50 protein-coding genes and 1 pseudogene (1 of these 51 cut by a window edge) are annotated in these 57,067 nt (G+C 70.7%); 33 read left to right on the forward strand and 18 right to left on the reverse strand.

The annotated features are described in order from the left end of the window. Positions 1 to 100: 100 nt before the first annotated feature. The 3 genes from NIE79_RS27315 to NIE79_RS27325 all read right to left on the reverse strand — a co-directional run bounded on the left by NIE79_RS27315 (position 101) and on the right by NIE79_RS27325 (position 3,168). Positions 101 to 925 (reverse strand): ABC transporter ATP-binding protein, encoded by an 825-nt coding sequence (locus tag NIE79_RS27315; RefSeq protein WP_238681294.1) that lies wholly within the window; start codon positions 923 to 925, stop codon positions 101 to 103. Positions 926 to 954: 29 nt separating this feature from the next. After that, positions 955 to 1,980 carry a FecCD family ABC transporter permease gene (locus NIE79_RS27320; protein ID WP_238681295.1) on the reverse strand — a complete coding sequence of 342 codons (1,026 nt, stop codon included), beginning with the start codon at positions 1,978 to 1,980 and terminating at the stop codon, positions 955 to 957. Between the two features lie 75 nt (positions 1,981 to 2,055). Then, positions 2,056 to 3,168: a FecCD family ABC transporter permease gene (locus NIE79_RS27325; RefSeq protein WP_372471828.1), complete on the reverse strand. Its 1,113-nt coding sequence runs from the start codon at positions 3,166 to 3,168 to the stop codon at positions 2,056 to 2,058. A 73-nt stretch (positions 3,169 to 3,241) separates the two neighbouring features. On the opposite strand from NIE79_RS27325, the gene NIE79_RS27330 reads away from it, so the two are divergent. The 7 genes from NIE79_RS27330 to NIE79_RS27360 all read left to right on the forward strand — a co-directional run bounded on the left by NIE79_RS27330 (position 3,242) and on the right by NIE79_RS27360 (position 11,113). Continuing rightward, positions 3,242 to 4,273 (forward strand): ABC transporter substrate-binding protein, encoded by a 1,032-nt coding sequence (locus tag NIE79_RS27330; RefSeq protein ID WP_238681296.1) that lies wholly within the window; start codon positions 3,242 to 3,244, stop codon positions 4,271 to 4,273. Positions 4,274 to 4,277: 4 nt separating this feature from the next. Then, on the forward strand, positions 4,278 to 5,138 hold the full coding sequence (locus tag NIE79_RS27335) for a siderophore-interacting protein (protein WP_238681297.1): 861 nt from the start codon (positions 4,278 to 4,280) through the stop codon (positions 5,136 to 5,138). Positions 5,139 to 5,236: 98 nt separating this feature from the next. Beyond that, positions 5,237 to 6,775 (forward strand): pyridoxal phosphate-dependent decarboxylase family protein, encoded by a 1,539-nt coding sequence (locus NIE79_RS27340; RefSeq protein WP_238681298.1) that lies wholly within the window; start codon positions 5,237 to 5,239, stop codon positions 6,773 to 6,775. A 62-nt stretch (positions 6,776 to 6,837) separates the two neighbouring features. Beyond that, the gene (locus NIE79_RS27345) at positions 6,838 to 8,115 is read left to right on the forward strand and encodes a lysine N(6)-hydroxylase/L-ornithine N(5)-oxygenase family protein (RefSeq protein WP_238681342.1); all 1,278 of its coding nucleotides are present in this window, start codon (positions 6,838 to 6,840) and stop codon (positions 8,113 to 8,115) included. Beyond that, complete coding sequence (locus tag NIE79_RS27350) at positions 8,112 to 8,720, forward strand: GNAT family N-acetyltransferase (RefSeq protein ID WP_238681299.1); 609 nt, start codon at positions 8,112 to 8,114, stop codon at positions 8,718 to 8,720. Before NIE79_RS27345 ends, NIE79_RS27350 begins: the two co-directional genes overlap by 4 nt. Continuing rightward, positions 8,717 to 10,564, forward strand: a complete 1,848-nt coding sequence (locus tag NIE79_RS27355) for an IucA/IucC family protein (protein WP_238681300.1) — start codon at positions 8,717 to 8,719, stop codon at positions 10,562 to 10,564. The genes NIE79_RS27350 and NIE79_RS27355 overlap by 4 nt, the downstream gene beginning before the upstream one ends. Positions 10,565 to 10,612: 48 nt before the next feature. Further along, positions 10,613 to 11,113, forward strand: a complete 501-nt coding sequence (locus NIE79_RS27360; RefSeq protein WP_238681301.1) for an anthrone oxygenase family protein — start codon at positions 10,613 to 10,615, stop codon at positions 11,111 to 11,113. Positions 11,114 to 11,147: 34 nt separating this feature from the next. On the opposite strand, the gene NIE79_RS27365 is transcribed toward NIE79_RS27360, so the two are convergent. Next, positions 11,148 to 11,621 carry a MarR family winged helix-turn-helix transcriptional regulator gene (locus NIE79_RS27365; protein WP_238681302.1) on the reverse strand — a complete coding sequence of 158 codons (474 nt, stop codon included), beginning with the start codon at positions 11,619 to 11,621 and terminating at the stop codon, positions 11,148 to 11,150. 137 nt (positions 11,622 to 11,758) lie between these two features. On the opposite strand from NIE79_RS27365, the gene NIE79_RS27370 reads away from it, so the two are divergent. Next, entirely contained in the window at positions 11,759 to 12,319 is a 561-nt protein-coding gene (locus NIE79_RS27370) for an NADPH-dependent FMN reductase (RefSeq protein WP_238681303.1), read from the forward strand. A gap of 53 nt (positions 12,320 to 12,372) precedes the next feature. On the opposite strand, the gene NIE79_RS27375 is transcribed toward NIE79_RS27370, so the two are convergent. Next, a complete protein-coding gene (locus NIE79_RS27375; protein ID WP_274524737.1) occupies positions 12,373 to 13,311 on the reverse strand; it encodes an SDR family NAD(P)-dependent oxidoreductase in 939 nt (312 codons plus the stop codon). A gap of 156 nt (positions 13,312 to 13,467) precedes the next feature. Here NIE79_RS27375 and NIE79_RS27380 point away from each other — a divergent pair, with 156 nt between their 5' ends. After that, positions 13,468 to 14,367 carry a LysR family transcriptional regulator gene (locus tag NIE79_RS27380; RefSeq protein WP_238681344.1) on the forward strand — a complete coding sequence of 300 codons (900 nt, stop codon included), beginning with the start codon at positions 13,468 to 13,470 and terminating at the stop codon, positions 14,365 to 14,367. A gap of 16 nt (positions 14,368 to 14,383) precedes the next feature. Here the strand turns inward: NIE79_RS27380 and NIE79_RS27385 are convergent, their stop codons facing one another. Both NIE79_RS27385 and NIE79_RS27390 read right to left on the reverse strand, forming a co-directional pair. Further along, positions 14,384 to 15,301, reverse strand: a complete 918-nt coding sequence (locus tag NIE79_RS27385) for an RNA polymerase sigma-70 factor (RefSeq protein WP_238681304.1) — start codon at positions 15,299 to 15,301, stop codon at positions 14,384 to 14,386. Then, on the reverse strand, positions 15,298 to 16,500 hold the full coding sequence (locus tag NIE79_RS27390; RefSeq protein WP_238681305.1) for an NAD(P)/FAD-dependent oxidoreductase: 1,203 nt from the start codon (positions 16,498 to 16,500) through the stop codon (positions 15,298 to 15,300). Before NIE79_RS27390 ends, NIE79_RS27385 begins: the two co-directional genes overlap by 4 nt. Positions 16,501 to 16,625: 125 nt before the next feature. Here NIE79_RS27390 and NIE79_RS27395 point away from each other — a divergent pair, with 125 nt between their 5' ends. Beyond that, entirely contained in the window at positions 16,626 to 17,897 is a 1,272-nt protein-coding gene (locus tag NIE79_RS27395) for an MFS transporter (RefSeq protein ID WP_238681306.1), read from the forward strand. Positions 17,898 to 17,919: 22 nt separating this feature from the next. Here NIE79_RS27395 and NIE79_RS27400 read toward each other — a convergent pair whose 3' ends face one another. Continuing rightward, positions 17,920 to 18,405, reverse strand: coding sequence for a GNAT family N-acetyltransferase (locus NIE79_RS27400; RefSeq protein WP_238681307.1), 486 nt, complete (start codon positions 18,403 to 18,405; stop codon positions 17,920 to 17,922). Positions 18,406 to 18,539: 134 nt separating this feature from the next. Here NIE79_RS27400 and NIE79_RS27405 point away from each other — a divergent pair, with 134 nt between their 5' ends. Beyond that, positions 18,540 to 19,202 (forward strand): fasciclin domain-containing protein, encoded by a 663-nt coding sequence (locus tag NIE79_RS27405; RefSeq protein WP_238681308.1) that lies wholly within the window; start codon positions 18,540 to 18,542, stop codon positions 19,200 to 19,202. 52 nt (positions 19,203 to 19,254) lie between these two features. Here NIE79_RS27405 and NIE79_RS27410 read toward each other — a convergent pair whose 3' ends face one another. Both NIE79_RS27410 and NIE79_RS27415 read right to left on the reverse strand, forming a co-directional pair. After that, the gene (locus tag NIE79_RS27410; RefSeq protein WP_238681309.1) at positions 19,255 to 20,274 is read right to left on the reverse strand and encodes a phosphotransferase family protein; all 1,020 of its coding nucleotides are present in this window, start codon (positions 20,272 to 20,274) and stop codon (positions 19,255 to 19,257) included. Beyond that, positions 20,271 to 21,344: a LacI family DNA-binding transcriptional regulator gene (locus tag NIE79_RS27415; RefSeq protein ID WP_238681310.1), complete on the reverse strand. Its 1,074-nt coding sequence runs from the start codon at positions 21,342 to 21,344 to the stop codon at positions 20,271 to 20,273. Before NIE79_RS27415 ends, NIE79_RS27410 begins: the two co-directional genes overlap by 4 nt. Before the next feature lie 93 nt (positions 21,345 to 21,437). On the opposite strand from NIE79_RS27415, the gene NIE79_RS27420 reads away from it, so the two are divergent. From NIE79_RS27420 to NIE79_RS27470, 11 genes and pseudogenes are all read left to right on the forward strand, one after another. Beyond that, positions 21,438 to 21,782 (forward strand): cupin domain-containing protein, encoded by a 345-nt coding sequence (locus NIE79_RS27420; protein ID WP_091398731.1) that lies wholly within the window; start codon positions 21,438 to 21,440, stop codon positions 21,780 to 21,782. Further along, positions 21,775 to 22,491 (forward strand): cupin domain-containing protein, encoded by a 717-nt coding sequence (locus tag NIE79_RS27425; protein WP_238681311.1) that lies wholly within the window; start codon positions 21,775 to 21,777, stop codon positions 22,489 to 22,491. Before NIE79_RS27420 ends, NIE79_RS27425 begins: the two co-directional genes overlap by 8 nt. Before the next feature lie 166 nt (positions 22,492 to 22,657). Continuing rightward, complete coding sequence (locus NIE79_RS27430) at positions 22,658 to 23,569, forward strand: ABC transporter permease (RefSeq protein WP_238681312.1); 912 nt, start codon at positions 22,658 to 22,660, stop codon at positions 23,567 to 23,569. 23 nt (positions 23,570 to 23,592) lie between these two features. Beyond that, positions 23,593 to 24,597: an ABC transporter substrate-binding protein gene (locus NIE79_RS27435; protein WP_238681313.1), complete on the forward strand. Its 1,005-nt coding sequence runs from the start codon at positions 23,593 to 23,595 to the stop codon at positions 24,595 to 24,597. A 43-nt stretch (positions 24,598 to 24,640) separates the two neighbouring features. Then, a complete protein-coding gene (locus tag NIE79_RS27440) occupies positions 24,641 to 25,396 on the forward strand; it encodes an ABC transporter ATP-binding protein (protein WP_274524747.1) in 756 nt (251 codons plus the stop codon). Between the two features lie 38 nt (positions 25,397 to 25,434). Further along, on the forward strand, positions 25,435 to 26,586 hold the full coding sequence (locus NIE79_RS27445) for a Gfo/Idh/MocA family protein (protein ID WP_238681315.1): 1,152 nt from the start codon (positions 25,435 to 25,437) through the stop codon (positions 26,584 to 26,586). Continuing rightward, positions 26,583 to 27,737, forward strand: coding sequence for a dihydrodipicolinate synthase family protein (locus NIE79_RS27450; RefSeq protein WP_238681316.1), 1,155 nt, complete (start codon positions 26,583 to 26,585; stop codon positions 27,735 to 27,737). The genes NIE79_RS27445 and NIE79_RS27450 overlap by 4 nt, the downstream gene beginning before the upstream one ends. After that, positions 27,734 to 28,537 carry a sugar phosphate isomerase/epimerase family protein gene (locus NIE79_RS27455; protein WP_238681317.1) on the forward strand — a complete coding sequence of 268 codons (804 nt, stop codon included), beginning with the start codon at positions 27,734 to 27,736 and terminating at the stop codon, positions 28,535 to 28,537. Before NIE79_RS27450 ends, NIE79_RS27455 begins: the two co-directional genes overlap by 4 nt. Then, the gene (locus NIE79_RS27460; protein ID WP_238681318.1) at positions 28,530 to 29,696 is read left to right on the forward strand and encodes a purine-cytosine permease family protein; all 1,167 of its coding nucleotides are present in this window, start codon (positions 28,530 to 28,532) and stop codon (positions 29,694 to 29,696) included. Before NIE79_RS27455 ends, NIE79_RS27460 begins: the two co-directional genes overlap by 8 nt. A 323-nt stretch (positions 29,697 to 30,019) precedes the next feature. Beyond that, complete coding sequence (locus NIE79_RS27465; protein ID WP_238681319.1) at positions 30,020 to 30,769, forward strand: DinB family protein; 750 nt, start codon at positions 30,020 to 30,022, stop codon at positions 30,767 to 30,769. A gap of 141 nt (positions 30,770 to 30,910) precedes the next feature. Further along, positions 30,911 to 31,102, forward strand: a pseudogene (locus NIE79_RS27470) (IS982 family transposase); the annotation flags it as partial. A gap of 29 nt (positions 31,103 to 31,131) precedes the next feature. Here the strand turns inward: NIE79_RS27470 and NIE79_RS27475 are convergent. Next, positions 31,132 to 32,691, reverse strand: a complete 1,560-nt coding sequence (locus tag NIE79_RS27475; RefSeq protein WP_238681320.1) for an acetolactate synthase large subunit — start codon at positions 32,689 to 32,691, stop codon at positions 31,132 to 31,134. Between the two features lie 111 nt (positions 32,692 to 32,802). On the opposite strand from NIE79_RS27475, the gene NIE79_RS27480 reads away from it, so the two are divergent. Next, positions 32,803 to 33,330: a DUF302 domain-containing protein gene (locus NIE79_RS27480; RefSeq protein WP_238681321.1), complete on the forward strand. Its 528-nt coding sequence runs from the start codon at positions 32,803 to 32,805 to the stop codon at positions 33,328 to 33,330. Positions 33,331 to 33,557: 227 nt separating this feature from the next. Then, complete coding sequence (locus tag NIE79_RS33845) at positions 33,558 to 36,629, forward strand: S8 family serine peptidase (protein WP_308193241.1); 3,072 nt, start codon at positions 33,558 to 33,560, stop codon at positions 36,627 to 36,629. Between the two features lie 59 nt (positions 36,630 to 36,688). Here the strand turns inward: NIE79_RS33845 and NIE79_RS27500 are convergent, their stop codons facing one another. The 4 genes from NIE79_RS27500 to NIE79_RS27515 form a co-directional block, all read right to left on the reverse strand. Continuing rightward, the gene (locus NIE79_RS27500) at positions 36,689 to 37,981 is read right to left on the reverse strand and encodes a serpin family protein (RefSeq protein ID WP_238681322.1); all 1,293 of its coding nucleotides are present in this window, start codon (positions 37,979 to 37,981) and stop codon (positions 36,689 to 36,691) included. Positions 37,982 to 38,054: 73 nt separating this feature from the next. Further along, entirely contained in the window at positions 38,055 to 38,699 is a 645-nt protein-coding gene (locus tag NIE79_RS27505; RefSeq protein WP_238681323.1) for an alpha/beta fold hydrolase, read from the reverse strand. A gap of 117 nt (positions 38,700 to 38,816) precedes the next feature. Then, positions 38,817 to 39,590, reverse strand: a complete 774-nt coding sequence (locus NIE79_RS27510) for an SDR family NAD(P)-dependent oxidoreductase (protein WP_238681324.1) — start codon at positions 39,588 to 39,590, stop codon at positions 38,817 to 38,819. A gap of 482 nt (positions 39,591 to 40,072) precedes the next feature. Continuing rightward, a complete protein-coding gene (locus NIE79_RS27515) occupies positions 40,073 to 43,537 on the reverse strand; it encodes a ThuA domain-containing protein (protein ID WP_238681325.1) in 3,465 nt (1,154 codons plus the stop codon). 257 nt (positions 43,538 to 43,794) lie between these two features. Here NIE79_RS27515 and NIE79_RS27520 point away from each other — a divergent pair, with 257 nt between their 5' ends. Then, positions 43,795 to 44,616, forward strand: a complete 822-nt coding sequence (locus NIE79_RS27520) for an SAM-dependent methyltransferase (RefSeq protein WP_238681346.1) — start codon at positions 43,795 to 43,797, stop codon at positions 44,614 to 44,616. Beyond that, complete coding sequence (locus NIE79_RS27525) at positions 44,535 to 45,602, forward strand: alpha/beta fold hydrolase (RefSeq protein WP_238681326.1); 1,068 nt, start codon at positions 44,535 to 44,537, stop codon at positions 45,600 to 45,602. The genes NIE79_RS27520 and NIE79_RS27525 overlap by 82 nt, the downstream gene beginning before the upstream one ends. A gap of 18 nt (positions 45,603 to 45,620) precedes the next feature. Here NIE79_RS27525 and NIE79_RS27530 read toward each other — a convergent pair whose 3' ends face one another. Further along, positions 45,621 to 46,157 (reverse strand): hypothetical protein, encoded by a 537-nt coding sequence (locus tag NIE79_RS27530; RefSeq protein ID WP_238681327.1) that lies wholly within the window; start codon positions 46,155 to 46,157, stop codon positions 45,621 to 45,623. Between the two features lie 38 nt (positions 46,158 to 46,195). Then, a complete protein-coding gene (locus tag NIE79_RS34115; protein WP_238681328.1) occupies positions 46,196 to 47,323 on the reverse strand; it encodes an FAD-dependent oxidoreductase in 1,128 nt (375 codons plus the stop codon). A gap of 88 nt (positions 47,324 to 47,411) precedes the next feature. Between NIE79_RS34115 and NIE79_RS27540 the strand changes: the two genes are divergently transcribed. The 4 genes from NIE79_RS27540 to NIE79_RS27555 all read left to right on the forward strand — a co-directional run bounded on the left by NIE79_RS27540 (position 47,412) and on the right by NIE79_RS27555 (position 53,243). Beyond that, positions 47,412 to 48,071, forward strand: coding sequence for a TetR/AcrR family transcriptional regulator (locus NIE79_RS27540; RefSeq protein WP_238681329.1), 660 nt, complete (start codon positions 47,412 to 47,414; stop codon positions 48,069 to 48,071). 75 nt (positions 48,072 to 48,146) lie between these two features. Then, a complete protein-coding gene (locus tag NIE79_RS27545; protein ID WP_238681330.1) occupies positions 48,147 to 48,965 on the forward strand; it encodes a hypothetical protein in 819 nt (272 codons plus the stop codon). A 197-nt stretch (positions 48,966 to 49,162) separates the two neighbouring features. Further along, the gene (locus NIE79_RS27550) at positions 49,163 to 49,474 is read left to right on the forward strand and encodes a CU044_2847 family protein (protein ID WP_238681331.1); all 312 of its coding nucleotides are present in this window, start codon (positions 49,163 to 49,165) and stop codon (positions 49,472 to 49,474) included. Between the two features lies 1 nt (position 49,475). Continuing rightward, positions 49,476 to 53,243, forward strand: a complete 3,768-nt coding sequence (locus NIE79_RS27555; protein WP_238681332.1) for a S1 family peptidase — start codon at positions 49,476 to 49,478, stop codon at positions 53,241 to 53,243. Here the strand turns inward: NIE79_RS27555 and NIE79_RS27560 are convergent. After that, positions 53,182 to 54,735, reverse strand: a complete 1,554-nt coding sequence (locus NIE79_RS27560) for an NAD(P)/FAD-dependent oxidoreductase (protein ID WP_238681333.1) — start codon at positions 54,733 to 54,735, stop codon at positions 53,182 to 53,184. The genes NIE79_RS27555 and NIE79_RS27560 overlap by 62 nt on opposite strands. Before the next feature lie 73 nt (positions 54,736 to 54,808). Between NIE79_RS27560 and NIE79_RS27565 the strand changes: the two genes are divergently transcribed. The 3 genes from NIE79_RS27565 to NIE79_RS27575 form a co-directional block, all read left to right on the forward strand. Then, positions 54,809 to 56,137, forward strand: coding sequence for a hypothetical protein (locus tag NIE79_RS27565; RefSeq protein ID WP_238681347.1), 1,329 nt, complete (start codon positions 54,809 to 54,811; stop codon positions 56,135 to 56,137). Positions 56,138 to 56,171: 34 nt separating this feature from the next. Next, entirely contained in the window at positions 56,172 to 56,612 is a 441-nt protein-coding gene (locus tag NIE79_RS27570; RefSeq protein WP_238681334.1) for a hypothetical protein, read from the forward strand. Positions 56,613 to 56,693: 81 nt separating this feature from the next. After that, positions 56,694 to 57,067, forward strand: partial view of a GNAT family N-acetyltransferase gene (locus tag NIE79_RS27575; RefSeq protein WP_238681335.1) — the 5' portion only. Its footprint extends 199 nt past the window's final position; only the first 374 of its 573 coding nucleotides appear in the window; it begins with the start codon at positions 56,694 to 56,696; its stop codon lies beyond the right edge, outside the window.

Below are 57,067 nucleotides of genomic sequence, written 5' to 3' on the forward strand. Positions count from 1 at the left end.
CCATGCGCCACCGCCAGCGCGAGCGGGTCGGCCGCTCGCAGGGTCGTCACTCCCAACGGGTCTCTGAAACGCAGCTCGCCACTTCGCTCGCTGGGCTCGCTCACGCCGGCTCCGGGGCCAGGGGGCTGGCGCGGCGTCGGGCCGCGGGAACGACCAGAGGGGTGCCCGTAGCCGGGTCGTCGATCACCCGGCAGGGCAGCCCGAACACCGCCGCCACCAGCTCGGCGGTGACCACCGACGCGGGCTCCCCGGCGGCCACCACGCGTCCGTCGCGCATGGCGATCAGGTGGGTGGCGTAGCGGGCCGCGTGGTTCAGGTCGTGCAGCACCGCGACAAGGGTGCGGCCCTGCTCCTCGTGCAGCCGGGCGCAGAGGTCCAGGATCTCGATCTGGTGGGCGATGTCGAGGTACGTGGTCGGCTCGTCGAGCAGCAGCAGGGGCGTCTGCTGGGCCAGTGCCATGGCGATCCAGACCCGCTGCCGCTGCCCGCCGGACAGCTCGTCCACCGCCCGGTCGGCGAGGTCGTCGACACCGGTCGCGGCCATCGACTCCTCGACCACCCGCTCGTCCTCGCGGGACCACTGCCGCAGCAGCCCCTGGTGGGGGTAGCGACCCCGGGCGACCAGTTCGGCGACGCTGATGCCGTCCGGTGCGATCGACGACTGCGGTAGCAGGCCGAGCGTACGGGCGACAGTGCGGGCCGGCAGGTCGTGAATGTCCCGTCCGTCCAGCAGCACCGCACCGGCGCTCGGGCGCAGCATCCGGGACAGTGCGCGCAACAGCGTCGACTTGCCACACGCGTTCGGCCCGATGATCACCGTGAAGGACCTGTCGGGCACCGCCACTGTCAGGTTCTCGGCGATGGTGCGCTGGTCGTAGGCGAGGGTCAGCGCGGTGCCGCCGAGCCGGGAATCGCCGGGTTGCATGGGTGCTCCTTCGAGGGCGTCACGGGTGTTCACAGCCGGCCCGCCCGACGTTCCATAGCCAGCAGCCAGACCAGGTAACCGCCGCCGATCACGCCGGTCACCACGCCGACCGGGAGTTGGTGCCCGGCGAACGCGCGCTGCGCCACCAGGTCGGCCCCGACCAGCAGCGCCGCGCCGACGGCCATCGACGGCAGCAGGTTCGGGCCCGGGGCCCGGGTCAGTCGTTTCGCCACGTGCGGGGCGACGAGCGCCACGAAGGACACCGGCCCGGCGGCGGCCGCCGCGAACGAGACCAGCAGCACCGCCGCGGCGAGCAGCACCAGGCGCAGCCGGCGTACCGGCACGCCCAGGGCGCTGGCCGCGTCGTCGCCCAACTCCATCATCCGCAGCGCCGGAGCGCAGCCGACGAGCACCAGCGGCGCCAACACGACCAGGACGACGAGCAGCGGCCCGGCGTTGGCCCAGCCGCGCCCGTCCAGGCTGCCGGTGAGCCAGAGGACCGCGCGGGCGGCTTCCATCAGTGGCGCCCGGGTCAGCAGATAGCCGTTGACACCGGTCAGGATCGCGGACACCCCGATACCGACCAGGATGAGCCGGAAGCCGTGCACCCCGCGCCGCCAGGCGAGCGCGTAGATCACCAGACCGGTGCCGAGACCGCCGGCGACCGCCGCGCCGGCCAACGCCAGGCTGCTGCCACCGAGGACGACCACCACCAGCGCCCCGGTCGACGCGCCCTGGGTGAAGCCCAGGATGTCCGGACTGCCCAACGGGTTGCGCACCAACGACTGGAACACAGTGCCGGCGAGAGCCAACGCCGCACCGACCAACAGGGCGGTGACCAGCCGAGGCAGGCGCAGGTCGAACACGATGAACTGCTCCGCCACACTGCCGCCACCGGTCAACGTGCGCAGCACGTCCGCCGGCCCCATCGGGTAGTCACCACTGCCCAGGGCCACCAGGCCGAATCCGGCTGCGAGCACCGCCGCGCCGGCCCCGACGCCCAACGCGCGGGGCCGGAACCGCAACGACAACCCCCCACTACGCAGAACAGTCACGCCATCGCTCCCTTCGCTGCGCGCTGGCGCGACGCGCCACAATCCTGAGCCTGCCGGTTCGCTCGCTCCGCTCGCTCACGGTTGCGCCACCGGTCGGCGGGTGACCAGCCACAGGAACAGCGGGCCGCCCAGCACCGCGGTCACCATGCCGACCTGGAGTTCTCCGGGGCGGCCCAGCACCCGGCCGAGCACGTCGGCGCCGAGCAGCAACGCGGGTGCGAGCACCGCGCAGTACGGCAGCAGCCAGCGCAGATCCGGCCCGGTCAGGGCGCGGACCAGGTGTGGCACCAGCAGCCCGACGAAGACGATCGGGCCGCACGCGGCGGTCGCCGCGCCGCAGAGCAGGGTGACAGCGACGATCACGGCGGCGCGGATCAGCGCGGGTCGAGCGCCGAGGGCTCGCGCCGCGTCGTCGCCGAGCGCGAGCGCGTTCAGCGGACGGGCGGCACCGAGCGCGACCAGTAGCCCGATGAGGATGAACGGCAGCACCCGGGTCACCGTCGCGGAGTCTGCGCTGGCCAGTGAACCGACCGTCCAGAAACGCAGCCGCTCCAGCGACGCGGTGTCCAGCAGCATCACCGCGCTCACGTAGGAGTAGAGGGTGGCGTTGAGCGCCGCCCCGGCCAGCGCGAGTCGGGCCGGGGTGGCGCCGCGTCCGCCGCCGACGGCGTAGACGAGCGCTGTCACCGCCGCCGCGCCGAGCAGTGCGAACCAGACGTACCCGCCGACGGCGGTGACGCCCAGGAACGCGGCGGCGGTGGCGACGGCCGCGGACGCGCCGGCGTTGATGCCGAGCAGCCCGGGGTCGGCGAGTGGGTTGCGGGTGAGGGCCTGCATGACCGCGCCCGCCACACCGAGGGCGGTGCCGGCGAGCAGCCCGAGCAGGGTGCGGGGCAGGCGCATCCGGTGCACCACTGCGTACTCGGTGGCGTCGCGGTGCACCAACCCGGACCAGACGTCGGCGAGCGGCATGGCCTTCGCGCCGACCGCGATGCTGAGCACCACGATCACCGCGAGCAGTGCCACGGCGGTGACCAGGCCGGCGGCGCGGGCCGCCCGACGGCCACGCCGGCTCGGGGGTGCTGCCGTTTCCCTGGCCGGCACGGGTGGTGCCGGTCGGGTGACGGTGGGTGTGGCGTCCAGTGTGGGCTCCGGGGTGGTGGCGACACGGCGTACCGCTGTTGACAATGACCGAGGTTAGGCTAACCTAACCCCGCTGCCCTGGTCGACCCCGGCCAACCCTTGATCGAAAGACAACACCATGCCCGATGCCCTGTCCGCTCGCCGCCTCTCCCGCCGTGGCCTGCTGGCCGCCGGTGGCGCTGCCACGCTGGCCACCCTGCTCGCCGCCTGTGGCAAGGACGACGCCGCGAAACCCGCCGCCGGCAACGGAAGTGGCCCCTGGTCGTTCACCGACGACCGCGGCACGAAGGTCGAGGCGGCGGCCCGTCCGGCCCGCGTGGTGGCCTTCACCGGTGTGGCGGCGGCCCTGATCGATTTCGGTCTCGACAAGCAGCTCGTGGGTGTGTTCGGTGAGACCAAGCGTGCCGACGGCACGGCCGAGCCGCAGGCCGGCGACCTGAACGTCGAGGGCGTCGAGATCCTCGGCAACGTGTGGGGCGAGTTCAGCCTGGAGAAGTACGCGGCGCTGCGCTCCGAACTGCTGGTCACCCACATGTACGACCCGGACGCGCTCTGGTACGTGCCGGACGAGAGCAAGGCGAAGATCCTCCCGCTGGCGCCCAGTGTGGCGATCACCACCGCCCGGGTGCCGATGACCAAGCCCATCGAGCGGTACGCGGCGCTGGCCGAGTCGCTCGGCGCGGACCTGTCCGCGAAGAAGGTCACCGACGGAAAGGCCCGCTTCGACGCCGCCGCCGAGGCGGTCCGGCAGGCGGTCAAGGCCAACCCCGGGATCAAGGTGATGGCCTGCTCCGGCAGCCCCGACCTCTTCTACGTCTCCAACCCGAAGGTCAGCACCGACCTGATGTACTTCGCCGAGTTGGGCGTCGACATCGTGATCCCCACCAAGCTCGAAGCCGGCGACTACTTCGAGGCGCTGAGCTGGGAGAGCGCCGGCAAGTTCCCGGCCGACCTGATCCTGCTGGACAATCGCAGCACCGCCTTGCAGGCCAAGGACCTCACGGCCAAGCCGACCTGGCAGCAACTGCCGGCGGTCAAGGCCAACCAGGTGAGCCCGTGGGACGCGGTTCCCCGCTTCTCGTACGCCGGCTCCGCGCCGCTGCTGGAGAACCTCGCCACCGCCATCCGGAACGCGAAGAAGGTCAGCTGACGCCATGAGTACGAGCGCCACCGCACCGATCGCCTCGCAGTACCGCTTCTACGCCGCGCACGTCGTCCGGGCCCGCCGGGTCGGCGCCTCGCTGATCCGGGTCACCTTCGGTGGCGCGGAGCTGGCCGACTTCGCCGGCGGCGGCCGGGACCAGAGCGTCTCGCTGTTCCTGCCGCACCCCGGGCAGCACGCCCCGGTGGTCCCGGTCGAGCAGGGCGAGGACTGGTTCGGCGGCTGGCGGGCGTTGCCGGCGGACGTCCGCGCGGTGATGCGCTCGTACACCATCCGGGAGCACCGCCCGGCCGACGCCGCTGTCGACATCGACTTCGTCAGCCACGGCGACACCGGTCCCGCCTCCCGCTGGGCGGCCCTGGCCGGCCCCGGTGACCGGGTGCTGCTGCTCGGCCCGGCGGTGCCCGACAACCGCAGCGTGTGCTTCCGGCCGCCGGACGGCACGGACCTCGTGCTGCTCGCCGCCGACGAGACAGCGCTGCCGGCCACCGAGGGCATCCTGGCCTGGCTGCCCGCCGGCACCCGGGTCCGCGCCTGGATCGAGGTGCCCGACGCCGCCGACATCACCGACCTGCCCACCGATGCCGACGCCGAGATCAGGTGGATCGTGCGGGGCAGCACCCCGCCCGGCAGTGACCTGCTGGTCAGCTCCGTTCGCGCCGCCCGGCTCCCCACCGGCGGCACCCCGTACGCCTGGATCGCCGGTGAGTCCGGAGTGGTGAAGGCGCTGCGCCGGCACCTCGTCGGCGAGCGCGGCTTCGACCGCCGGAGGGTGACCTTCGCCGGCTACTGGCGACACGGACTGTCCGAAGAGGACCTGCGTGCCGAGGCCCTCGCCGGCGCCACCGCCTGACTGACGACCCCAACCGATCGGCAGCACTGCCCCGAGGCGCACCGCCGCGCCGGGGAGGGTTCCGGCTGCCCCTCGTCGAGAACGTGGAAGGACATTCCGTGACCGTGCCGACGTACCCCGTCGAGACCACCACGCCGCCACCGGCGTCAACCGCCGCGCGGGCCCAGCTGCTGCACGGCGGCTCGGTCGAGCAGTACCGCCGGACGATCGCCGACGGCGTCGACCGGGTCGCCCGTCGCGTGGCCACAGTGGACCGTCCCGGCACCGGCATCACGCCGGCCGAGCTGGCCCCCCTGGTCGATCGGGTGGACCTGGACCGTCCGCTGGGCGACGCCGGCGCTGCCCTCGACGAGCTGGAGAACGTCTACCTGCGCGACGCCGTATGGTTCCACCACCCCCGCTACCTGGCCCACCTCAACTGCCCGGTGGCCATCCCGGCGTTGCTCGGTGAGGCGGTGCTCACCGCTGTGAACTCCTCACTGGACACCTGGGACCAGAGCGCCGGGGCCACCCTCATCGAGCGCCGGCTGATCGACTGGACGGCCGAACGGATCGGCCTCGGTCCGCACGCGGACGGCATCTTCACCAGCGGCGGCAGCCAGTCCAACCTCCAGGCGCTGTTGCTGGCCCGGGAGGAGGCGTGCGCCGCCGCCATCGACCCGGCGGCGCGCGCCGAGCTGCTGCCCCGGCTGCGGGTGATCACCTCCGCCGCCGGTCACTTCAGCGTGCAGAAGTCGGCCAAGCTTCTCGGCCTCGCCCCGGACGCGGTTATCGCGGTGGCCACCGACACCCGTCGGCGGATCAGCGCGGCGGCCGTCCGCGAGGAGATCGTGCGGTGCCGCGCGGCCGGGCTGGTGGTGATGGCCGTCGTCGGCACCGCCGGCACCACCGACTTCGGCTCGATCGACCCGCTCACCGAACTGGCCGGGATCTGCGCGGCGGCCGGTGTCTGGCTGCACGTGGACGCCGCGTACGGCTGCGGTCTGCTCGTCTCGCCGACGCGCCGGCACCTGCTCGACGGCATCGAACGGGCCGACTCGGTGACGGTGGACTTCCACAAGTCGTTCTTCCAGCCGGTCAGCTCCAGCGCACTGCTGGTCCGCGACCGGCGGACGCTGCGGCACGTCACCTACCACGCCGACTACCTCAACCCGGCCCGGATGGTGGAGCAGCGCATCCCCAACCAGGTCGACAAGAGCTTGCAGACCACCCGCCGCTTCGACGCGCTGAAGCTCTGGCTCACCCTGCGGGTGATGGGCCCGGACGCGCTCGGCGGGCTCTTCGACGAGGTCGTCGACCGGGCCGCCGACGCCTGGCAACTGGTCAGCGAGGACCCACGCTTCGAGGTGGTGACGCGCTCCGAGCTGAGCACAGTGGTGTTCCGCTACCTGCCCACCGGCCCCGGCCGGGAGTTGGCCGACGCCGCCAACCTGCACGCCCGGGAGGCCCTCGCGGCGTCCGGTCTCGCCGTGGTCGCCGGAACCCGGGTGGACGGCCGGCACTTCCTGAAGCTCACACTGCTCAACCCGGAAACCACTGTCGACGACGTCGGGTACGTGCTCGACCTGATCGCCACCCACGCCGGCCAGTACGTGCACGACCACGCCGCCGTCGACCTGACCTGCCACGTCGGCTGACGCTGATGAACCTGCCCCGTCGGCTGACGCCGGTGACCACGAACCCGCGCCTGGAGATCCCGATGTCCACCCACGACTTCATCGCCATCGGGTTGGGCCCGTACAACCTGGGCCTGGCCTGCCTCACCGCGCCGATCGACGAACTCGACGGTGTGTTCCTGGAGGCCCGGCCGAGCCTCGCCTGGCACCCCGGCATGCTGCTGGAGTCGGCCCGGTTGCAGACCCCGTTCATCGCCGACCTGGTCAGCCTCGCCGACCCGACGTCGCCGTACTCCTTCCTCAACTACCTGAAGGAAATCGGCCGGCTCTACCCGTTCTACATCCGGGAGAGCTTCTACCCGCTGCGCAGCGAGTACGACGCGTACTGCCGGTGGGCGGCGGCGAAACTGCCGAACCTGCGCTTCGGTCAGACAGTGACCACTGTGGAGTACGACAGCTCCGACGAGCGGTACGTGGTGCGGGCCAGCACCGGCGCGGGGGAGAGCGTCGAATACCGGGCCCGGCACCTGGTGCTCGGCACCGGCACCCCGCCGCACCTGCCCCCGGCGGTGGCCGACCTGCCCGGCGACGCCGTGCACAACTCCCACTACCTGGAGCACCGCACGGCGCTGCGCACCAAACGCAGCATCACTGTGGTGGGCAGCGGGCAGAGCGCCGCCGAGATCTACCACGACCTGCTCGGCGACATCGACCGGTACGGCTACCAGCTCAACTGGGTGACCCGGTCGCCGCGGTTCTTCCCGCTCGAATACACCAAGCTGACGCTGGAGATGACCTCACCGGACTACGTGGACTACTTCCACGCCCTGCCCGAGGCGACCCGCTACCGACTGGAGTCCGAGCAGAAGGGCCTGTTCAAGGGGATCAACGCCGACCTGATCAACGACATCTTCGACCTGCTCTACGCGCACAGCGTGGACGGGCCGGTGAACACCCGACTGCTCACCAACACCGAGTTGGTCAGCGCCGACCACCAGGACGGGCAGTACACGCTGGGGTTGCGTCAGGTGGAGCAGGAACGCGACTTCGCCCTGCGTACCGAGGGGTTGGTGCTGGCCACCGGCTACCACTACCGGGTGCCGGAGTTCCTCACGCCGGTGCGGGACCGGATCCGCTGGGACGCGCACGGCCGCTTCGACGTGGCCCGCAACTACAGCATCGACCACAGCGGGCGGGGCATCTTCCTGCAGAACGCGGGCACCCACACGCACAGCATCACCTCACCGGATCTGGGCATGGGCGCCTACCGCAACTCCTGGATCATCTCCGAGCTGCTCGGCCGGGAGCACTACCCGATCGAGAAGAGCATCACCTTCCAGGAGTTCGGGGTGTCGTCGTGACCGGCGCCTTCACCCGCGTCGACGAGGGGCTCGGCGAGTTCGCGCTGCGGCCGCTCGACCTGGACGCCGACGCGGCGCTGCTGCACACCTGGGTGACCCACCCGAAGGCGGCGTTCTGGATGATGCAGGACGCCGACCTGGCCCAGGTCACCGAGGAGTACCGGCGGATCGCCGAGCACCAGCACCACGACGCGTACCTCGGCCTGTGGCGGGGGAGGCCCGCCTTCCTGGCGGAGCGCTACGACCCGGCCCACGTCGAGCTGGTCGGCCTGTACGACCACCAGCCCGGTGACGTGGGCATGCACTTCCTCTGCGCGCCGGTCGACGCGCCGGTGCACGGCTTCACCCGGGCGGTGATCGGCACCGTCATGGCGTGGCTCTTCGACGACCCGACGACCCGGCGGGTCGTCGTCGAACCGGACGTGCGCAACACCGCGGTGCACGCGCTGAACGCCGCCGTCGGCTTCACCGTCGTCGGCCCGATCGCCAAGCCCGAGAAGGACGCGCTGCTCAGCGTCTGCACCCGAGCCCAGTTCCAGGCCGCTGCCGACCGTGCCACCGCCGACCGCGCCGCTGCCACCCGAACCGAAGGAGCCCCGGCGTGACCACCACCGCCGTCCCCACCCACCCGCCCGTCGCCACCGCGCACAACGCCTCCGGCGACCCGGTCGGGCACCTCACCCCGCAGCGCTGGGCCCGGGCCAACCGGCTGCTGGTCCGCAAGGCGCTCGCCGAGTTCACCCACGAGCGGCTGCTCAGCCCGGAGGCCGTGGCCGGCCCCGACGACCGGCAGTGGTACGAGATCCGCAGCGACGACGGCACCGTCACCTACCGGTTCGCGGCGCGGGTGCTCGCCCTGGCGCACTGGCAGATCGACGCGGACAGCATCACCCGGCACCGCGACGGCACCTCCCTGGCCCCGGACGCGGTGGACCTCATCGTCGAACTGCGCGACACCCTCGGGCTCTCCGCGCGAGTGCTACCGGTCTACCTGGAGGAGATCACCTCGACGCTGGCGGGTACGGCGTACAAGCTGGCCCAGGCCGCGCCGAGCGCCGCCGAGCTGGCCGACGCGGACTTCCAGACCATCGAGACCTCGATGACCGAGGGCCACCCCTGCTTCGTGGCCAACAACGGCCGGCTCGGCTTCGGCGTCGACGAGTACCACCGGTACGCCCCGGAGGCCGCCGCGCCGGTGCGGCTGGAGTGGCTGGCCGCGCACCGGGACCACTCGACGTTCAGCAGCGCCGCCGACCTCGACTACGACACGCTCATCGAGAGCGAGTTGGACGCCGAGACCCGGGCCCGGTTCGCCGCCACGATGGCCGATCTCGGGCTGGACCTCGCCGACTACCACCTGATCCCGGCGCACCCGTGGCAGTGGTGGAACAAGCTGGCGGTCACCTTCGCCGGGGAGCTGGCCGAGCGGCGGCTGGTGCACCTCGGCCCCGGACCCGACGTGTACCTCGCCCAGCAGTCCATCCGCACCTTCTTCAACGTCAGCGAGCCGGGGCGGCACTACGTCAAGACCGCGCTGTCGGTGCTGAACATGGGCTTCATGCGGGGGTTGTCGGCCGCGTACATGGCGGCCACCCCGGCGATCAACGACTGGCTGGCCGACCTGATCGCCTCCGACGAGGTGCTGACCGGCACCGGCCTGACCGTCATCCGGGAGCGGGCCGCTGTGGGTTACCGGCACCGGCAGTACGAGGCGGCGACCGAGCGCACCTCCCCGTACCGCAAGATGTTGGCTGCCCTGTGGCGGGAGAGCCCGGTGCCCGAGCTGGCGCCGGGGCAGCGACTGTCCACCATGGCCGCGCTGCTGCACGTCGACGACGAGGGCGGCTCACTGGCGGCGGCGCTGATCGCCCGGTCCGGCCTGGCGCCCGAGGTGTGGCTGCGCCGCTATCTGGACGCCTATCTGACCCCGCTGCTGCACAGCTTCTACGCCCACGACCTGGCCTTCATGCCGCACGGCGAGAACGTCATCCTGGTCCTCGACGAGCAGGACACCGTCCAGCGGGTCATCTTCAAGGACATCGCCGAGGAGATCGCGGTGATGAGCGACACTGTCGAGCTGCCGGCGGCGGTGGAACGGATCCGCGTCGAGGTGCCCGACGACACCAAGCTGCTGAGCATCTTCACCGACGTGGTGGACTGCTTCCTGCGGCACCTCAACGCGGTTCTGGTCGAAGCCGGTGTGCTCGCCGAGGACGACTTCTGGCGTACTGTCGCGGCCTGCGCCGCCGACTACTTCGACCGGGTGCCGCACCTGGCCGAGCGGGTCCGCCACTACGACCTGTTCGCCCCGGAGTTCACGCTGTCCTGCCTCAACCGGCTGCAACTGCGCAACAACCAGCAGATGATCGACCTGGCCGACCCGTCGGCGGCGCTCCAGTTCGTCGGCACCCTGACCAACCCGCTCGCCGCCCACGCTCCGGCCCGGTGACAGCTATCGCATTTGGTCAGCGCACAGGTCAACGGGTGCAATAGGCGGATGGGAGTTCTGAGTACCGCCAGTCTGTTCGCCGCCACAGTGACCACCGGCCTGACCGCCGGGCTGTTCGCCGCCTTCGCGTACGCGGTGATGCCGGGCCTGGCCCGCACCGACGACCGGACGGTGGTGCTCGCCATGCGGCGGATCAACGAGTCGATCCTCAACCTGTGGTTCGCTGTGTGCTTCGGCGGCGCGCTGCTGTTCACGCTGCTGGCGGCGGCGCTGCACCTGGGGGACGGGCGTCGGGCGGTGCTGCCGTGGATCGTCGCCGGGCTGCTGCTGTACCTGGTGGTGCTCGGCGTCACCGCCGTGGTCAACGTGCCGCTCAACAATGTGCTGGCCCGCGCCGGCGACGTCGACGACACCACCGACCTCGCGGCGCTGCGGGCGCGCTTCGAGGTCACCTGGGTACGCGGCAACGTGGTCCGCGCCGTCGCGTCGACCGGCGCCTTCGGGTTGCTGGCGTGGGCGCTGGTGGCCGAGGGCCGGCTTTCCGGCTGAGGCCGGACGGTCGACCGACTGGGCCGGCGTCGGCTCAGTCGGTCGGCTCTGCCGTGCCGGCCCCCTGGAACGCGCGGGTCAGCTGGGCGAGGTCGAGGCCCTCGAAGTGCTGGAGGAACCGGCGGCGTACGGCGGCCAGGTGACTGGGCCAGGACTCCTGCAGGCGGGCGTAGCCCGCGTCGGTGAGGACGGCGTTCCAGCCGCGCGCGTCCTCCTCGCAGCGTTCCCGCCGGACCAGGCCCTGTGTCTCCAGCCGGATGATCGTGCGGGTCATGCCGCTGAGCGAGAGGTGGCAGAGCGCGGCGAGCTCGTTCATGCGCATCCGCCGGTCCGGTGTCTCGGAAAGGTTCATCAGCGCTGTGTACTCGGTGAGCGGTAGCTGACGGTCACCGACCATGTCCGCGTCGATCGCGCGGGGCAGGACGTGCATCACCTGGCCCAGGGCGCGGACCAGGGCTTCCTCGTCCGGGGTGAGAGGTTGCGGAGTCGCTGCGGAGGGGTTGGCCATCCTCTTATCATACTTGTTTGACTGAGCAAATGCTTACCCTCCGTGTGACCACGCCCATAGGCCAGATGTTTGCTTGACCAATCAAGCACCGGATAGCTTTCCCGTCGTCAGGCAAGGACCTCTGAAAGGCGCCACACATGACCAGGATCGGGATCATCCTCGGAAGCACCCGCCCGGGGCGTAACGGCGAGGCCGTCGCCCGCTGGGTGCTCGAGATCGCCAAGCAGCGCTCCGACGCGGAGTACGAGCTGATCGACCTGCTCGACTACCAGTTGCCGCACCTCGACGAGGCGTACCCGCCCTCGATGGGCCAGTACACCCAGCCGCACACCAAGCGGTGGGCCGAGACGATCGCGTCATTCGATGGGTTCGTGATGGTCACCCCCGAGTACAACCACTCGACCTCGGGCGCTCTGAAGAACGCTATCGACTTCCTCTACGCCGAGTGGAACAACAAGGCCGTCGGCTTCGTCAGCTACGGCTCGGTCGGCGGGACGCGCGCCGTGGAGCACCTGCGACTGATCTCCGGCGAGCTCCAGATGGCCGACGTGCGCTCGCAGGTCGCGCTGTCGCTCTTCACCGACTTCGAGAACTTCAGCGTCTTCAAGCCCAACCAGTTCCACCAGGACTCGCTGACCGCCACGCTCGACCAGGTGGTCGCCTGGAGCACGGCGCTCGCTCCGCTGCGCAAGGGCTGAGCTCAGCGACTTCGGAAACGGCCGCGGGGGATCCCGCGGCCGTTTCCGGACGTTCAGGCGCGTTCCGCGTCGGCGAACAGGTCCAGCGAGAGCTGCCACAGTCGCGCCGCCGCCGTGGGGTCGATCGCGTGGTCGGCGACGCCGCGCAGCGGGTCCGCCGGGTCGTGGCGCACCGCCTGCTCGCAGTCCTCGAAGTACCGGCCGCCGATGCCCTCCAGCTGCGGCCCGGCGGCGAGCAGCACGGAGGTCGCGGCCCCCTGCTGCGGAGTCTTGAAGTCGAACGCCGGAAGCTGCGCGTAGTCCTCCTCGGTGAGGTGCCGTCCCAGGTTGGTGGCGACAGCGCCCGGGTTGGCCACGTTGACGGTGATGCCGTCGCCGGCCCAGCGCCGGTTCGCCTCGACAGCGAACAGCGCGGTGGCGGTCTTCGACTCGCCGTAGGCGAGGAGACGGTCATACTGGCGTTCCCGGAAGTTCACGTCCTCGAAGACCATCGGTGCCGAAACGTGGGCGATGGAACTCAGCGACACCACGCGGGCCCGATCGGCCTCGGCGAGTGCCCGGTGCAGCCCGTTGGCCAGTGCGAAGTGGCCGAGGTGGTTGGTGGCCAACTGCAGCTCCCAACCCTCCGCGGTGCGCATCTCCGGGGTGGCCGACACCCCGGCGTTGTTGACCAGGATGTGCAGGGGCCCGTCCCAGGCGGCCACGAACGCGGCGACCGACAGCTGGTCGGACAGGTCCAACGGCATGACCCGGAGCAGCCCGTTCCCGGCCCCGGCGCCGATCTCCCGTGCGGTCCGTTCTCCGGCCCGCGTGTCCCGTACCGCCAGTGTCACCTCGGCGCCCGCCATGGCGAGCGCCCGGGCGGTCTCCACCCCGATGCCCGACGAGGCGCCGGTGACGACGGCGCGCCGCCCGGTCAGGTCGACACCGGCCACGACGTCGGCGGCGGTGGACCGGGCGTCGAACGGCGTGCTGATGCGTGATTCCGACATGATCGACTTCCTTCGGTGGGTGTCCTCGCGTGGCGGTGCCGGCTCGCCGTACGGGCGTACTGTGCCGGCGCCGCCCTTCGCACCGATCGTGCGCGGAGGTCTGCGCGGACGGCCAACACGCTCTTCCTGGCGTGGCTACAGTCTGTTCCTGTGGCCATGCCTGAGCTGCGACAACTGCGGTACTTCCTGGTCCTCGCGGAGGAGCTGAGCTTCACCCGGGCCGCCGCCCGCCTGATGATCGCCCAGCAGTCGCTGTCGCAGCAGATCACCGCCCTGGAACGCGCCCTCGGGGCGACACTGTTCGACCGCGACAGCCGCGGCACCACACTCACCGCCATCGGCGCCCTGTTCGTGCCCGAGGCGCGCGCAGTGACCGACCGCGCCGAGCAGGCCGTCGCCGTCGTGGGACGGGCCCTGCGAGGTGAGGTCGGCACCCTCCGGCTCGCCTTCCTGACCACCGTCGCCAACCACCTGCTGCCCCCGGTGGTCCGGGCAGTCCGCCACCACCTTCCCGACCTGCGCCTGACCACCGAGGCCACGAGCATCGCGCCCCTGGTGCAGGGCATCCTGGACGGGCGGTTCGACGTCGCCTTCACCCGGACTCCGCTCGTGCCCGGCCTGGAGTCCAGGAGGCTGACGACCGAACCGGTCTGCGCGGTGCTGCCCGAGGGCCACCCGCTCGCCGGGCGCGCCGAGTTGACCCTTGCCGACCTGGCGAACGAACAGTGGGTCATGACGCCGCGCAGCTCCTGGGAGCCCTGGCATCGCGCCTTCGACGACCAGTTCCGGGAAGCGGGCTTCGTACCGACAGTCGTTCAGGAGGAGGCCGGCGTGCAGAGCCTCCTCGGCCTGGTCGCCGCCGGACTCGGCGTCACCCGGCTCGCCTGCTCGGCGGCCAGCCTTCGCCGCACCGGCGTGGTGTTCGTTCCGCTGGCCGGCGCCTCCGCGTACACCGAGGTGGTGTGGTTGGCGGGCAACACCTCGCCCGCGCTGCACCGGTTCCTGGACGTGGTCACGGAGCTGGCGGCGACGACCGACCTCACCAGCACCGGCTGACGGTGAGCCGGTCGGCTCAGCGCGTCGCGAGGCGGTGGGTGGTGCCGTCGGCGACGGCGCGGAGCTTGTCGGGGTTGGCGACGTTGTGGATGGCGGTGATGCGACAGTCGGCGTCGATGTCGAAGCAGACTGTGGCGACCACCCGACCCGCACCGCTGAACACCAGGCCCGGCCCCCCGTTGATCTCGACCAGGGCGGCCCGCATGTCGTGCGGAGCGACGCCCTGGTAGGTGACGGTGCCGATGGCCGCGAACCACGCGGCGACAGTTCCCGCACCCCTGATGGGACGCAGGGCCTGGCGGACCTTACCGCCACCGTCGGTCCACAACGTGACGTCCGGAGACAGCAACTCCAGCAGAGTGTTGATGTCGCCACCGGTCGACGCGGCGAGGAATCGCTCGGTGACCCCGCGCTGCTGTGACCGGTCCGCTGTGAAACGGGGCCGCTGGCCCCGCACGTGCTCGCGAGCACGGTGGGCGGTCTGACGGACCGCGGCCTCGGAGCGCTCCACCGCCGCCGCGATCTCCGCGTGGCTGAAGTCGAAGACCTCCCGCAGGACGAACACGGCCCGCTCGAGCGGGCTGAGCGTCTCCAGCACCACGAGCATCGCCATCGACACCGACTCGGCGTCGGTGACGGCGTCGGCGGCGTCCCCGTCGGTCAGGACGGGTTCGGGCAACCACGGCCCCGGATAGGTCTCGCGGTGGTGCCGGGCCGAGCGCAGGCGCTGCAACGCGAGGTTCGACACGATGCGGGCGAGGTACGCCTTGGGGTCGACGACCTGGGAGCGGTCCGCCGAGGACCAGCTGATCCAGGCGTCCTGCACCGCGTCCTCGGCATCGGCCGCGCTGCCCAGGATCCGGTAGGCCACCGAGAACAGCAGGCGGCGATGACTGTGGAACACCTGCTCGTCGGCGTCCGACGAATGCGTCATCGCGCGTCCCGCAGGCGGGTGAAGCGGCCACCGCGCGGCCAGAACGCGCCGGAGGAGGGCAACCGCGACATGCGACGGTAGGTCGGCCAGGGCGAAGCGCTCACGGTCTCCTTGTACCAGACCGCCATCCGTCCGGTCAGACACCCGCGGCGAGGGCTGTCGTCGGGTCGGGTGAACTGCACGACCGCATCGTTTCGGCCCAGGCTCACCGGCGTGTGGTAGTAACCGAACCGGAACGGCCTGGGCTGCTTGCCCCGCAGCGCGCGGGCGATCGACACCGCCGCGTGCACACCGGTCGGCATGCCGCTCTGGCAGGTGCCGTGCAGCACCCCGTAACCCTGCCGGATCGCCGCCGCATCGCCGATCGCGTACACCTCGGGGTGCGACACCGACCGCAACGTGGCGTCGGTGACGACGCGACAGCGTTCGTCGACGGTCAGCCCGGCGGCGGCCGCCAGCGGCGCCACCCGGGTACCACCGGTCCAGAGGACGACGTCAGCCGCCACGGTCCGCGCACCGGCCAGCTCGACCCCGTCGGGCCGGACCCTGGTGACCGCCGCTCCGGTGATCACCTGGACGCCGAGGCGGGTCAGCGCGGCCCGCAGGTATGCCTGGGCCTTCGGGTTCATGCTCGCCCCCGGGTCCTGCTGGCCCACCAGCGTGACACCGACCTGCGGGTGTCGTTCCGCGATCTCCGCGGCCGCCTCGACCCCGGTCAACCCGCTGCCGACCACGACGACAGTGCCGGCGCCGAGCCGTGCCAGCCGGTCCGCCAGCGTGGTCGCGCCGCTCGGACCGTCCAGGGCGTACGCGTACTCCTCAACGCCCGGGACCGCCGCCGTGTCCGTCACGCTGCCCAACGCGTAGACCAGTGTGTCGTAGCGCAGCACCCGGCTGTCGTCGACGCGGACGGTCTTCGCGTGAGCGTCCACCGCCGTCACCCAGCCACGCACGAACTGTGCGCCCGTCCCCGTCAGCAGCTCAGGGATGCTCAGCTCGGCGAGCCGCTGACCGGTCGCCGTCATGTGCAGCCGGAGGCGCTCGGTGAACCGCTCCTGCGTGTTGACCACTGTCACCTGTACGTCGGCCCGCCTGGTCCGTGCCGCGAGCTGGGTCGCTGCGGCCAGGCCCGCGTAGCCCGCGCCCAGGACCAGCACGCGGTGCGTGTCCGCCGGGACCTGCCGATGCGATGTGCTCATTGTTTCGCCTCTCTGATCGAACTGACGACCACGAGATGCCTGCCGCTCGTCGGTTCGTGACATGGCGGCCATGTGACGCCCGCCACGGCCAGCGTCGGACGGCCGCGCTCACTACCCTTGGCGCGATGAGCCGATCCGTCGCTGCTGGTCGGGCTCCGCTCTGGCGGGACCGCACCTTCGGCACGTACTGGGTCGCCCAGTCGCTCTCGGCGGCCGGTGACTCGTTCGCCTACCTGGCGGTGCCGCTGCTGGTGCTCCAGGCGACCGGGTCGGTGGCGCGGATGGGCCTGCTCACCGCCGTCGCGGGCGCGGCGTCCGTCGTCGCCGGGATCTTCGGTGGGGTGCTGGTCGACAGATACGACCGCCGCACCCTGATGATCGTGGCGGATCTGACCCGGCTGGTGCTCTACGCCCTGGTGCCGCTGGCGTGGCTGGCCGGCCCGCAGGTCTGGCTGCTCTTCGTCGTGCTGCCCATCTGCGAGGCGGCCGGCATGCTGTTCCAGGTCGCCGCGGTGACAGCGGTCCGCAACCTCGTCGACTCCGACCGGATCACCGAGGCCAACGGCCGGTTGCAGGCGACGTACGCGGCGGCGGCCGTCCTCGGTCCGCTGCTCGCCGGTGTGGTGGCTGCCCGCTTCGGCCCGGCCACCGCCATCGCCGTCAACGCGGCGAGCTTCGCGCTCTCGGCGGCCGGCCTGTGGCTGATCCGACTGCGCCCCGTACAGGTGGACGAGGGGGTGACCCGGGAGCGCCCGCTGGCCGAGTTCCTGGCCGGGGTGCGGTTCCTGTGGCGACAACCCGTGCTGCGCGCGCTGACCGTCCTGTTGTCGGTCTTCATCTTCCTCACCTACGGCTTCGTCGACGTGCTGATCTACCACGTCACGCACGACCTCGGCGGCTCCGAGGGCACCGTCGGCACGGTGCTCGGCCTGGCGGCGTTGGGCACTGTCGCCGGCGCGCTGCTGGTGGCGCCGCTGCGCCGCCGTCGCGGCTTCGGTGCCACCTGGATCGGCGCGCACGCGATCTGCGGTTTCGCCGTGGCGGGGGTCGGCATCGCCACCACAGTGCCAGCGGTCACCACGCTGACAGCTGTGTACCTGTGCTGTCTCAGCGTCGGCGGGATCTGCTCGATGTCCCTGCGGCAGGAGATCACCCCCGATCACCTGCTGGGCCGGGTCACGTCGGCGTTCTGGAGCACGCACTACGCCCTCGGTCCGGCCGGCGCTGTCGTGCTGACCTGGGCCGCCGGCCGCTACGGCGCGCCAGCGGTCACGCTCGCGGCGGGCGCGGGCTGCCTGCTGGTCGCGGTCGGCGCCCTGTTCACCCCGATCCGCCGGGCCGGCGTGGAGTCGGCCGCCGGGCAGCCGGGACTGCACCCGGCCCCGGCCGGCGGCTGAGCCTTCGCGCGAGCGAAGTTGGTCAGAACTCCTGGTACATCACGTGCAGGCCGACCCTGCCTGCACTGGGGTGACGGAACGCGCCCGGTACGGTGCCGACGACCTCGAAGCCCTCCCGCCGGTACAGCCGCACCGCCGACGTGTTGCTCTCCACCACGGCGTTGAACTGCATGCCGGCGTACCCCTGCCGGCGGGCCCAGGTCAGGGCGTCACGGCACAGCGCGGTGCCCACGCCCCGGCCCCGCGCGTCGGCGGCGACCATGAAGCTGGCTGTGGACACGTGCGCGCCCGGCCCGGGCCGGTTGGTGCCCATCTTCGCGGTGCCCAGCACCCGCTCACCGTCGAGCGCCACGACGGTCCGCCCCGGCGCCGCCTCGACCCACATCCCGTACGACTGCTCGGCGGTCATCGTCGGGTCGTAGGGGAACGTCTCCTGTGCCCGGATCACCTCCTCGATGATCGGCCACACCTGCGACCAGTCCCGGTCGACGAACTCCCGAATCAGCACCCGGGGAGGTTAGGCCCCGGCAGGAGCCCCGGACAATCCGTTATCCGCTGGTGCATCTGCGCGGCCTACCCGGTGCGAAGCATGGATCGTGACGAGACGTCACGGATCCGGTCGCTTCGACGAAAGGCCCGCTGATGAGGATCGCACGAATCGCCGCCCGGATGGCGGTGGGCGCCGTGGCCACCGCGCTGGCCACCACAGCAGTCGCCGTACCGGCGGCTCAGGCCACCAGCAAGCCCAAGCCGCTCGGCACGACGTCACTCGCCCAGGTGCTCACCCGCGACACCAGCGGCTTCGACCGCAACTCGCGTGACTTCGACGTGCTGACGGCGGCCGTGCTGGCAGTGCTGGAGGCCAAGCCGAACTCTCCGGTCAAGGTGCTCACCGACGGCACCGTGGCGTTGACCGCGTTCATCCCCACCGACGCCGCCTTCCAGCAGTTGGTCCGCGAGATCACGCAGGCCCGGAAGCTGCCGAGTGAGAGCGCCGCCTTCACCGCCGTGGCCGGGCTGGGCATCGACACCGTCGAGTCGGTGCTGCTCTACCACGTGGTCCCGGGCGCCACCATCGATCGCAAGACGGCGGTCCGGGCCGACGGCACGGATTTGACCACCGCGCTCGGCTCGTCCGTCGAGGTCGACGTGCGCACCTACCTGTACTTCTTCCGCCAGGTGCGGCTGGTCGACGCCGACACCGACGACCGTGACGCGCGGGTCGTCTCCTACGACGTCAACAAGGGCAACCGGCAGATCGCGCACGCCGTGGACCGGGTGCTGCGCCCGATCGACCTGCCCTGATCGCGGGCGGGTGGCGTCCGACCACGCGGCGGACGCCACCCGCGCCGGGCCGTCAGCCCGAGGCGAGCGCGGCGAGCTCCTCGTCGACCAGGGCCGCCAGCCGGGCGTACCGGCCGGGATGGCTGCGCGGGGTCATCCCACGGCTGGGCATCTCCACTGTCATCAGCAGGTACAGGTGCAACCGGTAGAGGCCGAGCCGGCGGCGGGCCGAGGCGTTCAGCACCAACGGTTCGGGTGCGCCGGCCTGGTAACCGCGCAGCAGGGGGTGCTCCGGCTCGTCCTCGACGCGTCGAAAGAGCAGCGGCGAGACCAGGTCCAGCAGTGGGTCGCCGTAGAGGAACCGCTCGCCGTCCACCAGGCCGCGCAGCCGCAACCGGCCGTCCTCGTCGGGTGCGGCCAGCACGTTGCCGTCCCAGCAGTCGAAGTGCAGCAGCGCCGGTCGGCGCACCTCGTCGAGCACGGCGGCGTGCCGCCCCACCAGCGCGCGAAGGCGCTCCGGGGTCACCGGCAGTCGGACGTCCCAGTCGACAGCGTCGGCCAGGAGCGCGTCGAGCATCGCCGTGAACGCCGCCCGCCAGGTAGGCCCGCCGGCCCGGTCGTCGTCGTACCCGAACCGCTCACCGGTCACCCGGTGCAACGCGGCGAGAGCCACACCGAGGTCGTGGCGCGCCGGGCCGTCGTCGACCACGACACCGGCCTCGGCCAGGTCGGACAACGACCGGCCGGGCAGCGTCGCGGTGACCAACCACTCGCCGTACGCCGGGTCGGCGCCGCGCCAGAGCACCGGGGGGACGGGCACCTGCGGCGCCCGCTGCGCGACGAGCCGAAAGTACCGTTCCTCGGCAGCGCAGAGCCCGCGCTCGTAGCGCAGCAGCGGCGTTCCGGCCGGCGGAGCCAGCTTCAGCACCACCCGACGGTCGTCGTCGAGCAGCGCCCACCAGACCGTCGCGTATCCGCCGCCGGCCAGCGGACCGGCGTCCCGAACCCGGGTGTGTGACCCGAACGACGCACCGACCAGGTACGCCACATCGGCGCGCGTGAGGGGCCGCTGGGTCGGGCTGGCACCGGTCACGACGTGGTGTCACCTCGCCGCGCGCGTGGCGCGGAACCCGCTGTGGCGCGGGTGGACAGTGGGACGGGACCGGCGGTGTCACGGCGGACCAGTTCGGCGGGGAGCACCTCGACCCGGGGTGTCGGGGCGCCGACGCCGAGCACCAGGGACATCGCCCGCACACCCATGTCGACCAGGGGCAGTCGCACTGTGGTCAGTGCCGGGGTCACGTCCCGGGCGATCGGCATGTCGTCGAAACCCAGCACCGAGATCTGCTGCGGCACTGCCAACCCACGCGCGCGCACTGTGGCGAGTGCGCCGATGGCCATCGAGTCGTTGAGCGCCACGATCGCTGTCAGCTCCGGGTCGGCGTCGAGCAGTCGGGCGGTGGCCTCGGCACCACCGTCGCGGTCGAACTCGGCGTACCTGATGCGCGGTTCGGGCAGCTCGCGGCCCTGCTCGGTGAGGGCCTGCCGGAGGCCGGCGAGCCGGTCGGTGGTGGTGGTCAGGATGCGCGGGCCGGCGACCACTCCGATCGCCCGGTGCCCCAGACCGCACAGCTCCCGCCCGGCGAGGTAGCCGCCGGTCCGGTTGTCCGGCATCACCGCGTCCCCGGAGTGCTCGTGCCGACCGATTACCGCCACCCGCCCGCCGGTGGCCTCGTACGCGGCGAGCTTCTCGTTGAGTTGCCGGGTGAACGCCTCGTCGTGGTAGCCCGAGCCGGCCAGGATCAGCGCCGCCACCTGGTGGCCGCGCAGCAGCTCCACGTACTCCAGCTCGCGGTCCGGGTCCCGGTAGCTGTTGCAGATCATCAGCAGCCGACCCTGGTCGGTGGCGACCCGTTGCAGCCCGCGAGTGATCTCGGCGAAGTACGGGTCGGAGACGTCGTGCACGATCACGCCGACCGCGCTGCGGTGCGAGCGGGCCAGCAGTTGGGCGTGCGCGTTCGGCACGTACTGCAACTCGGCGACGGCGGCGAGCACCCGTTCGCGCAGCTCGTCGGTGACCGGCTTGCTGCTGCCGTTGATGACGCGGGAGGCGGTGGCGGGCGAGACGCCCGCTCGGCGGGCCACATCGGACAGGGTCGCCATGGCCCGCCCCCTCGATCTGTTGACGGCGTTTCGTCGTGCCGGCTAGCGTCACCGTACCGCAGAGAAAGCCCTTTCCCGCAGGGAGGCCCGGCCGTGTCCGATCGCTTCGCGGTACTTCAACTTGACGACCTTCCCGCCCGGCGCTGCTCGTGTGGGACCACCCGCCGGGGTTTCATCGCCGAGAGCGAGGGCCAGGCCAGCGTGCACCTGCTCCAGGTGCAGGACGCGGTGACCCACCACCACCGGATCGCCACCGAGTACTACGTCGTGCTCGCCGGTGAGGGCGAGATCGAGCTGGACGGCGTCCGTCACCCCGCCCGACCGATGTCCGCGTTCCTGATCAAGCCGGGCTGCCGGCACCGGGCCATCGGCGACCTCACGGTGCTGCTGGTGTCCCTACCGGCCGCGGACGACACCGACGAGTACTTCGATGCGTGATCGGCCGGCACCCCTGCCCGGCGGGGTCGGGGTGTCCCGGCTGCGCGTCTACGACACAGTGGCCCCGGACGGCCTGGTCGGCGGCACCCCGCACGTGCACCTGTGCTGCACCGAGGGGTACGTGGTGACCGACGGCGAGGGCGTGGTGCAGACCCTGACCACTGCCGGCTACCGGGAGACGCCGCTGCGGCCGGGGGTGGTGGTCTGGTTCGAGCCGGGCACCGTGCACCGCCTGGTCAACGGGGGCGGGCTGAGCATCGTCGTGCTCATGCAGAACAGCGGCCTGCCCGAGGCCGGCGACGCGGTGCTGACCTTTCCACCCGAGGTGCTGGCCGACCCGGCCGCGTACGCCACGGCGGCGGCACTGCCCGACGGGGGAGCGCCGGGTGCGGACGTGCACGCCGCGTACCGCCGTCGGGATCTGGCGGTGACCGGCTTCCAGGCGCTGCGGTCCGGCGGTCCGGCGGCGCTGGCCGCGTTCCACGCCACCGCGATCGCCCTGCGCCAGCCGTTGCTGGCGCGGTGGCGGCAGCGGTGGGAGGCCGGCGCCGGCCGCGCCGCCGCCGACACCGCCGGACAGCTCGACGCCCTGGAGCGGGGGGATCCCGGCCACCTGGGCGACGCCGGGGTGTACGCGGTGGCCGAGCCGGTCGAGCGGGGCCGGTTGGGCATGTGCGGCCTGCTCGACACCTATCCGGCGGCCGGCTGACAGTCCCTCCGGGACAGTTGTCGGGCTGCCAGGCATCGGTGGAAACTGATCGAGGAAAGGCCTTGCCCGGCGTGAGGGGGCCGCCTACGCTCCAGGAAAGCGTTTGCCTGATCCGCCGACCGGCCCGGTCCATGGGTGCCGTGCCGGGCCCCCGAGGAGGTTCCGCGTGACCGAGAACTCTTTGGACACGGCGGGCCGGCAGGCCGCCGTCGGCCCCGACGGCCCGATCTCGTCCACTGTGGCGAAGGCGCCGCCCGCAGGCGGCCGTCCACCGCGTCCCACGCTCGGCCGCCGAGTGGTGGTGTTCGCCGACTCGCTCTGGCGCCCGGCGCTGGTGCTCGCTGTCTTCTTCGCCGCCTGGTGGTTCGTGGCGGCCCGGGAGTACGTCCCGAACTACCTGGTGCCCACCCCCGGCCAGGTCTGGGAGACGATGACCACCCAGTGGTCCGAGCTGGCCCGGCACACGCTGGTCACCCTCTACGAGACGGTGCTCGGCTTCGTGCTGGCCGCCGCGCTGGGTCTGGTCACCGCTGTCGCCATCGCCTACTCCCGCACCCTGGACAAGGCGCTCTACCCGATCGTCCTGTTCGCACAGGTCATTCCGAAGATCGCCATCGCGCCGCTGCTGGTGGTCTGGTTCGGCCTCGGCCTCACCCCGAAGATCATCCTGGCGGTGCTCATCGCGTTCTTCCCGGTGGTCATCTCCGGCGTGGCCGGGCTGCGCTCCACCGACCCGGAGCTGCTCGACCTCGCCGCCACGATGGGCGCCGGGCCGTGGCGCACCTTCCGCAAGATCCGCTTCCCGAACGCGTTGCCGCACCTGATGGCCGGCCTGAAGGTGGCCGTCACCCTCGCCGTGGTCGGTGCCGTGGTCGGCGAGTTCGTCGGCGCCAGCGAAGGGCTCGGCTACGTCCTGTTGCTGGCCAACGGCAACCTCGACGCCCCGCTGCTGTTCGCCGACCTGATCCTGATGTCCGCCATCGGCATCGTCCTGTTCGTCCTGGTCGAGATCGCCGAGGCACTGCTCATCCCGTGGCACGCCAGCCGCCGGGCCGGCGTGTCCCTCACCACCTCCTGACCGACCCCATCACGGAGGCACCGATGAAACGCACCGCCACCACCATCCTGGCCACCGCCGCCCTGCTCCTCGCCGCTACCGGCTGCGGTGGAGACGACAACGCCGGCAGCACCAACGCCGACGGCAGCAAGCAGGTCACCCTCACCCTCAACTGGGTGCCCTACGGCGAGCACGCGCCCTTCTACTACGGCCTGCAGAAGGGCTACTACTCCGCCGAGGGCATCGACCTGAAGATCCTGCCCGGCAACGGCTCGGGCAACACCGTCAAGCAGGTCGCCCAGAAGCAGACCGACTTCGGCTGGGCGGACAGCCCGGTGCTGCTGAAGTCGGTGGCCAGCGGCATGCCGGTGCGCAGCCTCGGCGCGTACCTGGAGAAGGGACCCTCCTCGGTGGAGTTCTTCACCGAGGAGAACATCAAGACCCCGGCCGACCTCAAGGGCAAGACCGTGGGCGGCACCCCCGGCGACGCCCTCTACGCCACCTTCCCGGCCTGGCTGGAGAAGAACGGCCTCAAGAAGGACGACGTCAAGGTGGTCAACGTCGACGCCGCCGGCAAGATCGCCGCCCTGGCCGAGGGCAAGGTCGACGCCATCATGGGCTTCTTCCACGACCAGGCGCCCACCATCGAGAGCAAGACCGGCAAGAAGGTCGACGTGCTGCTCTTCGCCGACTATGGGATGAACCTGCTCGGCACCGGCCTGATCGCCAACACCCAGACCCTGCAGAAGGACCCGGAGCTGGTCCGCAAGTTCGTCAGGGCCACCCAGAAGTCCTGGGCCGACGCCGCCCGGGACCCGGCCGGAGCGGTGAGCGCGATGACGGCTCTGGCCGAGAACGAGCCGGCGCCCGAGGTGCTCACCAAGCAGCTCACGCTCAACATGCCGCTGATCGGCGCGGACGGCCCGCCCGGGGTGAACACCGAGGCCCAGTGGACCGAGACCATCGACCTGATGTCCCGCTACGCCGAGCTGAAGGACCCGGGAGCGCCCAGCGCGTACTGGGACTCCTCGTACGCGGCGCAGGGGTGACCCGGTGACCGCCGCGCCGGCAGCCACCGGCACCGCCATCGGCATGTCCGGGCTGACCGTCCGGTTCACCACCCGGCGGTCGCAGACCACAGCGTTGGACGACGTGTCGCTGGACATCGAGCCGGGCGAGTTCGTCACGATCGTCGGCCCGTCCGGCTGCGGCAAGTCCACTCTCCTGAAGATCGTCGCGGGGTTGGTCAAGCCGACCAGCGGCGAGGTGTCGTTGCTGGAACGCCCGGTGCGCGGCCCGCAGAAGGAGATCGGCTTCGTCTTCCAGAAGGCCGCGCTGCTGGAGTGGCGCGGCGCCCGAGCCAACATCCTGCTCCAGGCCGAGATGCGCGGCATGGACCGGACGCAGGCCGCCCGCCGCGCCGACGAGCTGATCGAGATGACCGGCCTGACCGGCTTCGAGAAGGCGTTGCCACACGAGCTGTCCGGCGGCATGCAGCAGCGGGTGGCACTCTGCCGCGCGCTGCTGCACTCCCCGCCGGTGCTGCTCATGGACGAACCGTTCGGCGCCCTGGACGCGCTGACCCGCGAGCAGATGAACGCCGAACTGCACCGGATCTGGCGGGAGACCGGGACCACAGTGGTGCTGGTCACCCACTCCATCGCCGAGGCGGTCTTCCTCGGCACCCGGGTCGTGGTGATGAGTCCCCGGCCCGGCCGCATCATCCGCACCTTCCCGGTCGAGCTGCCGGCGCACCGCGACTACGCGCAGGTGATGTCGGATCCCCGCTTCGACCGGCTCGCCACCGACCTGCGTGGGTTGCTCGGCAGCGCGGCCGCCAACCACTGAGCGCGGATCGGCACGACCAGCACGACGGAAGGAACACCATGACCCGCAGGTCGATCGGCATCATCGTCAACGGCGTGACCGGACGGATGGGCTACCGGCAGCATCTCGTCCGGTCGCTGCTGGCCATCCGCGAATCCGGTGGTGTGGCGCTGGCCGACGGCACCACAATCTGGCCGGAACCGGTCCTGGTCGGGCGCAACGAGACGAAGCTGCGGGAGCTCGCCGAGCGGCACGGGCTGACCGAGTGGACCACCGACCTGACCTCGGCGCTGGCCCGCGACGACGTCGAGATCTACTTCGACGCGCAGGTCACCCAGCAACGGGAGAAGGCGATCCGGCAGGCCATCGAGGCCGGCAAGCACATCTACACGGAGAAGCCCCTGGCCGAGGACACCGCGGCCGCTCTCGACCTGGCCCGGGCGGCGGACGCGGCCGGCGTCCGCACCGGTGTCGTGCAGGACAAACTGTTCCTGCCCGGTCTGCGCAAGCTCAAGCGCCTCATCGACGGCGGCTTCTTCGGCCGGATCCTCTCGGTGCGCGGTGAGTTCGGGTACTGGGTCTTCGAGGGCGACTGGCAGCCCGCTCAGCGACCGTCGTGGAACTACCGGGCCGAGGACGGCGGCGGCATCGTTGTCGACATGTTCCCGCACTGGCACTACGTGCTGGAGGAGCTGTTCGGCCGGGTCACGGCCGTCTCCTGCGTGACCGCCACCCACGTGCCCGAACGGGTCGACGAGGCCGGTCAGCCGTACGCGGCCACCGCCGACGACGCCGCGTACGCCACCTTCGAACTCGACGGCGGCATGATCGCGCAGATCAACTCGTCCTGGGCCGTGCGGGTGTACCGCGACGAACTGGTGGAGTTCCAGGTCGACGGCACGGAGGGCAGCGCTGTCGCCGGCCTGCGCAACTGCCGGGTGCAGCACCGGGCGGTCACCCCGAAGCCGGTGTGGAACCCGGACCTGCCGGCCACCGAGGACTTCCGCGACCAGTGGGCCGAGGTACCCGACAACGAGGAGTTCGACAACGGCTTCAAGGTGCAGTGGGAGGCGTACCTGCGGCACGTGGTGGCCGACGAGCCGTTCCGGTGGGACTTCCTGGCCGGCGCGCGCGGTGTGCAGCTCGCCGAGCTGGGGCTGCGCTCGGCCCGCGAGGGTGGTCGCATCGAGGTGCCGGAGCTGCGCTCATGACCGCCGCCGAGGTGATGCTGCCCGGTGGGCGGCGGCACCGGCTGGCCGGGGGGAGCGGCTTCGCCCGACCGGACGCGCCGGCGACCAGCCGGATCGCGTACGCCGCCGCGCACGTGGTCGCCGACCCGCGCTCGGAGAACGTGCCGGGTGCCCCGGCGGCGGTGGACTGGGACACCACCCTCGCCTTCCGGCGGCACCTCTGGTCGTACGGGCTGGGGGTCGCCGAGGCGATGGACACCGCCCAGCGGGGGATGGGGCTGGACTACCCGGCCACCCGGGAGCTGATCCGGCGCAGCGCCGCCGAGGCCCGCGCGGTGGGCGGGCGGATCGTCGCCGGAGTCGGCACCGACCAACTGCCCGTCGGCCCGGCCACAGTGGCGGCGGTCACCGCCGCGTACGCCGAGCAGCTCGACGACGTCCGCGCCGCCGCGGCCCGACCGGTGCTGATGTGCAGCCGGCACCTGGCCGCCGCCGCGCGCGGCCCGGAGGACTACCTGCGGGTGTACGACGAGCTGCTGGGCGCCGCCGACGAACCGGTGGTGCTGCACTGGCTGGGCCCGATGTTCGACCCGGCGTTGACCGGCTACTGGGGTGCTGTCGACCTGGACCTGGCCGCCGACACGGTGATCGAGCTGATCAAGGCGCGCCAGTCCAAGGTGGACGGCATCAAGGTGTCGCTGCTGGACGCCGACCGGGAGGTGGCGTTGCGCCGCCGCCTGCCGGCCGGGGTGCGCCTCTACACCGGTGACGACTTCCACTACCCGGAGCTGATCCGCGGTGACGAGGTGGGTCACTCCGACGCGCTGCTCGGGGTGTTCGCGGCCATCGCGCCGGCCGCCGCCGCCGCGCTGGCCGCGCTGGACCGGGGGGACCTGACGGCGTACGACGAGATCTTCGGGCCCACAGTGCCGCTGGCCCGGCACCTGTTCGCGGCGCCGACCTGGCACTACAAGACGGGGATCGTGTTCCTGGCCTGGTTGGCCGGACACCAGGACCATTTCACGATGGTCGGCGGCGCCCAGTCCGGCCGGTCCCCCGCGCACCTGGCCACCCTGCTCACCCTGGCCGACGCGGCCGGGCTGCTGCCCGACGCCGACCTGGCCGCCGCCCGCGCCCGGGCCTTCTTCACTGTGGCGGGGGTGGAGCAATGAGCCTCGCGCGCTTCTCGTTCAACCAGGCGACCACCCAGCGCTGGCCGCTGCCCGAGGTGGTGGCCGGGTGCGTCGCGGCCGGCGTGCCGGGCATCGGCCTGTGGCGGGAGCCGGTGGCCGGGTACGGGTTGGCCCGCTCGGCGAAACTGGTCCGCGACGCCGGCCTCACCGTCACCTCGCTGTGCCGGGGCGGGTTCTTCTCCGCCGACGACTGGCGCGCGGAGAACCTGCTGGCCATCGAGGAGGCCGCCGTCCTCGGAGCTCCGGAACTGGTGCTGGTCTCCGGTGGGTTGCCGGCCGGCAGCCGGGACGTCGACGGTGCCCGGCAGCGGGTCGCCGACGCGATCGGCGAGCTGGCCCCACACGCCGAGGCCGCCGGCGTACGGCTGGCCATCGAGCCGCTGCACCCGATGTTCGCCGCCGACCGGTGCGTGATCGCCACCCTCGGCCAGGCGCTGGACATCGCCGAGCGGTTCGACCCCTCGGTGGTCGGCGTGGTCGTCGACGCGTACCACGTCTGGTGGGACGACACGGTGTACGCGCAGATCGCGCGGGCCGCCACCCGGATCGCCGCGTTCCAGGTCTGCGACTGGGTGACCCCGCTGCCGGAGGGGGTGCTGCTCGGCCGGGCGCTGCCCGGCGACGGCTGCATCGAGCTGCGTCGGCTGCGCGAGGCGGTGGACGCGGCCGGCTACGTCGGCCCGATCGAGGTGGAGGTCTTCTCCGCCGAGGTGTGGGCGCGTCCGGGCGCGGAGGTGCTCGACGCGGCGATCGCCGGCTACCTGCGCCACGTTGTCTGACGTCCCCGAACGGCGGTGGCCGGCGGCGGTCGGCGCCTGGCTGGGCATCGGCACCGCACCCGCCACGCTGGTGCTCGGCGCGGCGATGGCCGCCCGACACGAAGGCGCGGTGCCGGTGGCCGGGCTGCTGGTCGGCGGGGCGCTGATGGCGGCCCTGCTCTGGGGGCAGGGCCGGATCGGGCTGCGCCGACCGCTCGGCGACGGCGGGACGCTGACCGCGGTCCTGCCCGCGTACCTGGGGGACACCTCGCGGCTGCTGCTGGCGGCGGTGCTGGCCGTGTCGATGGTCGGCTGGAACGGGTTCAACGTCGGGCTCGGCGGGGCCTCGCTGGCCGCGCTGACCCACCTGCCGGGCTGGGCCGGGCCGGTGCTGCTGGAGATGGCGGTCCTCGCCGTCTCCTGGGCGCCGGCCCGGCTCGGCAACCGGGTCGCTGTGGTCACCACGCTCAGCGCGGTGGTGCTGGTCGGCTGGTGCCTGGCGGTGCTGCCACCACCCGGCGCGCCGGTCCGCCTCGCCGGCGGCGGGCTCGCCGACGCCGCCGCGCTGATCGGGTACGCGGCAGTGTTCGCGCTGCGGGCACCGGACTTCAGCGTGGGTCTTTCCCGAAGGCGGGACCTGGCCTGGTGCGTGGGGCTGCTGATCGGGCCGGCGCTGCTCGGGGTGCTCGCCGGCGCCGGCCTGTGGTTACGGACCGGCTCGGCCGACGTGGTCGCGCTGCTCGCCGCCGGGTCGGGGCTGGCCGCGTACGCGAATCTGTTCGTCGCGGTGGCGGTCTTCGCGGCGGCGCTGACCACCACCTACTCCGGCTCGTTGGCGTTGCGGGGCCTCGCCCCCCGCCTGCCGGCGCGGGCGGCGATGCTGGTCGTCGCGGTGCTCGGCGGGATGCTGGCGGTGGCGCGGTTCGACCGTCTGGTGCTGCCCTGGCTGACAGTGCTGGCCGCCGCGTTGCCGGTGCTGGTGGTGCCGATGGCAGTGGAAGCCGCGGCCCGTCGGCGCGGTCGGGCCCCGCGTACCGTGCCGGCCTGGTGCTGGGTGCCGCCGGCGCTGCTCGCGGTGGCCTGCACGCTCGCCGGGGTGGGCGCCGCCCCGCTGCTCGGGCTGGCCGTCGCCGGAGTACTCACACTGCGTTGGCGGCGCCTGAATGGCACATGCCAATAACCACGAGTCAGTCGCGCGGCTTGATGTAGTCGGTGAGGGCGCGCATTTCCTCAACCTACTGGCGTTGGACAGAAGAAAACCGCGATGGCGCCTTCGGCCGTTGCGCAGGGAAGAGGTGCCCGCTGTGTACTGTCGGCTCCTGCCCTGGGTTGTCGTGACCTAGATCGTTGACCGGTATTTCTCCTCTTCACTCGTGCCACTACTATCTCCTCCGCTCCCGGTCAATGGTCCCGAATGGAACCCCTGTCCGGAAACCTCCGGGCAGCCCAATGCTGGGATCTTGATTTGGTGGTCTTGTCGTACCGGGCCCCTACGATGTGCCGATGACGCGATTCGTGCAGCAGCCCGACTACGAGGGTGCGGAGTTCATCGACCTGTCAATGGCCAGCGCAACCTTCCGCGAGGTGGATCTCAGCGGCGCCCGGATGCGTGGCGTGCTGCTGTTGGACGCCGACATCGACGGGGCGATCGACGGCCTGCGCGTCAACGGCGTGGAGGTCATGCCATTGATCGAGGCCGAGCTGGATCGCCTGCACCCCGAACGGCTTCGACTGCAGCCAACCACACCCGAGACGATGCGCGATGCGGTGGATGTCATCGAGGAGCTGTGGCAAGCGACGCTGCGACGCGCAAGCGTGCTGCCAGAGGAAGCCGTCCACAGATCAGTGAACGACGAATGGTCGCTCGCCCAGACCCTGCGCCACACGATCTTCGTCGTGGACGCCTGGTATGGCCACGCGGCGGCCCTTCGCCCGAACCCGTTCCATCCGATCGGCGTACCCGCATCGTTCACCACCAACGGCACCGAGTTCGGCATCGACGAGTCGGCCGCGCCCACCCTCGGCGAAATCCTCGCCGTGCGCGCCGAGCGGATCGCCGATCTGCGCGCATATCTGGCGCAGGTCACGCAGGAGGAGCTGGACCGCGTGCGGGGGCCGAACACCGCGATCGGCTGCCCGCCGCCCGCCGAACGTACGGCGGTCAAGTGCCTGCAAGTCATCTTCAGCGACCAGTGGGCACACGTGCAGTTCGCCGACCGCGACCTGGCCATCCTGGAACAGGAGTATGCGTGATGCTCCGGGAGGTCCTGGTAGGTGTGACACGTCGCGGTGGTTGCGTGACAGACGGATGAAGGGTGTCCCGGATCGACGTTCTCACACACGTCGACCGTGAGTCCTACATGATCGCCGACCTGGACACCCTTCCCGAACTGGCTACGCCAACGCATCGAAGCGATCATCTGGACGTTGAAGAGCCAACTCGGCCTGGAACAACACGGCGGGCGGGTACCGGCCGGCCTATGGACCCGTGTCCTGCAACGCCTGCTCGCCCTCAACGCCGCGATCTGGCACAACTGGACCATCGACGCACCCGTCAAACGCTCCTTGATCGCCTACGACCATTGATGACCTGCCCAGAATTACCGGTCAACGATCTAGGCGGCGGGCGGAATGGTGGCGTCGATGAGGTGCGGGCCCGGCTGGTTCAGTGCGGCGGAGAACTGCTCCGCGAGTTGCTCGGCGGTGGTGGCGCGGGTGGCGGGCATCCCGAACGCGTTCGCCAGCCCGACGAAGTCGATCTGAGGGTTGGTCAGGTCGAACAGCGGATTGGTGTCGGGGTTGGCCGAGCCCGGCTGCTTGCTGAAGTATCCCCACTCCTGGCGCAGGATCGCGTACCCGTGGTTGTTGAGGATCACGTTGGTGATGTTCAACCGCTCGCGTACCTGGGTCCAGAGCGCGGTGGCGGTGTACATGACGCAGCCGTCGGCCACCAGCGCCACCACCGGTCTGTCGGGTGCGGCGACGGCGGCGCCGACGGCCAGCGGCAGGCCGTCGCCCATGGCGCCACCGGTCTGCATCAGCACGTCGTGTCGGGGAGCGCCGGCGGTGGCGGCGGCGAGGGCGGTGCCGGAACTCACGGACTCGTCGATGATGATGGCCCGTTCGGGTAGCAGCGCCGCGATGACGTCGGCCCAGTTCTCCACTGTGAGTGCGCCGGTGGGTAGTGCCGGTCGGTGTGGGTCGGTAACCGGGGCGGCCGCGTCCGGTGCCACCAGGTCGGCGAGTCGGATCAGCGCGGCGACGGCGTCCTGACCGACCTCGGCCAGGACGTGCGTCTGTGCGCCCTCGGGTACGAGGAGGCTCGGCTGGTCGGGGTAGGCGAAGAGCGAGACCGGTGCCTTGGTGCCCGCGACGACGACGTGCCGCGCCCCGTGCAGTTGGTCGAGCACCTGGTCGGGATAGAAGCCGAGCCGGGAGAACGCGGGTAGGCCCGCCCCTCGTTCGACCCGGTTGGAGTAGAGCTCCTGGAAGACCCGTGCACCGGTCGCCGCGGCGATGCGGCCCGCTGCCAGCAGGCCCGCCTCCCGCAGAGCCGGTCCGCCGATCACCAGTGCTGTCGTCTCGCCGCTCTGGAGAGTCTCCGCGACCTGCGTGATCGTCTCCTGCTCGACGGTCGGCGTCGGCCGGGACCGTACGGGAGCGCCGGCCGTGCCTCCGTCGGACCAGGACACGTCCGCCGGCATGATCACGGTGGCGATGTGTCCGGGTGGCTCCAGGACGGCGGCGAGGGCGGCTGCGGCGTCCGGGCCGGCGCCGGCGGCGTCCTCGGGGCGGCGGACGGGACCGCGCAGCCATCCCGCGAGGGCGGCGATGTCGGAGTTCAACGGTGGGTCGAAGGCGGTGTGGAACGTCGCGTGGTCCCCGACGATGTTCACCACCGGCGAGTTGGCGCGGCGGCTGTTGTGCAGGTTCGTCAGGCCGTACGCGAGACCGGGCCCGAGATGCAGCAGCGTCGCGGCGGGCTTGCCCGCGATCCGGGCGTAACCGTCGGCCGCGCCGCTGACCACGCCCTCGAAGAGAGCGAGTACGCCGTGCAGCTCGGGAACCGACTCAAGCGCCCCGACCAGGTGCAGCTCGGTGGTGCCGGGGTTCGTGAAGAGCACCTCGACCCCGCCGTCGACCAGTGTCCGCAGCAGTGCTTCCGCGCCGTTCACACACGTCACCCCATCGCCGGTCCGATCAGCAGTGATTCGATACTAAACTCGCATTTCGGACTAGTGCTGCTAGGTTCGGCGAAGTAGACCGGTAGGTGAAGAGGGGGGCCGATGGGACGGGGATGGGTCGAACGTCGCCACCGGGCCCGGTGCCTGGACATCAGCATCGACCGCTCGTTCGAGGAATTTCGGCAGCAGTATGAGGCGGCCGTCCCGGCCTACGACGCGACGGCGTTCAACGCGCTGGTGGCCCGTAACGCGCCCTGGGACGATGTCCTAGCCCTCATGCGCGACCGCGCGCCGCACGCCTTCCTCATCTACTGGAGCAGCGGCGACCTGCGACCGATGATGAACCTTGCTGGCGACCCCAGGCACTGCGTCGAATACCTGATGGGCAACCACACCACGGCCGAGCGGATGTTCCGCCACGACCCGGCGGTCATGCTGTACGCGCCGCTGCGCACGTTGATCAGCGACGGCCCCGACGGTGGAGCACGCTTCGTCATCGAGCAACCCAGTCACGCGTTCGGCTCCTTCGGGGTGGACGCCATCCACGAGGTGGGCCTGGAACTCGACAGTGAGGTCGCCGCCCTCCTGGCGTACCTCGAGGTGCCCGTGCCGGCGGGTCTGTCCGACTAGGGCAACCGCTGCTCGGGCTGGCCCTGGCCGGGGTGTACGCCCTGCTCCGGCGTCGTCGGGAAAAGTGATCTAGGCGCGGCCGGCAGAACGTGATCTTATACGCACCGGCGATCCGTAACACCGTGCAAACCATCGATTAACCATCGGCGGCTTAGGTGGGGGAGCGCTCCCATGAGCGGGTCGCGATCGATGCACAGCTCCACAAGGGAGCAACCGAAAGGAGCCTCGTGGCTACAGGCACGAGCGGAAACAGGCTGCGAAGACTGGCGCTACCTACGCTGGTCGTCGCCCTGATCACCGGCACCACCGGTATCGCGGGAACGGCGTCGGCGGCACCTGCGGGGTCGTCGGGCAACGGCAGCGGCGCCGGCTACTTCACCGCCGGGTCCGACCGTAAGGTCACCCTGACCGACGGGGCCGACCGTCGACCCGGCGGCAACCGTGCGGCCACGCCGAAGGCAGCCGTCGACGAGACCGGCTCCGGCATGTACGTCGTCGAGTTGGCCGAAGACCCGTTGACCACGTACACCGGTGGGGTGTCCGGTCTGGCGCGGACCCGCCCGGCGGCGGGTAACCGGCTGGACGTGACGTCGACGCCGGCGCAGGCGTACCGCCGGCACCTCGACACGCAGCGCGGCGCCGTCACCGCCGCCGCCAGGGTCACTGTCAACGCCGTCTACACCGCAGCCTTCAACGGGTTCTCCGCGAAGCTGACCGCCCAGCAGGTGAGCACGTTGCGGGCGGACAAGCGCGTCCGCGCCGTCACCGCCTCCCGGGCCCTCGGTACCCCCTCGGCGCCGCCCACCGCGACCACGGCGACCGCCGCCAACCCGACGCCCGCCACCCCGAGTGGTGCGGAGCAGTCGGCGCCGACGGACCGCACCGGCCGGCCGGCCAAGCCCGGCCCCGGCACGGGCGCGGGCATGGTGATCGGCGTCCTGGACACAGGCATCTGGCCGGAGAGCGCGTCGTTCGCCAAGAAGATGCCCGCTCCCGCGACCTGGCACGGCACCTGCCAGACCGGCGTGGCCTTCGTGGCCGAGCACTGCAACGGCAAGATCGTCGGTGCCCGCTACTTCGCCGACTCGTGGCTCGCCGGCGGTGGCTCGGTGCCCGAGGGTGAGTTCCTGTCCCCCCGCGACGCGTCCGGGCACGGCACCCACACCGCCTCCACGGCAGCCGGCCTACCGATCTCGAACGTCACGATCGACGGTCGCCGCTTCGGTCCCGTCTCCGGCGTGGCGCCGGACGCTCAGATCGCCGTCTACAAGGTGCTCTGGGGTGGCATGGGCTACGACGCCGACATCATCGCCGGCATCGACGCGGCCGTCGCCGACGGCGTGCAGGTGCTGAACTTCTCGATCGGCTCGCAGCTCGGCGACTGGGAGGCCAACACCCCCATCGGCGTGGCGTTCCTCAACGCCTCGCTGGCCGGGGTCTTCGTGGCGGCATCGGCCGGCAACACCGGCATCGTGAGTGGAGCGATCAGCAACGCGGCACCCTGGGTGACAACTGTCGGCGCGGCGGTGACCAAGCTCGACGAGGCCACCGCCAAGCTGGGCGACGGCACGAAGCTGGTCGGCGGCTCGCTGGACGCGCTGCCCGGCGGTGGCGCACGGCCGCTGGTCTTCGGTGAACAGGCCGGCTCGCCGGATCTGGGCGCTGTCTACTGCGAGCCCGGCAGCCTGGACCCCGCCAAGATAAAGGGGAAGGTGGTCGCCTGCGCGCTGTCCGACATGTTCGGCTCCGCCGCCGAGATCAAGGCCAAGGGCGGGGCGGCGATGGTGGTCTTCGACCCGGTCGGCAACTACCGGATCAACTCCATCTTCAACTTCCCGGTGGTCTACCTGCCGACCGAGAAGCAGGCCGGCACGCTGTTCAACTACCTGATGCGCCACCCCACCGACGCCACGGTGTCGCTGCGCGCCGGCGGTGACGGCTCCAGCGTCCCCGGCATACCGAGCGTGGCGGACTTCTCCTCCACCGGCCCGGACAAGGTGACCCTCGGCGTCTTCAAACCGGACCTGGTCGCGCCCGGTTCCAACATCATCGCCGCGGTCTCACCAGCGGGCAACTTCGGGCGACAGTACGACGCGTACTCCGGCACCTCGATGGCCTCGCCATACGTGGCCGGAGCGGCGGCGATCCTGCGCGCCACGCACCCGGACTGGTCACCCGGCGCGGTCGCCTCGGCCCTGCGTACCACCGCCACCGACACCGTCGGCACCAGCAGCCCCCTCGACCAGGGCAGCGGATTCATCAATCTGCCCCGAGCCGCCGACCCGGGACTGGTCATCGAACCCACGGCGGCGGAACTGATCGAGTTCAGCCAGACGGCCGAACCCGACGGCAAGGCACTCAACCTGCCGGCCATCTCGTTGCGGGAGTACGACGGCACCCGCCCGGTGACCCTCACCCGCACCCTGACCAATGTGGGCAAGGCGCGGGAGACCTACCGTTCGTCGGTGTCCGGTCTGCCCGGCATGAAGGTCACCGTGTCACCGGCATCGGTGACCCTGGCGCCCGGGACGTCCGCGACGGTCACCATCACGCTGCGTCGGGGCAGCGCGCCCTGGGACCGGTACGTGACCGGGTCGATCACCTGGCAGGGCAAGGCGCACAGCGCCCGGATCCCGGTCGCCGCCCGTCCGTGGGGCATCTCGGCCCGGCCGTACGCGGACGACGGCGAGGAGTTCGCCCGGATGACAAACGGCGCCTTCGGCATGGTCCAGCCGGGCTTCACCGGGTCGCTCGTCGGTCGCAGCACCGGATACACCCCGATGCGGCGCACGTCGTACTCGATGCCGGCCGGCGTCTACGGCGGCGTGTTCGACCCGAGCGCCACCGGCGTGAAGAAGGTCGACTTCACAGTGCCGGCGAACACCGCCGGCATTGTCGTCGAGGCCAACACCGCCGATCCGAACACGAACCTCGATCTCTACCTGTACAAGGGCGACACCCTCATCTACAGCAGTGACAGGTTCTGGACCAGCGCCGAGCAGGCGTACAAGTTCCTGCCCGAGCCGGGGCGCTACACCGCGTACGTGTTCGCACAGTACCCCGGTGGTCCCGTCGTCGACTTCGAGCTGGGCCACGCCATCATCGGCCGTAACGCGACGTATTCCGGTGCCACCCTCACACTGCCCTCCACCTCGGAGCGCGGTCAGGGCTTCAACTTCACGCTGAAGCCGAACAAGCCGCTGGCCGAGGGCGACTTCTGGGCGTACACCGAGTACCGCACCAACGGCACTGTGGTCCCCGGCAACCTCGTCTACACCCAACAGAGTTCCTGGCAGTAACAGTTCAGCCGGGTGTGGGGCGCTGCCGATGTGCACCGCCCCACACCCGGAACCACCGTTCAGGCCGGGCCGTTGACCAGCGGGTCGTGGACCCGGCCGAGGAACAGCGGTACGCCGGTGAGCCGGTCGTGGATGACGTACAGGAATGGCCGGTTGACGAAGAACTGCGGCCCTTGCGGGATCGACGGCGGCCGGACGATGACAGCCGACGCGGCTGCGGCCTCGGTGCCCTTCTCGTCCACCGCGATGAACGTCTCGTGCACCACGTCGTCGATGCACAGGGCCGGTTCGGTGCTCATGCCGGTGAAGTCGGCCTGTGACGTGAATGCCGTGGGCATGCCGAGGCTGCTCAGCGCGGCACCCAGCTCGGCCGGCAGGCGGAACGTCCACCGGGGCAGGCGCAGCTGAACGTCGGTGATCTGGAAACCGGTCAGCAACGCGCCCAGCCAGGCCGCATCGAGCCTCGCCTCGACCGCGGCGAGATCGTCCCGGGTCGGCATGACGATGGCCATGGCAAGCCCGTCGCCCGCGTACGGCACGTCGACTGCGCGCCACCCGTCTCCCTCGAGGTAGCCCATCCTGTCGAACGGCCCGCGCATGATCGGGACGTCGACGACCGTCCCGTCATCCCTGGTGAACGGTCCCACCGCCGTGGCCGCCACTGTGAACGGGTACTTCCAGGCCGCCTTGAGGTAGATCGTGTTGGTCAGCATCAGGCTGGTGTCGGGGCCCACAGCGTCGGGCTGCAACAGCTCCGGGATCTTCGCGTTGGTCCGATCGGACACCCAGGTGTTGATCTCCTGGCGGGCCACCTCCGGCGCGCCGCGGAAGTCGACCGGTTGCGGCGCGGCACCGTAGTAGCCGGCCAGGGCGTCCCGGAACCCGGGCCGCAGGACCAGGTCGAGTCGTGTCCACAGCGCGTTCGCAATGGTCAGCCGAGGCTGCTTGATCCCGTCACCGCCCTGGTAACGGCCGGCGAGCGTCTGCTCAACGGTGTTGAGCCCGCTGTCGAGCGCGTAGGGGCGCGGATGCGGCGCGTGTAGCACCACGTCCATCTCGTCCGCAGTGGTCGAGCCGGCGCCCGCCCTGGTCATCGCGAGCGCGAGCCCGACCGAGTACGGCGCGCACACCACGTTGCCGCCGGCCCGGGTCGACGCCACTGTGCGGTAGAGGTCGGCCGTGAAGCCGCGAACGGCGGTAGCGGCGGCCTGCATCGTGGCCGGGTCGGCTGGTACGCGGTCCGCATTCGCCGGGGTGGGCGACGGGCCGAGCCAACGGGAATCACCTGGGACGGCGGTAAGGGCAGCGGCGGCAAGTGGTACCGCCCGCAGGACCGATCGACGCGAGACCATGTATCGACGGTAGCCTATTTCTGCCTTTCTGGGGTGCCCGGAGGTTCGGACCGCGACGGCCCTGGTGCCGCCCTCAGGGCAACAGGTACGCGGTCAGGCGGTCGGCGAGTTGCCTCGGGTGGCTGAGCGGCATGCAGTGACCGCCGTCGACTTCGTCCGGGACGACACCGAGTCGGTCGGCGGCAACCCGGCGCTGAAAGTCCGCCGGGAAGAACCGGTCCTCGCGGGCGAGGAGCACCGTCGTCGGCACGTCTGGCCAGGCGTCCAGTGGCCACGGCTCGTCGCCCTCCGCGCTGACCTGGCTCCGGCTGTGTGATGCTGCCTCCGCGATGATCTCGGCCGGGACGCCGTTGTAGAACTGCTGCTCCTCGCTGAGCCCGTCCGCGCTGCGGTAACCGGTGTTGGCCCACCAGTCACCGGGCCTCTCACCGGGCGTGGGGACCATCGGTGTGAGCAGGACGATCAGCCGCACCGGCAGCTTGTCGGCAACGAGCGGCGCGGTGAACGCACCGTACGAGTGCCCGACGACCACGAGGTCTCCCCGGTCGCCGACCGCGTCGACGACCGTCCGGCAGAACTCGGTGAACCCGGCGGACCTGTCCTCGATCGGCAGTTCCGGTACGACCACGTCGTGGCCGCGGCCGGTCAGCTCGGGCACAAGGAGATGCCAGTCCCAGGCGCTGCCCCCGCCACCGTGGATCAGAACGAACGTCGCCATGCCCCGAAGCCTCACACACGGGTATGACACGCGCCTCTGTGGATGACGATGCACTGGATACGGACGACGAGCGCCGCCCCACCGTCACCGGACGGCAGTAGGCGGCCTTCGCCGCGGCTACCGGTCGTACCTGCCGCCGTCCATCCGGAGGGTGGCGCCGGTCAGGTAGCCGGAGACCGGGCTGGCCAGGTAGGCGACGAGGTCGGCGTACTCGCGAGGATTTCCGATGCGGCCGACGTCGGTGCCAGCGCGAATCGGTGCCGCATTGCGCTCAACCTCCTCCCACGTCTCGCCCCATCCGTTCTCGCGGCCGAGTTCCATGAGGTACTTGCGGGTGGTGGGGACGAGGATGGTGCCGGCCGCGATGGCGTTGGAGGTCACTCCCGTGTGCTTGAGGTCACGGGACAACGACCGGGCGAGGTTGAGCCGGGCGGCGTTGCTGGCTGCGTAGTGCGGCTGCCCCGCCGACGGCGCCTCACCTGTCACGCTGCCCATCTGGATGACACGGCCCCACCCCTTCGCCCGCATCGCGGGAACCAGATGTCGGATCAGGCGGACCGAGCTGAGCACGTTGAGGTTGTACATGTCGGCCCACGCGTCCGCGTTCAGGTCGGACCACCCTGATGCGGGATCGTAGGCGCCAGCGTTGTTGACCAGGATGTCCACCTCACCGGCCTGGGTAGCCACGGCCTCGGCGCCGACATCGGTGGTGAGGTCTCCGATCACGGCCAGACCGCCCACCTTCTGGGCGGTCTGCTCCGTACGGGTCTGGTCCCGGCCGTGAACGACCACGGCCACGCCTTCGGCTGCCAGGACGGCCGCGATCTCCGCGCCGAGACCGCTGCTCGCACCCGTCACCAGAGCGCGCTTACCAGCAAGCTGCAAATCCATTGTCTTCCCCCGTCGCTTCCGAAACGGTCGGGCCAGTGCTCGCCGCCGTATCGAACTGTGACCCGCAGATATTGGACCCGCAAGTCCAGAATCGGTGCCGCCGATCCGTCCAGCAGGCGGGCCTCGCCCGTCGGCACCCCAGGGCCGAGCCTCGTCGAACGGTCGGACGCCTCGTGGCGATATTGATCGGGTTGAGGCGGGCAGGTCGGCGCGAGGACTTGGGGCTGGGCCAGCAAGGTTCGACCTGAACAGCTTTACCGGCCGCAAACCAGATCTTGGACAGTTTCCGTTCTCGCGTAACGGAAACTGTCCAAGATCTACGTTGCCGGCTCCCCGATCAGCGTCACCGGCGCGGCCTGGAGCATCTGACGCGCCGACGCCTGAGCCCGCCCCGTGGACTAGATCGTCTGGGCGCAACACCGTCTAGTGATCAACCCAGCGGCGGCGGACGGGGTCGACCCCCGCCCGCCATCGCCCGACGGTCAGGTGACCGTGATGGTCAGGTTGAGCGAGCGGGTTTCCCCGCTGGTGTAGGTGACCGTCACCCGGGCGGTGAAGGTCCCCTTGCGCGGGTAGCTGTGGGCCGTCGACCGTAGTGTCGCTCCGTGCGCGATGGCGCTGTTGTCGCCGAAGTCCCACGCGTAGTCGGTGATGCTCTGCCCGGACGGCGCCGTCGCCGTGGCGGTGAGCGTGGTGGTCAGCGGTGCGGTGCCGCCGGTCGGGTTGGCGGACAGGGACAACGTCCCGCCCGGCTCCTGTTTGACCCCGGCGCCGTTGAACCGCAGCCAGTCCAGGGCGAGCAGGTCCGGGGTGCCGTTGACCTGGGCGGCGTTGACGAACTTCGCGTACAGGGTGGTCGTGCCGGTGGGCTTGTTGGTCAGCGTGACGGTGGGGGAGACCAGGTTGTCCCAGCCGCCGGTGGAGCCGATGGTGGCTGAGCCGATCAGCGTGCCGGTGGGCGAGCCGGTCCGCAGTTCGATGGTGCCGCCGAGCCCGCCGTTGGTCACCCCGAGCGTCACCGAGCCGACGTTGCGCAGGTCCGCAGGCCCGAACGCCACCCAGTCGTTGTGGTCGACCTCGCCGAGCCGCTTGCCGGCGCGGGCGGTGGCCCGGTCGTTGACAGTGACGCCGGACTGGGCGCTGAAGTGCTCGGCCTCCTTGCTCTTGGGCTGCAATTGGACGCGGGTCGAGCCGGTCAGCGCCGGTACGCCGCCGGCCGCGCCGCCGTCGGTGTACTGCGCGGTGATCAGGGTGTAGAGGTTCTGCCCTGGTCCGTGGCCGTCACCGGCGTCCGCCTCGGTGGCGAGCAGACCGGAGCAGCCGGTGTAGACGTCCAGCGGGTGGGCGTGCGAGTCGTGGCCGAGCTGGGTCTGCACTGTCACCTTGGCGCAGTCGATGGTGCTCTCCTCCGGGTCGGTGACCGTCACCGTGTACGGGATCTTGTCGCCGAAGTCGAAGAACCCGCCGTCGGGCACTGTGATGGTCACCGTCGGTCGGGTGTTGCCGACCACCACGTCGGTGACCGCTGTGGCGGTCAACCCGTTGCCGCTGTTGCGCACTGTCAACCGGGCGGTGTGCTTCCCGGCCGTGGAGTAGGTGTGGCTCGGGTTGGCCGCTGTGGAGTCGGTGCTGCCGTCGTTGGTGAAGTCCCAGGCGTAGCTGAGCGGCGACCCGTCACCGGCGGACGACCCGGCCGAGGAGAACGTCACAGCGAGGGGCGTACGTCCGCTGTCCGGAGTGGCGGCGATCTTCGCTGTCGGTGGCCGGCCGTTGGCGACGTAGTCGATCCGGTAGATGCCCGCGCCGGCGTTGCTGCCGCCGCGACCGCTGCCGGTGCCCTCGCCGAAGTCGATGACGTAGAGCGAGCCGTCCGGGCCGAACTCGGCCTCGAAGGGCTGGATCCAGCTCATGTTGCCGAAGATCCCGTTGATCGACTGGAGGTCACCCACGGCGGTCGGGCCGAAGCGCGCGTTGCTGAAGGTCTGTGCCGTCTTGTGGATCGACAGCGTCTTGAACCACCTGCGGGTCAGCTCGTAGGTGATCCACTTGCCCTCGAAGTACTCGGGGAACTTCGTGGTGCGGGTGTTGGCCGGGTCGTAGTCGTAGACCGGGCCGCTCATCGGCCCGCCACCGCCGGTGCCCAGCTCGGGGAACTGGCTGGAGGCGGAGTACGCGTACCAGACCAGCGCGGACTTCGCCGCCGGCAGGGTGGTCAGGCCGGTGTTGTGGGGTGAGTTGTTCACCGGTGCGGCGCAGTTGAACTTCGCCCCCGAGGTGTTTGTGGCGAAGTTGTAGTCGTTGAACGGGATGTTGTTGCCCACGCAGTACGGCCATCCGAAGTTGCCGGCGCTGGTGATCCGGTTGAACTCGACAGTTCCCTCCGGACCACGGTTGGGGTCGGCGGCGCGGGCGTCCGGGCCGTAGTCGGCCACCAGCACCGCGTTGGTCTGCGGCTCGATGGTGATCCGGAACGGGTTGCGCATGCCCATCGCGTAGATCTCCGGCCGGGTCCTCGCGGTGCCGGCCGGGAAGAGGTTGCCGCTGGGCACTGTGTACGTGCCGTCGGATTGCGGGGTGATCCGCAGGATCTTGCCACGCAGGTCGTTGGTGTTGCCGGCGGTGCCCTGGGCGTCCCAGGCGGCGCGGCCGGCGCGTTCGTCGACGGGCGTGTAACCGCTGGAGGCGAACGGGTCGGTGTTGTCACCGATCGCCGCGTAGAGCCGTCCGGCGGCGTCCATGGCCAGCGACCCGCCCATGTGCGAGTTGGCCCGGCCCTCACCCCGGTAGGTGGGGATGGTCAGCAGGCGCTTCTCCGAGGAGAGCGCGACGCTGTTGTTGGCGACAGTGAACCGGGACAGGTTGAGCTGTTTGAGGGTCTTGTCCGACCAGAGCAGGTAGATCCAGCCGTTGCTGGCGAAGTTGCGGTCCAGTGTCATCCCGAGCAGCCCATCGGACTGGTCGGTCATCGCCGAGGTGTACGCGAAGTCCAGCAGGGTGGTGACCTGGAGGGTGTCGGAGTTGACCACCTTCAGCGCGCCGGTGCGCTGGATGTAGTAGACCTTCCGGTCCGGGCCGACGGCCAGCTCGAAGGGGTCGGCCAGGTCCTCGGTGACCAGCCCCACCCGTTCGAAGTTGCTGGTCTTGGTGGCCGAGCAGTCACCGGCGACCGCGCCGGCCGCCCACTCGATGCCGTAGCGCAGGTGCTCCAGGAAGGTCGGCGTGCTGAACTGGGAGATGGCGTGTCCACCGGCGGTGAACCAGGACCGGCCGCCGTCGTAGCGCTGACACCAGGAGTACGCGTGGTCGACGCCCTCGTCCAGGCCGTTGATCCCGTCGCGCACCTTGATCTGGGCGAGGGTGTGCACGTTGCCGGTCGGGTTGGTCCGCCAGTTGTACCACTCCTCGCTCTGCTCCCAGAGCTCCGGCAGGTTGCGCGTTGAGGGGTGCGCCCGGTCGAGCACCTTGACCCGGCCGGGGAAGGTGCCGCCGGTGGACGAGAAGTCGGGGTGGTAGTCGAAGATCGTGCCGACCAGGCCCTCGTACCACGGCCAGTCGCGTTCGCTGGCCGAGGCGGCGTGCAGGCCGGCCCAACCACCGCCGTTGCGGATGAACGTCTGCAACGCGGTCCGCTGGCTGGCGTTGAGCAGGTCACCGGAGGTCGGGAGGCTGTTGGTGTTGTTGAAGACGAGAGCGTCGAAGGTGGCGAGGTTGGCGTCGGTGAACGCGGCGGCGTCGGTGGTGGCGACGACCTCGAAGTTGTGGGCGGCGCCGAGCTGCTGGATCGCGGCGATGCCGGCCGGGATCGAGTCGTGGTAGAAGTTAGTGATCTTGGAGAAGACCAGCACCCGGAAGCGCGGGGCGGCCTCGGCGGGCAGGGCGGTGGTGGTGCTCACCACTGTGGCGATGGCGAGCAGGATCAGGCAGAACGCACGGAGGTGTCGGGGCATGGGGGCGCTCCCTGTCGGACGGTGAGGGGTCGGAAAGCGCTTTCTCGCTGCCCGCATCACGGTACTGACAGCCAGTGATGACCGTCAATAGCCCTCTGGTAAGCGGTTTCCCGCCCGGGCGGCGTCCGTGCGTCGGCGGGTCCCACGGGGCCAGGGGTACGGCTTACGATGTCCTCTGGATACGCGCCGTGACTCGGCGGATGCGGCGTGTTCCGTCGACCTGGGGAGGTCTCGTGACGGTGCCGTCCACGTCGGAAATGCCCGAGGGTCGTGGTGCCGACCGGATCGACACCACGACTGTGCATCCGGCTCGCCGCTACAACTACTGGTTGGGCGGCAAGGACAACTTCGCCGTCGACCGGGAGTCCGGCGACCAGATCGCTGCCGTCTACCCAGGGGTACGCACGCTCGCCCGGGAGAACCGGGCCTTCCTCGGCCGGGCGGTCCGGTTCCTCACCGAGGAGGTCGGCATCCGGCAGTTCCTCGACATCGGCACCGGCATCCCGAGCGCCGACAACACCCACGAGGTGGCCCAGTCGGTCGCCCCCGACTCCCGGGTGGTCTACGTCGACAACGACCCGATGGTGCTGGTCCACGCCCGGGCGCTGCTGACCAGCGACCCGGCCGGCGCCACCGCCTACCTGGACGCCGACCTACGTGAGCCCGAGAAGATCCTCGCCGACCCGCAGCTGCCCGCCACACTGGACCTGTCCCAACCGGTGGCTCTGGTGCTGATCGCCGTGACGCACTTCCTCACCGACGACGACCGCCCACACGAGCAGGTCGCCCGTCTGCTCGACGCGCTGCCGTCGGGCAGCTGGCTGGCGCTGACCCACTTCACCACCGACCACCTCCCCGCCGAGATAGTCAGGCGGATGGAGGCCGAGCTCGCCGCGGGCCGGATGAAGCAGGACGCCGTACCCCGCGACCGCGCCGAGTTCGCCCGCTTCTTCACCGGCCTGGAGCTGGCCGAACCGGGGATCGCCCCGGTCACCGAGTGGCGGCCGCAGGTGCCACCGGAGCAGCGTCCGCCCCTGGCCGACGCCTCCATCTACGGCGCGGTGGCCCGCAAGCCCTGACCGCCTGGGCCGATCGAGGACGTCGCCGATTCGCGGATGGCCTGCCGAGTGGCCGGCGCCGCGCAACCGCTCACGTCGGCGAGCGGATGTTTGCTCGGCGGGTGACCGGATACTTGTCGCGCATGTTCGACGGTTTCGAGGACGAGCGGGTCGATGTCGGGGAGGTGGAGCTCCGGGTCCGGTATGCGGGGCACGGGCCTGCGGTCCTGCTCATTCACGGACATCCGCGGACCGGGTCGACGTGGCATCGGGTCGCGCCGCAGCTGGTTGATCGCGGCTTCACCGTCGTCTGCCCCGACATGCGCGGCTACGGGCAGTCCGGCAAGGCGCACATTCTCGCTGATCACTCTCAGCAGTCCAAGCGGGTGGTCGCCGCAGACATGGTCCAGCTGATGGAGAAACTGGGCCATCCGAGGTTCGCGACGGTCGGGCACGACCGCGGGTCGTACGTGGCGTTGCGCCTGGCGCTCGATCACCCGGATTCGGTCAGTCATCTGGTGGTCATCGACGGCGTGCCCATCAGTGAGGCTCTTGCCCGGTGCGATGCGAAGTTCGCCCATGACTGGTACCACTGGTTCTTCTTCGCCCAGCCGGACAAGCCGGAGCGGGCCATCGCCGCCGACCCCGATGCCTGGTACGCCGCTAAGGCCCGGCCCGAGAGCATGGGAGCCGAGAACTACCAGGAGTTCCGGCAGGCCATCCACGATGCGGCCACCGTGCGGGCCATGCTGGAGGACTACCGAGCCGGCCTCGGCGTCGACCGGGCGCACGAGGAAGCCGACCGGCGTGACGGCCGCACCGTCCGCTGTCCCACTCTGTTGCTGTGGTCGACCCGGGACGACCTGGAAGACCTGTACGGCGATCCGCTGGCCATCTGGCGCCCGTGGGCTGCCGATCTACGCGGCCACTCGATCGAGTCCGGTCACCATGTCGCCGAGGAGAACCCCGACGCCCTGACCGCGGCGCTGCACCACTTTCTGTCCTGAACCATCGGGAATTCGCGGTCAGGCGAACGGCTTCGGGTCGAAGCTGATGCCGCCCCGTTCGGCCATCCGGAGCACTCGACTGCCGTAACGCGGTGGTTGGCGCAGGTAGAGGGTGTAGCTCGAAGCCTGGAACATCAGGTCCAGGTCGCGACCCTCCAGGTGCCAGCAGGGCTCACTCGAGCGTGAACGGCCCTCCTGGCGCAGGCCTTTCAACTCGAAAGGCATACAGATGGAGCGCAAGCTGCCGACGATGTCCCAGACGTTGTGGAAGATCAACGTGGCCGGTGCTACCCAGAAGTGGACTTGCCGCATCGGCCCCGGATCGATCCGGCGCACGATGTAGTCGAGGTCGAGATGCAGCTCCAAGGCCGACGGTGCGGTGGGGTCGAGGTCGTCGTCCTCCCGATAGTCCAGGATCGAGTTCTCGGGTGGACCCTCGTCGTCGGTGACGGCGAGCGCGTGAATTCGGCAGTAATCCCACGATGCCTCCACCAGGTCCTGATCAGTCAGGGTGGCCTTTCGGAGACCGGACTCACCGTGCACATCCGTCGTCATGAAACGATTATCGCCACGTGCGTCGACAGCGCCAGATGTCATTCTGCGCGTGCGGGTTCCGTCGGCCGGGTGAAGAAGCGGACGATGTCTTCCGCCGCGGTAGGGGACAGCATCATCGCCTGGACTCGCGCGGACATCTCGGCGATCGGGTGAATCCTGCTGAACATCGACTCTTCGTAGGTCCGAATCGCCGCATTCGGGTCGGCGGGGTTGGCGGCGAGCCGGCTGGCGAGTTCTGCGGCGTCCAGCATGGCCTGGTTCGCGCCCTCGCCGACAGGTGGCATGAGGTGCGCGGCGTCGCCGACGAGGGTGACGCCCGGCCGGCTGGCCCAACGCGTACCGATGGGCATCGTCTCGATCAGGCGTGGCGTCGGCCCGCCCTCGGCGGCCTCGATGAGTGCGGTGAGGCGGGGGTTCCAACCAGCGAACACATCCAACAGGGCCTGCCTACTACGGTACGTGTCGAGGGGCTGGTCCTCCGCGCGCAGCGAGATGCCGACCCGGAGGCTGCCGTCGCCGAGACGTTGCGCTGCCAGGATCTGGTTCACCCCCACGCACCACAGGTTTCCCGGGCCGACCAACTCAGCGAGGTTGGGGTGCCGCTGGTCGACGTCCTCGATGTTCAGCTCCACGAGCGTTGCCACGTAGGACAGGTGGACGTCGACCAGCAGCGACCGGACGACTGAGCGCGCGCCGTCCGCGCCGATGAGGATGTCGCAGCTTGTTCGGCGGCCGTCCTGGAACGTCAGATCCCAGCCCTCGTCAGGTCGTGGGGTCGCCGCGACAAGTCGGTGCCGCCAGGCAACCGTGTCGTCGGGGAGGGAGTCGAGCAGAAGATCACGCAGTGCGCTCCGGTCGATCTCGGGACGTCCGGAGAACGAGCCGGGTTGCGGCTCGTGGTGCACCAGGGTGCGTCCGGTGGGGTCGAGGATGCGATGTTCCTCGCCGTCCGGCCGCGCTTTCGACCGGAACCGGCCGGCGAGACCCGCCTCGGCCAGGGCCAGTTGCCCGGACTCCGGGTGCAGATCGAGGGCACCGCCCTGGGGTCGCGCGGATCGGCTTGCTTCCCGGTCGTACACCACCGCGGCGATCCCGTGCTGGTGCAGGATCCGTGCCAGCGTCAACCCGCCGAGTCCGCCACCGGCGATCGCAATTCGCGTTCTCACGTCGCTACCGTACACTGTATTTGTGGATACACCGTACGGTAGCGAGCCGCTGCCTGTGTGGGAGCGGCCCGAACCTCAACCGCGGGCGGTGCCGGTGCCGTTGAGCCGCGAGAAGATCGCCGCTACGGCGATACGGCTTGCCGACGCGCACGGCCTCGACGGGCTGTCACTGCGCAAGATCGCCAAAGAGCTCGGTGTCGGTCCGATGCGGCTCTACGACTATGTGATCAACAAGTCGGAGCTACTCGATCTGATGGTCGACGTCGTCTATGCCCGGATCGCGGAGGTGGGCCAGCGCTCCGGGTGGCGCGACACGGTACTGGCCGTCGCCCACGCGACCCGCGCTGCCACCCTTGACCACGAGTGGTTCTCCGACGTGCTCGGCGGGCGGCCACACCTGGGACCACACGCGCTCGCCGTGGGCGAAGCGACCGCCGCGGCGCTCAGTGCGGCCCCCGGCGTGCGTGACCTCGACGATCTCCAGCGAGCCGTCGGCGCCCTCAACGCCTTCATCATCGGATCGGTCCGCAGAGAGGTCACCGAACGACGCACCGCACGTTCCACCGGCACCGATGAAGCCGCCTTCCAGGCCAGCCTCGGCCCCTACCTCACGCGCATGCTGAAAACCGGCAGGTATCCCACAGTGGCCAGGCTCGTCATCGACGGCGCCCACCTCAACGCCGAGGAGACCTTCAACCACAACCTGACCACCATCCTGGACGGCATCACCCGGCGACGTCCGACGTGATCCCGTAGCGCCGGCCGCAAGGAATCCTGGCCATGTCCAGACGACGCCGACGCGATTTCAGAAAGGAGCCCACGAGTGCACGTCAGCCTGGCGACGAGCGCCGGCAGGGCCGATCGACCGAACGAGGACTTCGTCGGTGCGGTTCCCGACGCTGTCGTCCTCCTCGACGGTGCCGGCATTCCGGGCGCCGAATCCCTCTGCTTTCACGGAGTCGCCTGGTACACGCACCGCCTCGGCGGCGCGCTGCTCGGTCACCTGTCGCGCGGCGACGGGCGAGATCTCGCCACGATCCTCGCCACCGCCATCGGTGAGATCGCCGCCGAGCACGGCGACACCTGCGACATCGCGGACCCCAGCAGCCCGCAGGCCACCGTCGCGATGGTCCGCGCCCACCACTACCGCTTGGACTGGCTCCTGCTCGCGGACTCGTTCCTCGTCCTCGACCAGGCCGACGCCGGCCCGCTGGTGATCACCGATGAGCGCGAGACGACTGCCCGGCGCGAATGCTCCGCGCCGCTGGCCGGCATTGCTCAGGGAACGCCAGAGTACGACCGGGTGCGAGCCTCCTGCGTCACCGCGCTGCGTGCTCGCCGGAACCAGCCGGGCGGGTACTGGATCGCCAAGGATGACCCGCGCGCGGCACGGGAAGCGGTGAACGGCAGCCGGTCCCTCGCCGACCTGAACGGTGTCGCGTTGTTCAGCAACGGTGCCAGCCGCATCGTCAACCAGTACGGTCGGACCGACTGGTCAGGCGTGCTGGACCTGCTTCGCGCCAGTGGGCCGGCCGGCGTCATCGCCCGCGTCCGGCAGGCCGAGGCAGAGGCCGCCGGTGGCGCGGATGCCCACAGCCCGGACGACGCCACTGTGGCCAACTGGACGCACCTACCGAGTTGAGCGTCTGCCCCCAGAGTGTCGATGATCCGATAGACGCCTCGATCGACGGGAATTTCCCTGGCAGGAGAGCGCTAGGGTTCGGGACGCCCAGGAGGGCGAGGCCGAAAAGGCTGTCCGGCCCACGGTGTCCACACTGTACCGATGCAACAATCGCTGCGAAATGGACTGATCATCGCCTCACCGAGGAGAGCGGGCCAATGCACGGCGACCTGATAGCGCTTGAGTTGAAAGACGAGTCGACGTTTGCCGCGTTGGCGATGGAAATCGACTCTGAGGAGGAGGTCTCCTTTCAATCGCTCAAAATCAAGCTCAGCGACGTGGCGGAACAGGTGGCAAAGGTCGCCGAGGAGTTGGTGGAACACGCCCGCAAGGCCGCCCCGACGGAGATCGAGGTCACCATGCGTGTCGGCTTCTCGATCACCAACGGCAAGGCGGTGGCGCTCCTCGTCGATGGAAAGGCCGAAGGAGCTGTGGAGCTGAAGTTGGCCTGGAAGGACCTCGCCGGTTGAGATGGCTGACGTCGAGGCCGGTCGGCACCTGTGGGCGGGGCTTGTCGGCGTTCACCAGGGAGCCGTGAAGCAGACCGGCTTCATGATCGGGCCGCGGACGGTTGCCACGGCCACCCACGGGCTGGACCGGTCCGGGCCGGTGAAGATCCGTCGCATTGGTCGGTCTGCCGACGCGGTCGACGAGCCGGCGACCATCCTGCTGTGGGACAGGCAGCGCGACCTCTGCCTGCTCACCGTCGAGGACGCGGACGAGTTCTGGTTCATCCCGGACACCCGTCCCCCTGCTCTTGCCGCGGAGTACGTGGTCGTCAGCTGCGTCGACCGGCGCGCCGAGACGACGCTGGTCGTCAACGAGGGGCTCGTCGAGGACGACGGGATCGCCTGGCTCAAGCTCCGGTCGGGGCAGATCCAGCGGGGCTACAGCGGCGCACCGGTGCTCGACCGCGAGGACGGCCGGCTCGTTGGCATGGTCCGCGTGACACGGGGGCGGCAGACGGACCTGGGTGGACACGCCCTGCTGGGTGCCGAGATCGTCCAGATCCGCACCTTGCTGGGCCTGGACAACGACGACCGCCGGATGCAGATCAGGCATGCCGCCAGCGGACTCACCTGGCCCCCGCGCAGTCTGATCCGCGGAGACGCGCCCTCGGAGCTGGTGCAACTCATCGGCCGGGAAGAGGAGATCGCCGCGCTGGATTCGCGCAACGGTCCCCGCCACCGGCTCGTCGTCGGTGACGCACTCGCCGGTAAGTCGGCGCTGGCCGGCGTCTGGGTACGCCTCGCGCACGTCCCCGCCGGTGACACGGCGTACGTCGACGCGGCGTTGGCCCCTCCGGTCCCCGCGCAGCATCCCGTGGTGGGGATCGTCCTGCCGGTGCTCGGTGTGCACATCCCGCAGGACCCGTTCGGGAGCCGCTCCGACGAGGAGACGCTGGCGTTGGCGTGCTGGACGATCATGCGCGACCTGCGCGGAGGCCGCCTCGTCATCGACCTCCAGCACCAGGTCGTCGACGCCGCTGCCGACGCGGATCTCGCGGCGCTCATGAAGGCCGCCGAACGGATGAGCGCCACTGTCGTCCTCGTCGGACGGGACCTTGGCGACGAGTTGTCCTGCGTCGGTCTCTCCACCGCCGTCAAGGTGGGGCCGATCAGTCGGGCGGACGCGGCGACGCTCATCGCACACGGCACCCTCGGCCGAGTGTCCCGGGAGGAGGCCGAGAACGCGCTGGAGCTGGTCGACCCGCAGTGCCTTCTCCCCGGAGAGATCCTGGCGGCCTGCCGGCGGGACGAGGACGACGACGCGATCGACCTCGCCATCGCCCTGTCGGGGCGATTCGACCTGCCCATCCTCGACCCCACCACAGCGCTCCCGGACGACCCGCTCGTGGCCCTCGGCGACCCCGGGCTGACGGCCGCCGGTGTCGGACCCGGCCCAGACGGAGAGGACTCCCACGACGTGCCGCCGCTCACCGGGGAGGACCTCGAACAGCAGGTGCTGACCTCCGCCCACGACCCACTCGGCATCCGCGCGCCCGCGGCGACCCGCCGGGAACTGGCCCCTGGCGCGTTCAGCGCCGACGCCATCTGGCTCGACGAATGGCCGGGCACCGCCCCGTTCGTCTTCGAGGTCGGCGCGCTGACCTCCGAACAAGGGCTCGCGATGCAGGACATCGCGCATCGAGTGTCCGGCCGATCGATGAGACCCGAGTGGGTGGAGTCGCTCTACCGGCAGATCGTCGAGCTTGAGGGCCGGGGGAACGAACGCGGCCCGTCGACGCGGGTTCGCCTGCGGCTCTGGCGCAGCCAGATCCACGCTGGCGATGTGGCCGCCGCCAGTCGCACGTTCACCGAGATCGGCGGGGTGCGCACTGTCAACCGCATCGTCGAAACGGGGAGCCACTTCGCGCAGGTCCAGGATGCCCAGATGCTCGTGCTGGCGTGGTGGCTGGGGGTGGGCACCGACGATGCCGTCGGCGCCGCGGTCGGGGCATGGATGAGCGCCGTCGTGGTCGACGAGCACCTGTCCGGCCGTGCCGACGTGCGGATCGTGCTGCACGACGTGCTCCGCGCGATCACCGTCCGGCCGCTGCCCTCCCCGGACGGTCTGCGCGCCGTCGGCGAGTGGTGCCTGTCCCAGGTGGAGGACGACAGCTCCTTCCTGGCTGACCCGGGCAGCTGGACGATGTACGTCTCGCTGATCGGTCGCGCCGGCGACTTCAGTGGCGACCAGACGCTCACGGAGGTCTTCCTCACCCGGGCGCTACGAGCGCTGACCCTGCACGTGGAGTTGCTCAGATCGCTCGCTCTGGCCGGGGACAGCCGCCCCCTCCTGGCCATCGCGAGGCAGCAGAGGCGGCTGCATCGGCTGGAGCGCAGCCGGCGCACCGGAGAACCCGGCCGTCTACAGCTCGCGCGGGACCTGTTGACGTGGACCGTGGAGAACGCCCCGACCGCCGACGCGTTCCTGACTCTGCTCGTCGCCGATCCCACGCTGAAGGTGACCCGGGAGGGTGACAACGCCGTCGACTCCGACCTGCCCGCGCACCGCTCCGCCGAGAGTCAACTCGCGCCGATCAAGCGCGCCTACCGTAGGTGGCGCAGGAGCAACCCGCAGGTCACTCCGCTCATCGTGGAGATCGAGTACCAGTTGGTGCGTACGGAGTGGGCGATCGCCGGTTCCCTGCTGAGGCAGGCGCGGGTGTCCGACGAGCGCTGGTTGAGCCGACCGATCCCGCACAAGCTGGCCGTGCTCGAACAGCTCGGCGAGGTACGCCGCAAGAGACTCGCCTCCCTGGCGAAACGATGCGGCGACTCCGTCGAAGCGGTCGAGCGGGAGGCGCACAACGAGCTACAACTCCAGACGGCCCTCGCCATCGTGGCGCACAGTCCCATCGACCTGCGCCCGGTCGACGAGATCCTGGCTCGCGGGCGGCGGGCCTTCCCGTCCAGCCCGCGAATGGCGCACCTGCTCGCGGCGCACCACCGGCACCGGCGGCAGTTCACCACGGCGGCGGCCGCCTACGTCGACGCCTACCGCCTCGCGCTCGGGGATCCGCTGTTGCGCATGCGTGCCGCCGTGGGGGCGTGCGAATCGCTGTCGCAGGCCTACGCGGCGGGGGAGTGCGCCCGAGATGAGCTGGTGGTGGCGGCGGCACGGGCCGAACTCCACGAGTCCACCGACTTCTCCGCGTCGATCGTCTGCGCCCTGGCGCGGCTCGAACTGCACGGCACGCTGTCGGAGGGCTACGGCAAGCTTGCCCACACGATCGCGCGGGTGGGGAGCTTCTCCCGGCTCGCCACCGACATGCGCTCCATCCGGGCCGAGATCGCGACCGCCGTCGGGCCGGAGAGCGCGCCGTTGGTCGACAGGTTCCTGCACGACTTCACGGATGTGGGCCTGCTCGTCGCCCTCGGGGCGATGTTCGTCCGCTCCCACACGTTGTCGCCGAGCGAGGGGCTTGAACGGCTCACCGCCGCGCTCGTCCTGCTGGACGGGGTGCGGATCATGGCCGGGACCGTCTGGAACGTGCCGTCGGTGAACTTCCAGCAGGGCCGCGCGCTGCTGGCGGCCTGCAAGCAGTTCCAGACGCCGAATCCGATCGGTTGGGACAAGGACCGCGAGCGATCCGACATCGACCTGGCCTACGCGAAGTTCCAGTCCGCCGTCGATCTGTCGGTCGACTCGTTCCGCGAGATCGTGCTCGGCTTCATGCGTGAGACGGGGGAACTGCGACAGAGGCTCGGTCGCCCGACCCCTCCGGCACTGTGATCGGCGCCGCGATGATCCGGCTGGGCACCACCGGCGCGTCCCGGCCGGTGCCCCTCCGGCTGTCACCGCCGGAAGAATGCTCGTGGTAGTCCTGCTCCACGTTGACCGACCAGACGTCGTGCGTACTCCCGGTGGCGATGTTCTCGGCGGTGAGCATCGCGGTCAGCATCGAGTGGTCCTGGTTGTTGTAGCGGTGCATGCCGTTGCGACCCACCGGGTGCACGTTCGGCACCGCCTCGCTCAGCCAGGCCCGGATCACGTCCACATTGCGCTGGTAGCGCTCGTCGTACACCGGGTAGGCCTTGGGCATACGCACGACGTAGCCGGCCTCCACCACGCCCTGTCGAACCAACCCCAACCGCTCCAGCTCCTCGGTGGCGAGGGCCACCAGGTCGGCATCCGGGGTACGCCACATCTCGTCGTCCTCGAACACGAAGTACTCCAGGCCGAGGCAGGTGCGGCCGTCCTTGACGAGGTACGGCGACCAGGATCCGAAGTTCTGGATCCGGCCCACCCGTACCCCCGGGTCGTGCACGTAGATCCAGTTGTCCGGGAACGAGAACTCCTCCGGCACGACCAGGGCGACAGTCAGGAAGTCGCGGTAGCGCAGGTCGGCAGCGCAGGCCAGCACCTCCGGCGGCGCCGGCGGGTGGAGCGCGGTCACCAGCTCCGAGATCGGCATGGACGAGATGACGTGGTCGGCAGCTTCGGTGCGCTGCCCGCCCGCGCCGTTGACAGTCACGCTGGTCGCCCGCCGACGGGCCGGGTCGCGGTGCACGGCGGTGACCCAGCTGCCGGTGGACAGCTGCCCGCCCCGCTCGCGGACCTGCTCAGCGCAGCGCTCCCACATCATTCCGGGCCCGTACTTCGGGTACTGGAACTCCTCGATCAGGCTGGTCACGTCGGTACGCCGACGCCGGGGCAGCAGCGCGTTGCGGATCGCCGTGCCCAGCGACAGGTTCTTGATCCGCTGCGCCGCCCAGTCCGCCTGCAACCGGTCCGCCGGCATGCCCCAGACCTTCTCCGTGTACGTCTTGAAGAAGATCGAGTACAGCCGCCAGCCGAACCGGGCCGACACCCAGCCCTCGAAGTGTGACTGGTCCCGCGGCGGCCGCAGCCGGGCGCGGGCGTACGAGCCGAGGCAGCGGACGGCCTCCGGCAGACCCAGGTTGCGCAGCGCGTTCACGGCGCTGAGCGGGTAGTTGAACAGGGCACCCCGATAGAAGATGCGGCTCATCCGAGGCCGGGTCAGGAAGTCCTCGTCCGGCAGGATCTCGTGCCAGAAGGCCTCCACCCGGGGGACCTTGGTGAAGAACCGGTGCCCGCCGATGTCGAACCGCCACCCGTCGCGCTCCACGGTCCGACTGATCCCGCCGACCACCTCGTCGGCCTCGAACACCTGAACCGACCGGCCGTGCCGAAGCAGCTCGTACGCCGCGGTGAGCCCGGCCGGCCCCGCACCGATGATCACCGTGCCGTTCTGCTCGCTCATGCTGACGCGCTCCCTGCTCACCGCCATGGTTGAGGCGCGGCGTCTACCCGCTCTGCGCAGAATGTCACACTTGGTGGTAGCTGGTCCCCGCTTCGGCGGGGGTGCTGCGGCGTACCACGAGAAGAGCGACTCCCTCGCGCGGCCGGCCGACCGGGGGAGCGGGGAAGCGGGGCGGATGGACCGGTGGCGCAGCGGCGCGGCGACGCTGGCCGCGCGGGCGGTCACGGCCGGCCGCGGCGGAACGCGCCTGGCCCGACGGGTGCCGGCGCCCTGGCCGTACGTCATCGGCCTGTTCCTCGGCGCGAAGCTGCTGCTCACACTGCTCGGGCTCCTGGTCCTGCACGCCTGGGACGGCGTCCCCGGTGCCCCGCCGCCGGACGAGGCATTGATGTGGGCGCAGCAGCGGGAGATCTCCGGGCACCGGTGGATCTCCTTCTGGTTCGCCTGGGACTCACTGCTGTACCTGCGGCTGAGCACCCTGCCCCTGACCGGGCCGTGGCGAGACTTCGGCTTTCCCCTGCTGTACCCGTTCCTGGCCCGGCCCCTCGGCGCGGTGCTCGGCGGCGACACCGCGCTGGCCCTGTTGGTGATCAGCAACGTCGCGTTCCTGCTGGCGCTCTGGTACGGCCACCGGCTGGCAGAGCTGCTGCTCGGCGACGCGTACGCCGCCCGCCGGTTCACCAGGTACCTGGTGCTGCTGCCGACAGCGTTCCTGTTCCAGGCCGCGCTGACCGAGTCGCTCTTCGTCTGCCTCGCGTTGGCCACCTTCTACTACGCCGAGCGACACCGGTGGCTGCTGGTCGGCGTGATCGGCTACTTCCTGGCGATGAGTCGCTCCGTCGGCCTGCTCGTGGCGCTGCCGCTGGCCCTGGTGCTGCTCCGCCAGCACGACTGGCGGCTCGGGCCGCGCGCCCTGCTCGGCTACCTCCGGATCGGCTGGCCGCTGCTGCTGCTCCCCGCCGGGTGGTTCACCTTCATGGCGTACTGCCGGTGGCGGGGCGGGGACTGGTTCGCCTACCAGCACGCCCAGCAGACCGGATGGGGCATCGAGGTGCAGAACCCTGTTCCGGTGCTGCTTCACGGGTTGGCCGGGGAGCCGCGCGACGCCGCTCGGGCGTGGTTCGCGGTGGCCGTCCTGGCCGTGCTGGTCGCCGGGTTCCGCCGCCGGGAGCTGGCCTACCTGGTGTACGGCGTCCTCATGGTGCTGGTGCCGCTGTCGATGGGCCCGCCGGTGTACAAGAGCCTGCTGCGTTACCTGCTCGCCGCCTTCCCGGTGGCGCTGGTGCTGGCCCGCTGGGCCCGCCACGCCAGCGTCGACGTGTGGCTGACCGCGACGCTCGCCGTGGTGCAGGGCGTGCTGTTCGTACTCTGGCTCACCTACTGGACCCACATGATCATCTGATTGGAGCTGCCGTCGGCCGGGCAACAGATACGCGATGACCGAGCCACGGGTACGCCTCGACGACCTGGGCGCCTGGCTGATCAAGGGCAACGCGGACCTGGTCGACCTCGCCGCCCGATTCGCCAGTGAGCCACTGGTGACGAACTGGTGCGTGCGTCCCGGCTACCGGGCGCGGCTGATGTGCGCCGGGCAGCCGGTGGTCTTCTGGGCCAGCGGCAGCCGCGGTCGATTGCCATACGGGGTGTGGGGCGTCGGACGGGTCACCGGGGCGGCCGAGCCAGGCGCACCGGGGCAGCCGTGGTCGGTGCCGCTGGATCTGCCCATCCTCGCCGAACGGGACCGGGTGCCCCGGCTGCTGTTGCGCGCCGATGACCGGCTCGCCGCCCTGGAGGTGTTCCGTCAGCCGCAGGCCGCCAACCCCTCCTACCTGACAGTGGCCCAGTTCGCCGCGCTGCAGACCCACCTGCCGGTGTGAGGGCGAGGGGCGGCCGTGCCTCGACCGAGCTGCCTGTGCGAGCCTGCTACCGACGTTGCAAGCGCATTGAGTGGAGGCCCGGTGTTCGCCCTGCCGCTGACCGAGGACGTCGAGCTGCGCCCGCTGAACCCGTGGCGGGCCGAGGAGTTCCTCGCCCACCTCGATCGGGCCCGCGAGCACATCCAGCCCTGGGTGTCGCCGTCCTTCGTCGCCACCGACCTGCCGTCGGCCCGCGCGGTGTTGCAGCGCTACGCCGACCGCTGGGCCAGTGACAGCGGTGGCATCTGGGGGCTGTGGTGGCGGGGCACCCTCGTCGGTGGGGTCATGTTCGTGTCGTTCGACGTGACCCGGGGCGTCTGCGAGGTCGGTTGCTGGGTGGAACCCGCGGCGCAGGGCAGGGGCCTGGTCGCCCCGGCGGTGCGCCGCATCGTCGACTGGGCGGTGCGCGAGCGCGG

The organism is Micromonospora trifolii, from assembly GCF_022229005.1.
Taxonomy (GTDB): Bacteria; Actinomycetota; Actinomycetes; order Mycobacteriales; family Micromonosporaceae; genus Micromonospora; species Micromonospora trifolii.

What these genes read in the sequence shown, in the direction of transcription:
- NIE79_RS27315 (WP_238681294.1), bottom strand. Translation starts at nt 925, where the DNA reads ATGCAACCCGGCGATTCCCGGCTCGGCGGCACCGCGCTGACCCTCGCC.
- NIE79_RS27330 (WP_238681296.1), top strand. Translation starts at nt 3,242, where the DNA reads ATGCCCGATGCCCTGTCCGCTCGCCGCCTCTCCCGCCGTGGCCTGCTG.
- NIE79_RS27335 (WP_238681297.1), top strand. Translation starts at nt 4,278, where the DNA reads ATGAGTACGAGCGCCACCGCACCGATCGCCTCGCAGTACCGCTTCTAC.
- NIE79_RS27345 (WP_238681342.1), top strand. Translation starts at nt 6,838, where the DNA reads ATGTCCACCCACGACTTCATCGCCATCGGGTTGGGCCCGTACAACCTG.
- NIE79_RS27360 (WP_238681301.1), top strand. Translation starts at nt 10,613, where the DNA reads ATGGGAGTTCTGAGTACCGCCAGTCTGTTCGCCGCCACAGTGACCACC.
- NIE79_RS27365 (WP_238681302.1), bottom strand. Translation starts at nt 11,621, where the DNA reads ATGGCCAACCCCTCCGCAGCGACTCCGCAACCTCTCACCCCGGACGAG.
- NIE79_RS27370 (WP_238681303.1), top strand. Translation starts at nt 11,759, where the DNA reads ATGACCAGGATCGGGATCATCCTCGGAAGCACCCGCCCGGGGCGTAAC.
- NIE79_RS27375 (WP_274524737.1), bottom strand. Translation starts at nt 13,311, where the DNA reads ATGTCGGAATCACGCATCAGCACGCCGTTCGACGCCCGGTCCACCGCC.
- NIE79_RS27380 (WP_238681344.1), top strand. Translation starts at nt 13,468, where the DNA reads ATGCCTGAGCTGCGACAACTGCGGTACTTCCTGGTCCTCGCGGAGGAG.
- NIE79_RS27385 (WP_238681304.1), bottom strand. Translation starts at nt 15,301, where the DNA reads ATGACGCATTCGTCGGACGCCGACGAGCAGGTGTTCCACAGTCATCGC.
- NIE79_RS27390 (WP_238681305.1), bottom strand. Translation starts at nt 16,500, where the DNA reads ATGAGCACATCGCATCGGCAGGTCCCGGCGGACACGCACCGCGTGCTG.
- NIE79_RS27395 (WP_238681306.1), top strand. Translation starts at nt 16,626, where the DNA reads ATGAGCCGATCCGTCGCTGCTGGTCGGGCTCCGCTCTGGCGGGACCGC.
- NIE79_RS27405 (WP_238681308.1), top strand. Translation starts at nt 18,540, where the DNA reads ATGAGGATCGCACGAATCGCCGCCCGGATGGCGGTGGGCGCCGTGGCC.
- NIE79_RS27415 (WP_238681310.1), bottom strand. Translation starts at nt 21,344, where the DNA reads ATGGCGACCCTGTCCGATGTGGCCCGCCGAGCGGGCGTCTCGCCCGCC.
- NIE79_RS27425 (WP_238681311.1), top strand. Translation starts at nt 21,775, where the DNA reads ATGCGTGATCGGCCGGCACCCCTGCCCGGCGGGGTCGGGGTGTCCCGG.
- NIE79_RS27435 (WP_238681313.1), top strand. Translation starts at nt 23,593, where the DNA reads ATGAAACGCACCGCCACCACCATCCTGGCCACCGCCGCCCTGCTCCTC.
- NIE79_RS27440 (WP_274524747.1), top strand. Translation starts at nt 24,641, where the DNA reads ATGTCCGGGCTGACCGTCCGGTTCACCACCCGGCGGTCGCAGACCACA.
- NIE79_RS27445 (WP_238681315.1), top strand. Translation starts at nt 25,435, where the DNA reads ATGACCCGCAGGTCGATCGGCATCATCGTCAACGGCGTGACCGGACGG.
- NIE79_RS27450 (WP_238681316.1), top strand. Translation starts at nt 26,583, where the DNA reads ATGACCGCCGCCGAGGTGATGCTGCCCGGTGGGCGGCGGCACCGGCTG.
- NIE79_RS27455 (WP_238681317.1), top strand. Translation starts at nt 27,734, where the DNA reads ATGAGCCTCGCGCGCTTCTCGTTCAACCAGGCGACCACCCAGCGCTGG.
- NIE79_RS27465 (WP_238681319.1), top strand. Translation starts at nt 30,020, where the DNA reads ATGACGCGATTCGTGCAGCAGCCCGACTACGAGGGTGCGGAGTTCATC.
- NIE79_RS27480 (WP_238681321.1), top strand. Translation starts at nt 32,803, where the DNA reads ATGGGACGGGGATGGGTCGAACGTCGCCACCGGGCCCGGTGCCTGGAC.
- NIE79_RS27500 (WP_238681322.1), bottom strand. Translation starts at nt 37,981, where the DNA reads ATGGTCTCGCGTCGATCGGTCCTGCGGGCGGTACCACTTGCCGCCGCT.
- NIE79_RS27505 (WP_238681323.1), bottom strand. Translation starts at nt 38,699, where the DNA reads ATGGCGACGTTCGTTCTGATCCACGGTGGCGGGGGCAGCGCCTGGGAC.
- NIE79_RS27510 (WP_238681324.1), bottom strand. Translation starts at nt 39,590, where the DNA reads ATGGATTTGCAGCTTGCTGGTAAGCGCGCTCTGGTGACGGGTGCGAGC.
- NIE79_RS27515 (WP_238681325.1), bottom strand. Translation starts at nt 43,537, where the DNA reads ATGCCCCGACACCTCCGTGCGTTCTGCCTGATCCTGCTCGCCATCGCC.
- NIE79_RS27520 (WP_238681346.1), top strand. Translation starts at nt 43,795, where the DNA reads ATGCCCGAGGGTCGTGGTGCCGACCGGATCGACACCACGACTGTGCAT.
- NIE79_RS27530 (WP_238681327.1), bottom strand. Translation starts at nt 46,157, where the DNA reads ATGACGACGGATGTGCACGGTGAGTCCGGTCTCCGAAAGGCCACCCTG.
- NIE79_RS27550 (WP_238681331.1), top strand. Translation starts at nt 49,163, where the DNA reads ATGCACGGCGACCTGATAGCGCTTGAGTTGAAAGACGAGTCGACGTTT.
- NIE79_RS27555 (WP_238681332.1), top strand. Translation starts at nt 49,476, where the DNA reads ATGGCTGACGTCGAGGCCGGTCGGCACCTGTGGGCGGGGCTTGTCGGC.
- NIE79_RS27560 (WP_238681333.1), bottom strand. Translation starts at nt 54,735, where the DNA reads ATGAGCGAGCAGAACGGCACGGTGATCATCGGTGCGGGGCCGGCCGGG.
- NIE79_RS27570 (WP_238681334.1), top strand. Translation starts at nt 56,172, where the DNA reads ATGACCGAGCCACGGGTACGCCTCGACGACCTGGGCGCCTGGCTGATC.